Source organism: Micromonospora sp. RP3T (assembly GCF_003027925.1).
Taxonomy (GTDB): Bacteria; Actinomycetota; Actinomycetes; order Mycobacteriales; family Micromonosporaceae; genus Micromonospora.
In genome coordinates this window covers 56,591-112,152 of record NZ_PYPS01000025.1, presented here as the reverse complement: position 1 = coordinate 112,152, position 55,562 = coordinate 56,591, and the positions used below count along the sequence as shown (strand labels likewise).

General features: G+C 72.1%; 55 protein-coding genes (1 of these 55 cut by a window edge). 33 read left to right on the top strand and 22 right to left on the bottom strand.

What is annotated here, in order from left to right; all coding sequences use genetic code 11:
* The 5 genes from C8054_RS20530 to C8054_RS20510 form a co-directional block, all read left to right on the top strand.
* On the top strand, positions 1-1,012 hold the 3' portion of the coding sequence (locus C8054_RS20530; protein WP_107159051.1) for a TldD/PmbA family protein. 422 nt of this gene lie to the left of the window's left edge; the window shows 1,012 of its 1,434 coding nt (coding positions 423-1,434); its start codon lies beyond the left edge, outside the window; its stop codon occupies positions 1,010-1,012.
* A 53-nt stretch (positions 1,013-1,065) separates the two neighbouring features.
* Entirely contained in the window at positions 1,066-2,484 is a 1,419-nt protein-coding gene (locus tag C8054_RS20525; RefSeq protein ID WP_107159061.1) for a metallopeptidase TldD-related protein, read from the top strand.
* Positions 2,485-2,660: 176 nt separating this feature from the next.
* Complete coding sequence (locus tag C8054_RS20520; RefSeq protein ID WP_107159048.1) at positions 2,661-3,467, top strand: hypothetical protein; 807 nt, start codon at positions 2,661-2,663, stop codon at positions 3,465-3,467.
* A gap of 11 nt (positions 3,468-3,478) precedes the next feature.
* Entirely contained in the window at positions 3,479-5,389 is a 1,911-nt protein-coding gene (locus tag C8054_RS20515) for a fumarate reductase/succinate dehydrogenase flavoprotein subunit (protein WP_107159046.1), read from the top strand.
* Positions 5,389-6,459: a succinate dehydrogenase/fumarate reductase iron-sulfur subunit gene (locus C8054_RS20510; RefSeq protein ID WP_107159044.1), complete on the top strand. Its 1,071-nt coding sequence runs from the start codon at positions 5,389-5,391 to the stop codon at positions 6,457-6,459. Before C8054_RS20515 ends, C8054_RS20510 begins: the two co-directional genes overlap by 1 nt.
* 110 nt (positions 6,460-6,569) lie before the next feature.
* Here the strand turns inward: C8054_RS20510 and C8054_RS20505 are convergent, their stop codons facing one another.
* The gene (locus C8054_RS20505) at positions 6,570-6,956 is read right to left on the bottom strand and encodes a (deoxy)nucleoside triphosphate pyrophosphohydrolase (RefSeq protein ID WP_107159059.1); all 387 of its coding nucleotides are present in this window, start codon (positions 6,954-6,956) and stop codon (positions 6,570-6,572) included.
* Between the two features lie 238 nt (positions 6,957-7,194).
* Between C8054_RS20505 and C8054_RS20500 the strand changes: the two genes are divergently transcribed.
* The 5 genes from C8054_RS20500 to C8054_RS20480 all read left to right on the top strand — a co-directional run bounded on the left by C8054_RS20500 (position 7,195) and on the right by C8054_RS20480 (position 10,151).
* Positions 7,195-7,503: a 4a-hydroxytetrahydrobiopterin dehydratase gene (locus C8054_RS20500; RefSeq protein WP_107159042.1), complete on the top strand. Its 309-nt coding sequence runs from the start codon at positions 7,195-7,197 to the stop codon at positions 7,501-7,503.
* Between the two features lie 31 nt (positions 7,504-7,534).
* Positions 7,535-7,897, top strand: coding sequence for a PH domain-containing protein (locus C8054_RS20495; protein WP_089155136.1), 363 nt, complete (start codon positions 7,535-7,537; stop codon positions 7,895-7,897).
* A gap of 22 nt (positions 7,898-7,919) precedes the next feature.
* Positions 7,920-8,636 carry a vancomycin high temperature exclusion protein gene (locus tag C8054_RS20490; protein ID WP_107159040.1) on the top strand — a complete coding sequence of 239 codons (717 nt, stop codon included), beginning with the start codon at positions 7,920-7,922 and terminating at the stop codon, positions 8,634-8,636.
* Between the two features lie 214 nt (positions 8,637-8,850).
* On the top strand, positions 8,851-9,582 hold the full coding sequence (locus C8054_RS20485; RefSeq protein ID WP_107159037.1) for a class I SAM-dependent methyltransferase: 732 nt from the start codon (positions 8,851-8,853) through the stop codon (positions 9,580-9,582).
* Between the two features lie 74 nt (positions 9,583-9,656).
* Complete coding sequence (locus C8054_RS20480) at positions 9,657-10,151, top strand: GNAT family N-acetyltransferase (protein ID WP_107159035.1); 495 nt, start codon at positions 9,657-9,659, stop codon at positions 10,149-10,151.
* Positions 10,152-10,178: 27 nt separating this feature from the next.
* On the opposite strand, the gene C8054_RS20475 is transcribed toward C8054_RS20480, so the two are convergent.
* The 4 genes from C8054_RS20475 to C8054_RS20460 all read right to left on the bottom strand — a co-directional run bounded on the left by C8054_RS20475 (position 10,179) and on the right by C8054_RS20460 (position 13,466).
* A complete protein-coding gene (locus C8054_RS20475) occupies positions 10,179-11,021 on the bottom strand; it encodes an ABC transporter permease (protein WP_107159033.1) in 843 nt (280 codons plus the stop codon).
* The gene (locus C8054_RS20470; protein ID WP_107159031.1) at positions 11,018-12,013 is read right to left on the bottom strand and encodes an ATP-binding cassette domain-containing protein; all 996 of its coding nucleotides are present in this window, start codon (positions 12,011-12,013) and stop codon (positions 11,018-11,020) included. The genes C8054_RS20475 and C8054_RS20470 overlap by 4 nt, the downstream gene beginning before the upstream one ends.
* Before the next feature lie 12 nt (positions 12,014-12,025).
* Positions 12,026-12,865 (bottom strand): DUF4097 family beta strand repeat-containing protein, encoded by an 840-nt coding sequence (locus tag C8054_RS20465; protein ID WP_107159057.1) that lies wholly within the window; start codon positions 12,863-12,865, stop codon positions 12,026-12,028.
* 82 nt (positions 12,866-12,947) lie between these two features.
* The gene (locus C8054_RS20460; RefSeq protein ID WP_107159029.1) at positions 12,948-13,466 is read right to left on the bottom strand and encodes a ribbon-helix-helix protein, CopG family; all 519 of its coding nucleotides are present in this window, start codon (positions 13,464-13,466) and stop codon (positions 12,948-12,950) included.
* A gap of 251 nt (positions 13,467-13,717) precedes the next feature.
* Between C8054_RS20460 and C8054_RS20455 the strand changes: the two genes are divergently transcribed.
* The gene (locus C8054_RS20455; protein WP_107159026.1) at positions 13,718-14,299 is read left to right on the top strand and encodes a Uma2 family endonuclease; all 582 of its coding nucleotides are present in this window, start codon (positions 13,718-13,720) and stop codon (positions 14,297-14,299) included.
* Between the two features lie 153 nt (positions 14,300-14,452).
* Complete coding sequence (locus C8054_RS20450) at positions 14,453-15,016, top strand: DinB family protein (protein ID WP_107159024.1); 564 nt, start codon at positions 14,453-14,455, stop codon at positions 15,014-15,016.
* A gap of 31 nt (positions 15,017-15,047) precedes the next feature.
* Here the strand turns inward: C8054_RS20450 and C8054_RS20445 are convergent, their stop codons facing one another.
* Entirely contained in the window at positions 15,048-15,284 is a 237-nt protein-coding gene (locus C8054_RS20445) for a hypothetical protein (protein ID WP_107159022.1), read from the bottom strand.
* A gap of 373 nt (positions 15,285-15,657) precedes the next feature.
* Between C8054_RS20445 and C8054_RS20440 the strand changes: the two genes are divergently transcribed.
* Positions 15,658-16,788, top strand: coding sequence for a pentapeptide repeat-containing protein (locus tag C8054_RS20440; protein WP_158273877.1), 1,131 nt, complete (start codon positions 15,658-15,660; stop codon positions 16,786-16,788).
* A gap of 613 nt (positions 16,789-17,401) precedes the next feature.
* Here the strand turns inward: C8054_RS20440 and C8054_RS32335 are convergent.
* Positions 17,402-17,575, bottom strand: a complete 174-nt coding sequence (locus tag C8054_RS32335; RefSeq protein WP_199199852.1) for a hypothetical protein — start codon at positions 17,573-17,575, stop codon at positions 17,402-17,404.
* 639 nt (positions 17,576-18,214) lie between these two features.
* Here C8054_RS32335 and C8054_RS20425 point away from each other — a divergent pair.
* Positions 18,215-18,430, top strand: coding sequence for a winged helix-turn-helix domain-containing protein (locus C8054_RS20425; RefSeq protein WP_203997273.1), 216 nt, complete (start codon positions 18,215-18,217; stop codon positions 18,428-18,430).
* Between the two features lie 77 nt (positions 18,431-18,507).
* On the opposite strand, the gene ychF is transcribed toward C8054_RS20425, so the two are convergent.
* From ychF to C8054_RS20410, 3 genes are read right to left on the bottom strand one after another with little or no spacing between them, the layout of a single operon-like run.
* On the bottom strand, positions 18,508-19,593 hold the full coding sequence (gene ychF / locus C8054_RS20420; protein ID WP_107159011.1) for a redox-regulated ATPase YchF: 1,086 nt from the start codon (positions 19,591-19,593) through the stop codon (positions 18,508-18,510).
* Positions 19,594-19,613: 20 nt separating this feature from the next.
* A complete protein-coding gene (locus C8054_RS20415) occupies positions 19,614-20,366 on the bottom strand; it encodes a peptidase E (RefSeq protein WP_107159009.1) in 753 nt (250 codons plus the stop codon).
* A 30-nt stretch (positions 20,367-20,396) separates the two neighbouring features.
* Positions 20,397-20,927: a MarR family winged helix-turn-helix transcriptional regulator gene (locus C8054_RS20410; protein ID WP_107159007.1), complete on the bottom strand. Its 531-nt coding sequence runs from the start codon at positions 20,925-20,927 to the stop codon at positions 20,397-20,399.
* A gap of 93 nt (positions 20,928-21,020) precedes the next feature.
* On the opposite strand from C8054_RS20410, the gene C8054_RS20405 reads away from it, so the two are divergent.
* Positions 21,021-22,079, top strand: coding sequence for an EamA family transporter (locus C8054_RS20405; RefSeq protein ID WP_199199851.1), 1,059 nt, complete (start codon positions 21,021-21,023; stop codon positions 22,077-22,079).
* Here the strand turns inward: C8054_RS20405 and C8054_RS32330 are convergent.
* Positions 21,973-22,449: a hypothetical protein gene (locus C8054_RS32330; protein WP_233219736.1), complete on the bottom strand. Its 477-nt coding sequence runs from the start codon at positions 22,447-22,449 to the stop codon at positions 21,973-21,975. The genes C8054_RS20405 and C8054_RS32330 overlap by 107 nt on opposite strands.
* A 209-nt stretch (positions 22,450-22,658) precedes the next feature.
* Here C8054_RS32330 and C8054_RS20400 point away from each other — a divergent pair, with 209 nt between their 5' ends.
* From C8054_RS20400 to valS, 5 genes are all read left to right on the top strand, one after another.
* Complete coding sequence (locus C8054_RS20400; RefSeq protein ID WP_107159004.1) at positions 22,659-24,110, top strand: AlkA N-terminal domain-containing protein; 1,452 nt, start codon at positions 22,659-22,661, stop codon at positions 24,108-24,110.
* Entirely contained in the window at positions 24,107-24,619 is a 513-nt protein-coding gene (locus tag C8054_RS20395; RefSeq protein WP_107159002.1) for a methylated-DNA--[protein]-cysteine S-methyltransferase, read from the top strand. The genes C8054_RS20400 and C8054_RS20395 overlap by 4 nt, the downstream gene beginning before the upstream one ends.
* 36 nt (positions 24,620-24,655) lie before the next feature.
* Positions 24,656-26,470 carry an ABC transporter ATP-binding protein gene (locus C8054_RS20390; protein WP_107159000.1) on the top strand — a complete coding sequence of 605 codons (1,815 nt, stop codon included), beginning with the start codon at positions 24,656-24,658 and terminating at the stop codon, positions 26,468-26,470.
* Positions 26,467-28,320, top strand: a complete 1,854-nt coding sequence (locus tag C8054_RS20385) for an ABC transporter ATP-binding protein (RefSeq protein ID WP_107158998.1) — start codon at positions 26,467-26,469, stop codon at positions 28,318-28,320. The genes C8054_RS20390 and C8054_RS20385 overlap by 4 nt, the downstream gene beginning before the upstream one ends.
* Positions 28,321-29,056: 736 nt before the next feature.
* Complete coding sequence (valS, locus tag C8054_RS20370; protein ID WP_107158995.1) at positions 29,057-31,621, top strand: valine--tRNA ligase; 2,565 nt, start codon at positions 29,057-29,059, stop codon at positions 31,619-31,621.
* Between the two features lie 110 nt (positions 31,622-31,731).
* On the opposite strand, the gene C8054_RS20365 is transcribed toward valS, so the two are convergent.
* From C8054_RS20365 to C8054_RS20350, 4 genes are read right to left on the bottom strand one after another with little or no spacing between them, the layout of a single operon-like run.
* Positions 31,732-32,442, bottom strand: coding sequence for an ABC transporter permease subunit (locus C8054_RS20365; RefSeq protein ID WP_107158993.1), 711 nt, complete (start codon positions 32,440-32,442; stop codon positions 31,732-31,734).
* Positions 32,442-33,401, bottom strand: coding sequence for an ABC transporter ATP-binding protein (locus C8054_RS20360; RefSeq protein WP_107158991.1), 960 nt, complete (start codon positions 33,399-33,401; stop codon positions 32,442-32,444). Before C8054_RS20360 ends, C8054_RS20365 begins: the two co-directional genes overlap by 1 nt.
* Positions 33,398-34,279 carry an ABC transporter permease gene (locus C8054_RS20355; RefSeq protein WP_107158989.1) on the bottom strand — a complete coding sequence of 294 codons (882 nt, stop codon included), beginning with the start codon at positions 34,277-34,279 and terminating at the stop codon, positions 33,398-33,400. Before C8054_RS20355 ends, C8054_RS20360 begins: the two co-directional genes overlap by 4 nt.
* Positions 34,272-35,186, bottom strand: coding sequence for an ABC transporter ATP-binding protein (locus C8054_RS20350; RefSeq protein ID WP_107158987.1), 915 nt, complete (start codon positions 35,184-35,186; stop codon positions 34,272-34,274). The genes C8054_RS20355 and C8054_RS20350 overlap by 8 nt, the downstream gene beginning before the upstream one ends.
* A gap of 143 nt (positions 35,187-35,329) precedes the next feature.
* Between C8054_RS20350 and C8054_RS20345 the strand changes: the two genes are divergently transcribed.
* The 4 genes from C8054_RS20345 to galT all read left to right on the top strand — a co-directional run bounded on the left by C8054_RS20345 (position 35,330) and on the right by galT (position 39,557).
* Entirely contained in the window at positions 35,330-35,911 is a 582-nt protein-coding gene (locus tag C8054_RS20345) for a DM13 domain-containing protein (protein WP_107158985.1), read from the top strand.
* 113 nt (positions 35,912-36,024) lie between these two features.
* Positions 36,025-37,554 carry an adenylyl-sulfate kinase gene (gene cysC / locus C8054_RS20340; RefSeq protein ID WP_107158983.1) on the top strand — a complete coding sequence of 510 codons (1,530 nt, stop codon included), beginning with the start codon at positions 36,025-36,027 and terminating at the stop codon, positions 37,552-37,554.
* 144 nt (positions 37,555-37,698) lie between these two features.
* Positions 37,699-38,487: a DeoR/GlpR family DNA-binding transcription regulator gene (locus C8054_RS20335; protein ID WP_107158981.1), complete on the top strand. Its 789-nt coding sequence runs from the start codon at positions 37,699-37,701 to the stop codon at positions 38,485-38,487.
* The gene (gene galT, locus C8054_RS20330) at positions 38,484-39,557 is read left to right on the top strand and encodes a galactose-1-phosphate uridylyltransferase (protein WP_107158979.1); all 1,074 of its coding nucleotides are present in this window, start codon (positions 38,484-38,486) and stop codon (positions 39,555-39,557) included. The genes C8054_RS20335 and galT overlap by 4 nt, the downstream gene beginning before the upstream one ends.
* A 278-nt stretch (positions 39,558-39,835) precedes the next feature.
* On the opposite strand, the gene C8054_RS20325 is transcribed toward galT, so the two are convergent.
* Positions 39,836-41,053 (bottom strand): NADP-dependent isocitrate dehydrogenase, encoded by a 1,218-nt coding sequence (locus C8054_RS20325; protein WP_107158977.1) that lies wholly within the window; start codon positions 41,051-41,053, stop codon positions 39,836-39,838.
* A 100-nt stretch (positions 41,054-41,153) separates the two neighbouring features.
* On the opposite strand from C8054_RS20325, the gene C8054_RS20320 reads away from it, so the two are divergent.
* The gene (locus C8054_RS20320) at positions 41,154-41,936 is read left to right on the top strand and encodes an MBL fold metallo-hydrolase (RefSeq protein WP_107158975.1); all 783 of its coding nucleotides are present in this window, start codon (positions 41,154-41,156) and stop codon (positions 41,934-41,936) included.
* 72 nt (positions 41,937-42,008) lie between these two features.
* Here the strand turns inward: C8054_RS20320 and mdh are convergent, their stop codons facing one another.
* Positions 42,009-42,959, bottom strand: a complete 951-nt coding sequence (gene mdh, locus C8054_RS20315) for a malate dehydrogenase (protein WP_107158973.1) — start codon at positions 42,957-42,959, stop codon at positions 42,009-42,011.
* Positions 42,960-43,058: 99 nt separating this feature from the next.
* On the bottom strand, positions 43,059-43,922 hold the full coding sequence (locus C8054_RS20310) for a bifunctional methylenetetrahydrofolate dehydrogenase/methenyltetrahydrofolate cyclohydrolase (protein ID WP_107158971.1): 864 nt from the start codon (positions 43,920-43,922) through the stop codon (positions 43,059-43,061).
* Between the two features lie 64 nt (positions 43,923-43,986).
* On the opposite strand from C8054_RS20310, the gene C8054_RS32075 reads away from it, so the two are divergent.
* The 6 genes from C8054_RS32075 (at position 43,987) to C8054_RS20285 (ending at position 49,803) form a co-directional block, all read left to right on the top strand.
* Positions 43,987-44,151, top strand: a complete 165-nt coding sequence (locus C8054_RS32075; protein ID WP_158273876.1) for a hypothetical protein — start codon at positions 43,987-43,989, stop codon at positions 44,149-44,151.
* 17 nt (positions 44,152-44,168) lie between these two features.
* Positions 44,169-45,767: an ABC transporter substrate-binding protein gene (locus C8054_RS20305; protein WP_107158969.1), complete on the top strand. Its 1,599-nt coding sequence runs from the start codon at positions 44,169-44,171 to the stop codon at positions 45,765-45,767.
* A gap of 91 nt (positions 45,768-45,858) precedes the next feature.
* Positions 45,859-46,797 carry an ABC transporter permease gene (locus C8054_RS20300; protein ID WP_107158967.1) on the top strand — a complete coding sequence of 313 codons (939 nt, stop codon included), beginning with the start codon at positions 45,859-45,861 and terminating at the stop codon, positions 46,795-46,797.
* A complete protein-coding gene (locus C8054_RS20295; protein ID WP_107158965.1) occupies positions 46,790-47,746 on the top strand; it encodes an ABC transporter permease in 957 nt (318 codons plus the stop codon). Before C8054_RS20300 ends, C8054_RS20295 begins: the two co-directional genes overlap by 8 nt.
* Before the next feature lie 7 nt (positions 47,747-47,753).
* Positions 47,754-48,791: an ABC transporter ATP-binding protein gene (locus C8054_RS20290; protein WP_107158957.1), complete on the top strand. Its 1,038-nt coding sequence runs from the start codon at positions 47,754-47,756 to the stop codon at positions 48,789-48,791.
* Positions 48,775-49,803 carry an ABC transporter ATP-binding protein gene (locus C8054_RS20285; protein WP_107158947.1) on the top strand — a complete coding sequence of 343 codons (1,029 nt, stop codon included), beginning with the start codon at positions 48,775-48,777 and terminating at the stop codon, positions 49,801-49,803. The genes C8054_RS20290 and C8054_RS20285 overlap by 17 nt, the downstream gene beginning before the upstream one ends.
* A gap of 146 nt (positions 49,804-49,949) precedes the next feature.
* Here the strand turns inward: C8054_RS20285 and C8054_RS20280 are convergent, their stop codons facing one another.
* The 3 genes from C8054_RS20280 to purN form a co-directional block, all read right to left on the bottom strand.
* Positions 49,950-50,411 carry a hypothetical protein gene (locus C8054_RS20280; RefSeq protein ID WP_107158944.1) on the bottom strand — a complete coding sequence of 154 codons (462 nt, stop codon included), beginning with the start codon at positions 50,409-50,411 and terminating at the stop codon, positions 49,950-49,952.
* A 303-nt stretch (positions 50,412-50,714) separates the two neighbouring features.
* On the bottom strand, positions 50,715-52,286 hold the full coding sequence (gene purH, locus C8054_RS20275) for a bifunctional phosphoribosylaminoimidazolecarboxamide formyltransferase/IMP cyclohydrolase (protein WP_107158942.1): 1,572 nt from the start codon (positions 52,284-52,286) through the stop codon (positions 50,715-50,717).
* Complete coding sequence (gene purN, locus C8054_RS20270; RefSeq protein WP_107158940.1) at positions 52,283-52,903, bottom strand: phosphoribosylglycinamide formyltransferase; 621 nt, start codon at positions 52,901-52,903, stop codon at positions 52,283-52,285. Before purN ends, purH begins: the two co-directional genes overlap by 4 nt.
* A gap of 180 nt (positions 52,904-53,083) precedes the next feature.
* On the opposite strand from purN, the gene C8054_RS20265 reads away from it, so the two are divergent.
* Together C8054_RS20265 and C8054_RS20260 are read left to right on the top strand one after the other, a co-directional pair.
* A complete protein-coding gene (locus C8054_RS20265) occupies positions 53,084-53,380 on the top strand; it encodes a CD225/dispanin family protein (RefSeq protein WP_107158938.1) in 297 nt (98 codons plus the stop codon).
* 32 nt (positions 53,381-53,412) lie between these two features.
* A complete protein-coding gene (locus C8054_RS20260) occupies positions 53,413-54,000 on the top strand; it encodes a DUF4190 domain-containing protein (protein WP_107158935.1) in 588 nt (195 codons plus the stop codon).
* Between the two features lie 87 nt (positions 54,001-54,087).
* On the opposite strand, the gene C8054_RS20255 is transcribed toward C8054_RS20260, so the two are convergent.
* Positions 54,088-55,410, bottom strand: a complete 1,323-nt coding sequence (locus C8054_RS20255) for a DUF6350 family protein (protein WP_107158932.1) — start codon at positions 55,408-55,410, stop codon at positions 54,088-54,090.
* Positions 55,411-55,562 lie beyond the last annotated feature (152 nt).

The following is a 55,562-nucleotide window of genomic DNA, read 5'->3' as shown; positions in this document are numbered from 1 at the left end:
CCTGGCCGAGGGGCTCTACCAGATCTGGGACACCACGAAGTGGTTCGTCTCCAGCGAGGGCCACCGGATCGACCAGCACATCCGCGAGTGCGGCGGCGGCATCTCCGCCACCTCGATCGGCGACGGTGAGACGCAGCGCCGGTCCTACCCGAGCTACCGCGGGCAGTACGGCACCACCGGCTGGGAGCTGGTGACCGCGCTCGACCTGGCCGCGCACGCCGCCCGGGTCGCCGAGGAGTCCCGCGAGCTGCTCACCGCGCCGGAGTGCCCATCCGGCGAGACCGACCTGATCCTCGGCGGGGAGCAGCTCGCGTTGCAGATCCACGAGTCGGTCGGGCACGCCATCGAGCTGGACCGCATCCTCGGCTGGGAGGCGGCGTTCGCCGGCACGTCCTGGCTCGACCTGGCCCGGCTCGGCTCGCTGCGCTACGGCTCGGAGCTGATGAACGTGACGATCGACCCGACCATCCCGGGCGCGCTGGGCAGCTTCGGCTTCGACGACGAGGGGTCGCCCGCGGTCCGACGGGACGCGGTCCGCGAGGGACGGTGGGTCGGGGTGCTCGCCGGCCGGGACTCGGCCGCCGTCGCCGGCCTGGACCACGGCGGCAGCGTACGCGCCGACGGCTGGGCCCGGCTGCCGATGGTGCGGATGACGAACGTGGGCCTGGAACCGGGCCCGCACACGCTCGACGAGATCATCGCGGCCACCGACGACGGGGTGCTGATGGACATCAACAGGTCCTGGTCGATCGACGACAAGCGGCTCAACTTCCAGTTCGGCTGCGAGGTCGGCTGGGAGGTGAGGAAGGGGCGCCGGGGCCGGATGCTGCGGAACCCGACCTACACCGGCATCGGGCCGGTCTTCTGGCGCTCGATGGACATGCTCTCCTCGGAGACGGTCGCCTGGGGCACGCCCAACTGCGGCAAGGGGCAGCCCGGCCAGATCGGGCACACCGGCCACCCGGCCGCGCCGGCCCGGTTCCGCGGCGTGCGGGTGGGGGTGCGCGCATGAGCGAACGCACCGAGCGCAGCGAGGGCCGTGAGCGCATGCCCGGTCGGCACAGCATGAGCGAGCGGGCCGACGAGCGGGATCTCGCCGCCCGGGTGGTGGAGCTGGTCCGGCGCACGGCCGGGCCGGGTGCCGAGGCCGAGGTGGTGGTGACCCGGTCCGATCTGGCACTGACCCGGTTCGCCAACTCGTTCATCCACCAGAACGTGGCCGAGACCGGCACCGCCGTGCGGCTGCGGCTGCACGTCGACGGCCGGACCGCCGCGGGTGGCGGCAACCGGGTGGACGCCGACGGGTTGACCGCGCTCGTCGAACGCACCCGGGCGGCGGCCCGCCTCGCGCCGCCCGACCCGGCCTGGCCGGGCCTCACCGCGCCGACGTCGACGCCGACCGGCTCCGCCGTCGACGAGGCCACCGCGTTCGCGTCGCCCGACGAGCGGGCCGCCCGGGTCCGCGCGTTCGTGGACGCGGCCGACGGGCTGGAGGCGGCCGGTTACTGCCGCACCCTGTTCCTGTCCGGCGCGTTCGCCAACTCGGCCGGGCACTCGGCGGTGGGCCGGGCCGCCGAGGCGGCGATGGACGGCATCGCCCGGGCCGGCGGCGCGGACGGAGTGGCCCGCCACTGCGCGGACCGCCTGGCCGACCTGGACGGCGCCGCGCTCGGCGCCGTCGCGGCGGCCAAGGCGCGGGCCGCGGCCGACCCGGTCGAGCTGCCGCCGGGGCACTACGAGGTGGTGCTCGAACCGGCCGCCGTGGCCGACCTGCTCCAGAACCTCGCCTGGTACGGCTTCAACGGCAAGCGGCACGCCGAACGCCAGTCCTTCGCCGAGCCGGGCACGGCCCAGTTCGACCCGGCGGTGACGCTGGTGGACGACCCGCTGCACGCCTCCACGCTGCCGTTCGACCTGGAGGGCACCCCTCGGCGGGCGCTCACCCTGGTGCGGGCCGGCACCACCGGGGCGGTGGCGCACGACCGGCGCAGCGGCGCCGGGGCGGGCACCGGGTCCACCGGGCACGGCATGGCCGGCGGGTCGACGTTCGGCCCGATCCCCAGCAATCTCCGCCTGCTGCCGGCGGACGCCGCCCCGGTGGCGACCGTCGACGGGCCGGCCGGTTCGGTGGGCGCGGGCGTGACCGGCGCGGTGGGCGACCCGGACACGGCGGCCCTGGTGGCGGGCGTCCGGCGCGGGTTGTTGGTCAGCGACTTCTGGTACACGCGGGTGCTGGACCCGAAGCAGCTCGTGGTCACCGGCCTGACCCGCAACGGCGTCTGGCTGGTCGAGGACGGCGTACCGGTGCGGGCGGTGCGCGACTTCCGGTTCACCGAGTCATATCCGCGTGCCCTGGGGCCGGGCCGGGTGCTCGGCCTGGGCCGGCGGCCGGTCCGGCAGCCGGCCCGGTCCGACGGGTCGTGGTGGGAGGGTCCGGCGCTGCGACTGTCGTCGTGGCACTTCACCGGCGGCGCGTCCGGCTGAGCGTCCCTGACATATTGATCATGAGCCGGGTCTTTCCAACCAGCGGGACACACGGGACACTGCGTTGCGCGGCCGGGCCGTGAAGATCGGCGTAACGTGTGTCACTTAGCCGCGCCGGTTCACCGGCGTGGTTCCACGCGTGCGCAGGACGTGACAGTGACGTCAGGGAGACTCGAATGACATCAACGGCAACGAGGCCGCGGGGAGCGCGGGCACGTGCCGCCATCGCGGCGAAGACGTTGCGGACCGACCGATGGTGGCTCGCCCCACTGATCACCGTGGTCGGGCTCAGCGCCTGGGTCATCTACGCGACCGTCCGGGTCTTCATGCACAAGTGGTACTGGGTGGAGGACTACCACTACCTGACGCCGTTCTACTCCCCCTGTGTGACCGAGCGGTGCGTCGAGGGCTCCTCGCACTTCGGCAGCTTCCTGCCCGGCTGGTGGATCATCCCGGACGCGGCGCTGACCCTGCCGTTCCTGCTGCTGTTCCGGCTGACCTGCTACTACTACCGCAAGGCGTACTACCGGTCGTTCTGGCTGTCGCCGCCGGCCTGCGCCGTGCCGGACGGGCACCAGACGTACAGCGGCGAGACGCGGTTCCCGCTGCTCGGGCAGAACCTGCACCGCTACTTCTTCTACGCCGCCGCGATCATCTCGCTGATCAACACCTGGGACGCCGTCCTCGCCTTCCACTCCCCCGAGGGCTTCGGCTTCGGTCTGGGCAACATCATCCTGCTGCTCAACGTGGTGATGCTCTGGGCGTACACGATCTCGTGCCACTCCTGCCGGCACATCATCGGCGGCCGGCTCAAGCACTTCTCCAAGCACCCGGTGCGGTACAAGGCGTGGACCGGCGTGTCCTGGTTGAACGTCCGGCACATGCAGCTCGCCTGGATCACCCTGGGCACCCTGGCGCTGACCGACTTCTACGTGATGGCGATCGCGGCCAACTGGTTCCCCGACCTGCGGTTCATCAACTGAGGGCCCCTGACATGACTGAAACGCGAATCGAACGACACCACTACGACGTCGTCGTGATCGGGGCCGGCGGCGCCGGCCTGCGCGCGGCGATCGAGGCCCGGCTGGCCGGCAAGAAGACCGCGATCATCTCGAAGTCGCTGTTCGGCAAGGCGCACACGGTGATGGCCGAGGGTGGCGCCGCGGCGGCCATGGGCAACGTGAACTCGCGGGACAACTGGCAGGTGCACTTCCGGGACACCATGCGCGGCGGCAAGTTCCTGAACAACTTCCGGATGGCCGAGCTGCACGCCAAGGAGTCGCCGCAGCGGATCTGGGAGCTGGAGACGTACGGTGCGCTCTTCGACCGCACCAAGGACGGCAAGATCTCGCAGCGCAACTTCGGTGGCCACGAGTACCCGCGCCTGGCGCACGTCGGCGACCGGACCGGCCTGGAGCTGATCCGCACGCTCCAGCAGAAGATCGTCTCCCTCCAGCAGGAGGACAAGCGCGAGTTCGGCAGCTACGACGCGCGGATCCGGGTGTTCTCCGAGACCACGATCACCGAGCTGCTGCTGGACGGCGATCGGGTGGCCGGCGCGTTCGGCTACTACCGGGAGTCCGGCGAGTTCATCCTCTTCGAGGCGCCGGCCGTGGTGCTGGCCACCGGCGGCGTCGGCCGGTCCTACAAGGTCACCTCGAACTCCTGGGAGTACACCGGGGACGGCCACGCGCTGGCGCTGCGCGCCGGGGCCACCCTGATCAACATGGAGTTCCTCCAGTTCCACCCGACCGGCATGGTCTGGCCGCCCTCGGTGAAGGGCATCCTGGTCACCGAGTCGGTGCGCGGCGACGGCGGCGTGCTGAAGAACTCCGACGGCAAGCGGTTCATGTTCGACTACGTCCCGGACGTCTTCCGCAAGCAGTACGCGGAGACGGAGGACGAGGCGGACCGCTGGTACACCGACCCGGACAACAACCGGCGTCCGCCGGAGCTGCTGCCCCGCGACGAGGTCGCCCGCGCGATCAACAGCGAGGTCAAGGCCGGTCGGGGTACGCCGGCCGGCGGCGTCTACCTGGACATCGCCTCCCGCAAGTCGGCGGAGGAGATCCAGCGCCGGCTGCCGTCGATGTACCACCAGTTCAAGGAGCTGGCCGACGTCGACATCACCAAGGAGCCGATGGAGGTCGGCCCGACCTGTCACTACGTGATGGGTGGCGTGGAGGTGGACCCGGATTCCGGCGCGGCGGCCGGCACGGTGCGTGGGCTCTTCGCCGCCGGTGAGGTCTCCGGCGGCATGCACGGCTCCAACCGGCTCGGCGGCAACTCCCTGTCCGACCTGCTGGTCTTCGGCAAGCGGGCGGGCGGGCACGCCGCGACGTACGCCGACCAGCTCACCGCCCGCCCGGCGGTGTCGGTGGCGGCGGTGGAGGCCGCGGTGGAGACGGCGCTGGCGCCGTTGCAGCGTGACACCGGGGAGAGCCCCTACCAGCTCCAACAGGATCTCCAGGTGGTGATGGGCGACCTGGTCGGCATCATCCGGCGGGAGGGTGAGCTGGCCGACGCGCTCGGCCGGCTGGCCGAGCTGCGGGAGCGGGTGGCGAAGGTGAGCGCGGTCGGCGGCCGGCGCTACAACCCGGGCTGGCACCTGGCGCTCGACCTGCGCAACATGCTCGTGGTCTCGGAGTGCACCGCGAAGGCGGCGCTGGAGCGGCAGGAGTCGCGCGGCGGCCACACCCGGGAGGACTATCCGGCGATGGACCCGAAGTGGCGGCGGGTCAACCTGGTCTGCTCGCTCGACGGCGACGCGGTCCGGCTGACCCACAAGCCGCTGCCGGCGATGCGGCCGGAGCTGATCGGGCTGTTCGACCGGGCCGAGCTGTCGAAATACCTGACCGACGAGGAGCTCGCCGAGTTCGACGCCCGCACCGAGGAGGAGCGCTGATGGGAAGCAAGCGACAGTTCCGCATCTGGCGGGGTGACGAGACCGGCGGCGACCTCCAGGACTACGCGGTCGAGGTGAACGAGGGCGAGGTCGTCCTCGACGTCATCCACCGGCTCCAGGCCACCGAGGCGCCGGACCTGGCGTGCCGGTGGAACTGCAAGGCCGGCAAGTGCGGCTCCTGCTCGATGGAGATCAACGGCAAGCCGCGGCTGGGCTGCATGACGCGGATGTCGACGTTCGAGGAGGCGGAGACCGTCACGGTCACGCCGCTGCGGACCTTCCCGGTGATCCGGGACCTGGTCACCGACGTGTCCTTCAACTACGAGAAGGCCCGGGAGACCCCGGCGTTCGCGCCGCCGGCCGACGTGGCGCCCGGTGACTACCGGATGCAACAGGTCGACGTCGAGCGCTCGCAGGAGTTCCGCAAGTGCATCGAGTGTTTCCTGTGCCAGAACGTCTGCCACGTGATCCGCGACCACGACGAGAACAAGCCGGCGTTCTCCGGTCCCCGGTTCTTCATCCGGGCCTCCGAGCTGGACATGCACCCGCTCGACACGCGTACCGACCGCAAGGAGTACGCGCAGTCCGAGATGGGGCTCGGGTTCTGCAACATCACGAAGTGCTGCACCGAGGTCTGCCCCGAGCACATCAAGATCACTGACAACGGGATCATCCCCATGAAGGAACGGGTCGTGGACCGCAGGTACGATCCCCTTGTGTGGCTCGGTAACAAGATCTTCCGGAGGGGTCAGGTGCCTCAGACCAGCGCGACCAGCGGGCATTCCAGCGGTGCGGTGACCACCGGCGCGGCTCACCGTGGGGTGCACTCGCACGCCGGCGGTTCGCACGACAGCGGTGCCGAGCGCCAGGCCCAGCAGGGCGTCAACTGGCAGCGCGAGGTGCCGCACCCGACCGCTCCGGCGGTGGACGCCAACGGCAGGCTGCCGCTGACCGAGCTGACCTTCGACCGGGCCGCCGCGCCGTCGCCGTTCGGCGACGACGTGGAGTTCCCGCTGCCGGCGGAGCACCTCAACTTCGCCCACCCGCAGCAGGACGAGCCGAAGCACTGACAAGCGGCGCGACGATGACGGGGGCCAGCGGCACACGCCGCCGGCCCTCGTCCCGTTTCCGCCCGACTGTCCGGTTCGGCGGGTCTGATCCGGCCGGCGGCGGGCGCGGCTCAGGACTCGGCGAGCAGCGGGCGCAGCGCGGGCACGATCGGCACGTCGGCCGGCAGCCATTCGACGGTGTCCAGCTCGGTCGCGGAGAGCCAACGCAGCTCGGCGTGTTCCAGCGCGGTCGGCTGGTCGCCGTGCAGCAGGCGGGCCGCGTAGACCCGCAGGACGGACCGGCCGTGCGCCATCCGGACGTCCCGCCCGACCCGGGTGCCGACCGCGACCCGGACGCCCAGCTCTTCGGCGCACTCCCGGGTCAGCGCGTCGACCTCGGTCTCCCCGGGCTCGACCTTGCCGCCGGGGAACTCCCACCGCCCCGCCACCTCGGGCGGCGCGGCGCGCTCGCAGGCGAGGACCCGGCCGGCAACGATGATCGCCGCTCCGACGACCACCCTCGGCTCCCGCCGGTCGGCCTGCCCGTTTTCGCTTACCCGTTCGGTCCGCACGGGCCACCAGCGTGCCAGATCAATCGGCGGTTTGGGTAGCTGAGTCGGCCATCAGGCCAGCAGAACACGGAAGTGTGGGCGTGGACACACCATCTGTGCGACGACAGACTAGAGGGCGTCGACTGGGACACGGGATGGCGACGATTTGGCCACAAGCCGGCAACGACGCCTGGGAGGTGCGGTGATGCGCGTGCTGTTCAGCAGCCGGGCGAAGCACGACTACCTCAGCGACGCGCTCGCCCTGCTGCCCGGGTGGATGCGCGAGGGCGAGCAGCTCAGCCGCATGCTCGCGCTGGACGACACCCAGCACGCCGCGCTCACCGAGCGGGTGGCGGTGGTCGCCGACGCGCTGCGACTGCGCCCCGAGATCAGTCGCCAGGCCGGGCGGACCCGGATCAGGCTGGGGCACGACGACGGCGAGCCGCTCACCGAGGGTGAGGTGCTGCTCGCGGCCCGCATCGAGGACGCGGTCCGGGCGGTCACCGCGTCCTGAACGCTGGCGCGCCTGCCCTACCGTCGAGGACATGTCTGGCCCGACGTACGACCGCAAGGAACAGTTCCAGCAGATCCAGAGCGGGCTGCTGCCCGGCGAGCAGATCATCGCCGTCTACGACGCGATCGGCACCGGCACCGGCTTCATCGGCCTGACCGACCGGCGCGTGATCGTCCAGGACCGCTCGTTCGTCGGCAAGCGGTACGCCATCACGAGCATCCCGTACTCGAAGATCACCAGCGTGAGCGTGGTGAGCAACAAGTCCTGGGGTGGTTCGTTCTTCTCCACCGGAGCGATCGCCGTACACGTCGGCACGCACACCTACGAGGTGGAGTTCCGGGGCGCGGAGAAGAGCCACCACGTGCACAACGTCATCCTGCACCACATCTCCTGAGCGGCCTGGCACAATCGCCGCCATGCGGGGGCTGACGGCACGCTGGCGCACCTGGCACGACGGGCACCGGCGGGCCGTACGCCTGATCCGCCGGCTGCTGCTGGTCGGCGTCGCCGGCGCGGTGCTGCTGGCGGTGGCGACGGCGGCCAGCGTGGCCTGGGTCCGCGACGACGCCGAGGGGCACGTGTACACCGTCGCCGACGTGCCGGCCGCGCCGGTGGCGCTGGTGCTCGGCGCCAAGGTCGAGCCGAACGGAGAGCCGTCGCCGTTCCTGGCCGCCCGGCTGGAGATCGCCCGGCAGTTGTACGCGGCCGGCAGGGTCACTGTGGTGCTGGTCTCCGGCGACCACATGGACTGGGACTACGACGAGCCGGACGCGATGCGACGCTGGCTCGTCGACCGGGGTGTGCCGGCGGAGAAGGTGGTGCTCGACCACGCCGGCTTCGACACCTACGACTCGTGCGTCCGGGCCCGGCGGATCTTCGGCGTGCGGCGGGCCATCGTGGTCACCCAGTCGTTCCACCTGCCCCGCGCGGTGGCGCTCTGCCGGCACGTCGGGGTGACGGCCGACGGCGTGGGCGACGACACCGCTCGCCGGTACGCCCGGCAGTGGCGGATCAGCAGTGCCCGGGAGTACGGCGCCAGCGTGAAGGCCGCGGTGGACGTGCTCTCCGGCCGGGACCCGGTGCATCTCGGCCGTCGGGAGACCGGAGTGGACGACGCGCTCCGGGCCGGCTGACGGCGGTAATCGGGTTGCCGGGCGCGGCAGCGGCTGGTCTGCTGGTCCCGGAACAGCTCACGGAAGGAGCGCCACCATGCCCGAAGCCACGAAGTCCCGCCAACCTGTCGTCAACCTCCTCGAAAAGAGACTTCGTGTTTTCGTACCCCAATCCGGCGGAGGTCGCTGACCACTCGCCGCGCCCCGTCCGGCCCGGTCGACGGGAGGCCGTGTGATGTCCGTCTTCGACGATCCCGGCCACTTCGGACGGCTCTGGGCCGCCACCTACGACGGCCCCGGCAACCCGGATCCCACCCCGGCCGTCGACTTCCTCGCCCCGCTCGCCGAGGACGGCCCGGTGCTCGAACTGGCCGTCGGCACCGGCCGGGTGGCCCTGCCGCTGGCCGCTCGCGGCCTCACCGTGGAAGGCGTCGAGGCGTCTCCGGAGATGGTCGCGAAGCTGCGTGCCAAACCGGGCGGCGAGCACCTGCCGGTCACCATCGGCGACATGGCGGACGTCCCGGTGTCCGGGCCGTACCATCTGGTCTTCCTGGTGTTCAACACGCTGTTCAACCTGGTCGACGCGGAGCGTCAGGCGGACTGCTTCCGCAACACCGCCCGGGTGCTGGCGCCCGGCGGGGCGTTCGTCATCGAGACGTTCGTGCCCGACCCGGCCGACTTCGACCGCAACGAGCAGGTCCAGGTCCGGGAGGTCACCGAGGACTCGGCCACCATCCGGATGCACCGGTACGACCGGGCGGCGCAGACGTTCCTGCGGCAGACCATCACGTTCGACGCCGACGGCGTGCACCTCAGCCCGTTCGCCATGCGCTACGCCTGGCCGGAGCAGATCGACGAGATGGCGGAGCGGGCCGGGCTCCACCTCGCCGAGCGGTACGCCGACTGGGACCGGACGCCGTTCGACGCGGACAGCCGTACGCACATCTCCGTCTACCGGCTCGCATAGCGGACGCGTCGAGGGCCGGGACGCTCGTCCCGGCCCTCGGCCGTCCCGGTTACGCTGACCGGCCGGGAGGGCAGATGACCGTCACCGTTGCCGCGATGGACGACACGCACGCCGATGCCGTGCTGGAGATCTACCGCCTCGGCATCGCCGAGGGCGATGCCACGTTCGAGACCGAGCCGCCGGAGTGGCCCCGGTTCACCGCCGGCCGGTTGCCCGGCCACCGGTGGGTGGCGCTCGACGCGGGCGGCCGGCTGCTCGGCTGGGTGGCCTGCTCGGCGGTCTCCGACCGCTGCGTCTACGCCGGCGTGGTCGAGCACTCCGTCTACGTGCATCCCGAGGCGCGGGGCCGCGGCGTCGGCCGGCTGCTGCTGGACGCGCTGATCGACTCCACCGAGGCGGCCGGCGTCTGGACCATCCAGTCCGGCGTGTTCCCGGAGAACACCGCCAGCCTGGCGCTGCACGCGGCCCGCGGCTTCCGGGTGGTCGGCACCCGGGAGCGGATCGGCCGGCACCACGGCGTCTGGCGGGACGTCACGCTCATCGAACGCCGCAGCCCCCGGATCCGCTGACTCGCGGACCGGGGGCGGGCGCCGCAGCTAGCGGGACTCGCGGTTGAACAGCCGCCTGGACCAGAGGTACCCGCCGAGCGCGACGACGGCGCACCAGCCGAGCGCGATCCAGCCGTCGTTGCCGAGCGGCGTGCCCATCAGCAGGCCGCGCAGGCTCTCGATGATCGGGGTGAACGGCTGGTACTCGGCGAACCAGCGCAGGCCGGCCGGCATCGAGTCGGTGGGCACGAACCCGCTGCCGAGGAACGGCAGCAGGATCAGCGGCATCGGCAGGTTGCTCGCGGTCTCCACGCTCTCGCTGACCTGGCCGAGCGCGACCGCCAGCCAGACCAGCGCGAACGTCACCGCCGCGAGCAGGCCGACCGCGCCCAGCCAGCCGACCGGCCCGGCGGTGGGACGGAAGCCGACCACTAGCGCCACGCCGATCACCACGGCCAGGCTGACCGCCGCCTGGATCATGCTGCCGAGGACGTGTCCGGTCAGCACCGAGACGCGGGCGATGTGCATGGTGCGGAACCGGGCGATGATGCCCTCGGTCAGGTCCATGGCGATCGAGATGGCGGTCCCCTGGACCGTGGCCGCCACCGTCATCAGGATGATCGCCGGCGCCACGTAGTTGGCGTACGCGGCCCGGGTCCCCGCACCGGCCGCGCCGCCGCCGGCCGTCGACCCCCCGGCGCCGCTCCCGAGCCCGGCGCCCAGCGTGCCGCCGAACACGTAGACGAAGAGCAGCAGGAAGACCACGGGCATCCCGACGAGCATCACGGTCATCGACGGGTAGCGCAGCATGCGCCGGAGGTTGCGGCGCAGCATCGTCACCGAGTCGCGCAGCGGGTGGAACCGGAGGTCGGCGTGGGTGGAGACGCTCATCGCGTGGTCACCTTCCGGTCGGTGGGCTGGCCGGTGCGGGTGTCGGTGGGTCCGCCGGCCAGGGTGTCGTTCGGTCCGCCGGTCAGGGTGAGGAAGACGTCGTCGAGGTCGGGGGTGTGCACTGACAACTCGTCGACCTCGACGCCTCCGTCGTCGAGCCGGCCGATCAGCGCCCGCAGCGACCGCAGGCTGCCGTCGCCGGGCACCCGCAGGGTGAGCGCGTCGGTGTCGCGGGTGGCCCGGTCGAGCACGCGTACCGCCGCGTCGAGGCCCGCCGGGTCGGCGAACCGCAGCCGGACGTGCCCGCCCGGAATGCGGCGCTTCAACTCCTCGGGAGTGCCCTCGGCGACCACCCGGCCGTGGTCGAGCACCGCGATCCGGTCGGCCAGCTCGTCCGCCTCCGCCAGGTACTGGGTGGTCAGGAAGATGGTCACGCCGCCGGCCACCAGCTCGCGGACGATCTGCCAGACGTCCCGGCGGCTACGCGGGTCGAGCCCGGTGGTCGGCTCGTCCAGGAAGATCACCCGGGGGTCGCCGACCAGCGTCATCGCCAGGTCGAGCCGCCGCAGCATGCCCCCGGAGTAGGTCGACGCCGGCTTCCCGGCCGCCCCGGTCAGGTCGAACCGGTCGAGCAGCCGGGCGGCCCGCCGCCGGCCCTCGTCGCGGGCGAGGTGGTGCAGGTCCGTCATCAACCGCAGGTTCTCCGCGCCGGTGAGCAGCTTGTCCACCGCGGAGAACTGACCGGTGACACCGATCGCGGCGCGTACCGCGTCCGGCTCGCGGGCGAGGTCGTGCCCGGCGACCCGCACCTCACCGGCGTCGGCGGCGAGCAACGTGGACAGGATCCGCACGGTGGTGGTCTTCCCGGCGCCGTTCGCGCCGAGCAGCGAGAAGACCGTGCCTTCGGGTACGCGCAGGTCGACGCCGTCGAGCACGACCTGCTCGCCGAACGACTTCCGGAGCCCGGTCACGGCGATCTGATTCGTGGTCATCGTGTCCTCCCGTCAGGACCGGTGGATGGTGATGTCGCCGTAGGAGGTCCGGCCGCGTACCTCGACGGTTTCCTCGGTGCCGCCGGGCCGCGCGGTGCTCTCCAGGTGGTTGTGCACCTGACCGAAACCGGTGTTGACCTCCAGCCACGCGGCGGTGCCGGCCGCGACGCCGATGTCCAGGTCGCCCATGGCGGTGCCGAGCACCACCGAGCCGCGCGTCACCTCGGCGACGCGGATGCCGCCGTTGGAGGTCTTCGCGTCGACGCCGGCGCCGGCGTGCGCCACCTCGATGGCACCGTTGGCATTACGCACCCGCACGTCACCGGTGGCCGCGTCGATAGTGGTGTCGCCGTTGGAGTTCTTCACCGCCACGGCGCCCTGGACACTGCCGACCCGCACCGTGCCGGAGCCGGTGGAGATGTCGGCGTCGCCGGTGATCTCGTCGACGGTGACGTGGCCGACGCCGGTGTGCAGGCGCAGCGGGCCGCTGCGCTCCAGCCGGACGTTGCCGGTGGTCTTCACCCGGGTCTCGCCGAGCCGGCCGGTGGCGTGCACGTCGCCGAGCAGCAGGTGCGCGGCCAGCCGGGAGTCCCTGGGCAGCTCGATGGAGACATCCACCGACCTGCTCCTCTTCGAGAAGTCGAAGGCGCGCTTCGGGCCGGTCACGTGGAGCGTGCCGTTGGTGAACTCGACGCGTACCTGGGCGGCGGCCTGGACGTCGGACTCGTCGTCACCGTTGCTCGGGCGGACCTCCACCACGGTGTCGACGCGGTCGGCGGCGGCCACCCGCAGGGCGGCGACGCCGAGTTCCAGCGTGACGGAGATCGATTCGGGTGTGTCGAAAACAGGCATGGTGGTCCCCACATCCTGGGTCGGTGAGTCGTCCCCGCAGGTCAGGGGGACGTGAGGAGAAGAGTCGGGTGGCGCGGTGCGGTCAGTGCACCCAGCCGGTGAAGCGCTGTTGGGACCGTTTCCCGCTGGCGCGTGGCTCGGGACGCGACTCCCGGTCGCCTCGGGACAGGCCGGCGGCGGCGGCCCGGACCAGCCAGGCGTTGACCGAGCGCCCCTCGGCGGCGGCGGCCTCCTCGACCGCGGCCTTGAGCTGCTCCGGCATCCGTACGTTGATCCGGGCGACCGGGCCGTCCTCGCTGATCGGCAGGTCGGTGTCCGGTGCCACGCCCTGGTCGGAGGCCGCCGGCAGCGGCTCGGCCGGCGGTGGGGTCACCACGAAGTCCGGTTCCCGGCCGCGCAGCCGCACCTCCACCGAGCCGGGGGCGAGTTCCCGGGTGATCTCGTCGGCGGCGGCCGACAACGCGTCCAGCAGCGTCATCCGGATCGCCGACTCCAGTGGCCCGGTCAGGCGCTCGACCAGCGCACGCGACTCTTCACCGCCGGCTTCGGCGAGCGTGGCGAACTCCCGCCCGAGGTTGCTCACATACGAGGTCAAGTCCATGGCACTACTGTGGCACAGCAATGGCATCACTGCAAGCCTTTATGGCACCTTCGCGGCATCACCCGAGGGTCAGACCCTGCATCTTTCCTGCTCAAGAGCCATCCCGAACGTGGCATCACTGTGATGCCACGCCACCCCTCCCCGGCGTCGCCAGTGCCAAGGCATGCCTTTGCTCTCTCGCGGAGCACCGCCGACAGGATCGCCTGAAGAATGCGCCGACCAGAGCTGTTACTCGGCACTACCGTGAGGCCATGACTGCGGCGCCCGAGTGGACACGGCCACCTCGCCCCGAGGGTTGGCGTGCCGAGGATCTGGACCAACTCGCCGACGCCCTGCGTCACACCGAACTCATCGACGGGGCACTCGTCCTGAGGACCTCTCCCCAGCGGGTCTGGCACGCCCGGATGGTCACCGCACTGGTGGTCGCCCTGACCGAGCAGGCTCCGGCAGGCGTCGAGGTCGATCGGGAGATCACGATTCGACTCGACCGGTGGAATCGACCCGAGCCCGATCTCATTGCCACGACGGCACCCTACGACCCGTCCCGCACCTTCTACACACCCGAAGAGACGCTGCTGGTGGTCGAGGTGGTCTCGCCCGAGTCGGCGCACCGGGACCGCAACGTCAAGCTACGCAAGTACGCGGAAGCGGGGATCGCGAACTACTGGCGCGTCGAGGACGAGGACGGCTCCCCGGCGGTCTACGCGTACGAGATCGACGGCCCCACCCGGTCGTACGCGCCGACCGGAATCCATCGGCGCGAGCTGCGTACCTCGATGCCGTTCCCGATCACAATCGACCTGACCGGGTTGGTGCCCGGCCGCAAGCGCTGACCCGACCCCCGCCAGGCGGTTCCACTCCGCCCGCTCAGCTTGACGTGAGGCCGAGCGGGGCTGACCGGGCACGGACCGGCAATGGCCCGAGGCATGGCTCGACGCATCCATGAGGGTCAGCAGCCAGGTCTGCGTTGTATGTAGTGTGCGGAAGTGACAAGAAGTGAGCGACTCGCGGACCAGTTGGACTGGCACTGGCACAGAAACCTGCGGCCACGGCTGCACGGTCTTACCGATGAGGAGTACTTCTGGGAGCCTGTACGCGGCTGCTGGAGCATCCGTCCATGTGGCACGTCGTCAGCACCGGTGTCGGCAGGCTCAGGGAAATGGACGATGGACTTCGTGTCTCCTGGCCCGGTGCCGGCACCGGTGACCACGATTGTCTGGCGGCTGGCGCACATCATCGTCTCCTGCCTGGGCTATCGGGTCGGATGGCACTTCGGCGGCCAAGACGTTGACTCGCAGACATTTGCCTACGCGGGGACCGCTGACGAGGCGCTGAAACAGCTCGATGAGATGTACGGAAGATGGAACGCGGGAGTCCGCGAGCTTCCGGACGCTGATCTGGACAATTTACCCACGGTGGGTCCCGAGCGGTTTCCCATGGAAGGAATCATCCTGCACGTCAACAGGGAGCTGATACATCACGGCGCTGAGATTTCCTTGCTGCGCGACCTCTATCGCTGGCAGGACGGAGCCGCACCGCGCGGAATATGACGATCCTGCCACTGCCTCCGACCCCAGCGACTCAAGGCTCACGCCGCACGCCCGATCCCCTCGGCCCGTGCAGGAGCGCCCGAGCCTCGGCCATCTCCTCGTCAGTGAACGTCCCGAATTCGCCTTGGTAGCGATCCAACTCCTCGCGGAGAAGTCTGCGCCGCTCGGCCCGCTCGGTGAGGTAGCCGGAGACGTTGTCGGTGTGCGACTTCATGCTCTCCAGCAACTCCGCCGGCAGCGTGATCGCGACCTTCTCCGTCTTCGCCATTCTGCGACCATACCCCTGGTGTTACCACTGCTGAGCGAGCCTGGCGGGCCTGCCCGGGGCACGCGACGTCAGACGTTGAAGCGGAACTTCAGGCCACTGTCCCGCTACCAGCGTAGGAGCCCTGCGACACCTGCTCACGCGGCTTTTCAGGCTGCCGTGGTTGGTGACACTGGTTGACGACTTTTGACAGCGTCTTGTGCCCCCTGTGTGCCCACGCGGCCGGGAGTGGGTGACCTCCGACCCGGCTCCCTCGGAGCTGCTCGTCTCTGTCAGATTGGCGTCAGGACGATCGATGAACCTCTCATGACCTAGCTAAATACCCTGGCATGGCTGCAACTGGTCGGGCAGCGACAATTTGTCAGGGATGGGACATATGACCGCTACGCACAAGCCGCATCAGAGAGACGACGAACACGAACACGGTCACGATCACCTGTTCTTTCCTAACGACATCATCAAAAGGGGCCGCCGGGAGAGAATAAGAGATCGGACACGGCTGATTAGGCCGGGAGTGGCAGGCTTTGCGGTCGCTCTCTTGCTACTAGCTGCAGCCTCAGTCATAGTGGCCGTAATTCCTAATATTATGATCCACACTGAAGGCCTATCAGCGGCAGACCGTCTAAAGGCGCAGAACGATGTAAGAACCGCGCTTCTTCAAGCATCCGCCGGACTAGCATTGCTGGGCGGTCTATTCTTTACCGCCCGCACCGTAAGGCTTACCCGGTCCGGTCAAGTAACGGACAGATTTTCGAAGGCCGTCGAGCAAATCGGCAATGGAGTCGCAGATGTCCGAGTCGGCGGCCTCTACTCTTTAGAGAAAATCGCGCGAGATTCGGCAGAGTTCCGGCCGGTAGTGACAGAAATGGTTGTGCACTATATCCACGGACACACAAAACAGGTCGCGAATGAGAGCGTCTCGTTAGCTGCGGATCCGATTGAGAGAGACGTCCAGGTCGCACTAGGCATCCTCGGCCGCAGGCTGGGCATCGAGCAAGAGGTCAAGACCCTCAACTTGTGGGGGCTGAACCTCAATAAATCCGACTTGTCGTTGGGGAACTTTTCAAGAGCCAATCTGTGCTACGCAACGATAGACGACTCTTACTTCGAGCACGCCAACCTGAGTGGTGCCACTCTTGTAGCTGCTCGAATTCGAAACAGCTCCATCGCCCATGCTGATTGCACGGGGGCCACCTTCACCGGCGCAGATCTAGCTGGCACATATGTGACAGGAAGCGACCTGACAGGCGCAGACTTGCAGGGTGCCAACCTAGCCGGCGTTGACTTTAGCGGACGAAAAGAGAAGGGACGTTACTACATTCAGCCATCACGTCTTAAGTACGCCAATGTCGCTGACGCGGTTATGAAAGGTGCCAACCTGTGCGGCGTTGACTTACGCGACATCAGAGGTCTTACTCAACAGCAATTAGACTCTACAAACATCGACGGCGAGACCCGGCTGCCCTTGGGGCTATCGCCACGTGTTAGCAAGAAGAGGCAAACCTGAACCATCCCGTATGCCGTCGACCCGCCCTCCTGGGAGCGGGCCGCCGCCCGACCCGCCACGTCAAGCGGACCTTGACGGCGCGTACGGACGCTGGCGGGTTGGGCGGTGGTCTGCTCGGCTTGCCCGGGTCGATGGCAGACGGGATGGCCTCCCGCAACCACCCACGGACCGCGACACGCCCACGGAGCCCCGGCCATCCTGGAGCCGGAGCGCCCCCGCCGGAGGCGCAGTAGCCGCAACTCCTCGACCGCCGCCAGCTCGCCGACGCGGCCGGCGTGCGCTCCCCTACGCCGCGCGGGCTCGCGGCCGCGCGGCCCGGCCGGCTGCCCGCCCACCCTCACCGGTCAATGGTCCTGTCGTTCTGCGGCGGCCCCTCGGGCATCCCGCTTCCGCGCCAGCCGCCGGGCGTGTTGCGTGTCCGGAGTCGGAGCGCCAGCGGAGCGACGGACGCGCGCCCAGGCGGCGGCGCGTGCGGCCCGTCAAGGGCCGCCTTGAAGACGTACAGAAACTTTGAACCACTTCGCCGGCAGCCGGCTGTCCTCCGTCGGCTGATGTGCGACACGCGTCCGCCAGGTGATCTGCAACAGTGCCGGCTTCGGCGGTCGCTGCTGCCTCATATCCGGCGCTGGATACGTACCTTCGGGTGCTCGTTCCTCAGGTGGCCCAGCTTGTGCTGGCGGACCTGCTCGTTCCAGACCTCCTGGTCGTAGTCGGGGTCCGGCGGGATCCACTTGTGCGAGCCGTCGCTGTAGTGGAACTTCTCGTCGCCCGCTCGGAGGATGCTCATCGAATCCAGCCGAGAAATCGGCGGTACAGGTCGCCGGTGGGAACGTGGCCAAGGTCCCGGACGGCATCGACGAACTGTGCGGCCAGGTAGACCGCCAGCGATGCTGAGGCGCCGTTGTACTCGGCTCGCAGTTCGCGGCGCCGGCTCCGACAGGGCCAATCCCTCGCGCAGCCGTCGCACGTCCATGTCGGCTTGACGGGGTGGTGTGCGCTCATGACAGGCCGTCCTGGCTGGGCCAGTGGCCGCGGTTGATCGGGATGCGATGCCGGCTTCGGCAGGGCAGGTTCGCGCCGCAGCGGCAGATGCGTCGCCAGTGCCGCCAAGACCACACCGATCGATGGCGGCGGGCGAGGGTGAGCGCTGTCGCCAAGACGTAGTCGTCGTACGTAACCCGCTTCGGCGACATGTCACAGCCACCGAATCCGAGGTGTGGAAGGGAGCACTGCGGCCTCCTCGCGCCACGGGTGTCCGGAGGCGTGGATGCCCGATCACGGGGGATGTGCCGAGCATCCACGCCGGCGAGGACGGTCTACAGCGCCAACCGAGAGACGACCTCCTCCGCAACCTCCCATAGGTACCGTTGGGTAGTCAAGGGCTGGCGTAGGTGGTTGACTCGTGTCGCCAACCGAGGAGAACACCGTGCCACCGCGTTACCGCTACGAGCAGATAGCCGACGACCTCGCCGAACGCATCGCGTCCGGGGAGTTCCCGCCGGGTGCCAAGCTGCCCAGCCGGCGGGAACTGATCGAGCACTACGGCGTGACCGAGCCGGTAATCGACCGCGCCATGCAGGTGCTACGGATCAAGGGCATGACCGAGACGCTGCCGGGCGTAGGCGTCTTCGTCGCCGAGTAGGCCAGGGCCACTTCGTGCCCGTGACGTGCCCCAGAACGGGGCGTCCACCGTCTGACCTGCGAGTGTGCAGGTCGGAGTCAGACGTTGAAGCGGAACTCCACCACGTCGCCGTCCTGCATGACGTACTCCTTGCCCTCGATCCGGACCTTGCCGGCGGCCTTCGCCGCCGCCATCGATCCGGCCGCGACCAGGTCGTCGTAGGAGACCACCTCGGCCTTGATGAAGCCGCGCTGGAAGTCGCTGTGGATCACCCCGGCGGCCTCCGGCGCGGTCGCCCCGATCGGGACGGTCCAGGCCCGCGCCTCCTTGGGGCCGGCCGTGAGGTACGTCTGGAGCCCCAGCGTCCGGAAGCCCACCCGGACCAACTGGTCCAGGCCCGGCTCGGACTGCCCGATCGACTCCAGCAGCTCGCGGGCCTCGTCCTCGGGCAGGTCCACCAGCTCGGACTCGATCTTGGCGTCCATGAAGACCGCCTCGGCGGGCGCGACCAGGGCGCGCAGTTCGTCGAGGAACGCGGCGTTGCCCAGCTCGGCCTCGTCGACGTTGAAGACGTAGATGAACGGCTTGGTGGTGAGCAGGTGCAGCTCGCGCAGGTGCTCCAGCTCGACCTTCGCGGCGGCGGCGCCCGCGTACAGCGTGACGCCGTTGTCGAGCACCTCGACGGCCTTCTTCGCGGCCTCGACGGCGGCGGCCCGGTCCTTGCGGAGCTTGGCCTCCTTCTCCAGCCGCGGGAGGGCCTTCTCCAGCGTCTGGATGTCGGCCAGGATCAGCTCGGTGTTGATCGTCTCGATGTCGTCGGAGGGCGAGACCTTGCCGTCGACGTGCACCACGTTCGGGTCGGAGAAGGCGCGCACCACCTGACAGATCGCCGAGGCGTCGCGGATGTTGGCCAGGAACGCGTTGCCCCGGCCCTGCCCCTTCGAGGCGCCCCGGACCAGGCCGGCGATGTCGACGAACGAGACCGGCGCGGGCAGCACCTTCTGCGAGGAGAAGATCTCGGCCAGCTTGCCCAGGCGCTCGTCGGGGAGCCCGACCACGCCGACGTTCGGCTCGATGGTGGCGAACGGGTAGTTCGCGGCGAGCACGTCGTTCTTGGTCAGCGCGTTGAACAGGGTGCTCTTGCCCACGTTGGGCAGGCCGACGATGCCGATGGTGAGACTCACGACGAGCCAGCTTACGCGGTCTACCGGCCGTCCGGCCCGGCGGGCAGCAGCCGGGGCTCGATCCGGGTCTCCCGCACCGTGCCGTCGTCGGCGCGCACCAGCTCGTACGCGGCCACGTCCGGCCGGTCCGCCACCGCCTCGACCAGCCGGGTCCCCCGGTAGATCAGCCCGACGCCGTCGTCGGTGCAGTGGCTGGTCGGCAGCGTTCCGTCGGCGACCAGCCGGTGCATCAGCGGCCGGCGCTGCGCCTCGCTGTCGTAGTGCACGCCGTTGCCGTACGGGAGCCAGCCCAGCCCGTCGGTGAACGGGCGCAGCTCCGGGCCGTAGCTGTCGGTGGCACCCCCGGTGTGCCAGCAGATCGAGCCGGCGGAGACGCCGCCGAGCACCACGCCGGCCTGCCAGCACTCGTGCAGGATCTCCGGCAGGCCGTGCACCCGCCACACCGCGCACAGGTTGGCGACACTGCCGCCGCCGACCCAGATGACGTCCTGCGCCAGCAGGTGGGCGCGGATGTCGTCGACGTTGGGCATCGGGTACAGCGCCAGGTGGGACGCGCGGAACCGGGTGTCGGCGAACGCGCCGTAGAACACGGTGAGGCCGGTCGGCTGGTCGCCGACGGCCTGGCCGAGATAGCAGACCCGGGGCGCGTCACCGGCGCCGGCCAGCTCGGCCATGTGGTCGAAGAGCTGGCTGGGCCGGGCGTCCCAGGGGCCGCGCCGGCGGCTGAAGTAGCCCATGCTGGTGGCGACGATGGTCGGTTCGGTGGCGGGCATGGGCGTCCTTCCGGCCGGCGACGGTGGAGATCATTGTGCCTCGTCCGCCGACCCGTCCGGCGGCCCGTCCGTCGTCTGGGCGGCGGCGAGCAGCGCGCGCAGCAGGTCGGCCAGTCGGTCCCGGTCGGCGGGCGGCAACGCGTCGAGGATCCGCCGCTGCACCTCCAGCCCGGCCTCCGCCGACTCCTCGACGATCTGACGGCCGGCGTCGGTGAGGCTGACCCGCAGCGCCCGCCGGTCGCCCGGGTCCGGCGCGCGGCGGACCAGCCCGGCGCGTTCCAGCCGGTCGAGCCGGCCGGTCATCCCGCCGGAGGTGAGCATCAGCGCGGCGGTGAGCGCCTTCGGCGCCAGCGTGTACGGCGGGCCGGACCGGCGCAGCGCGGCGAGCACGTCGAACTCGCCACGACCGATGCCCCAGCGGGCGTACACCTGCTCCTGCCGGTCGCCGACCAGCCGGGACAGCCGGTAGATGCGGCCGAAGACGGCCATCGGCTCGGGCCGCATGCCGGGCCGTTCCCGACGCCACTGCTCGACGATCAGGTCCACCTCGTCCGCTGCCACGGCTGTCGATTGTGCCGCACGTCGCCCTTCCGCTTTCACTCTACGCCAAGTAGCTTAGCTCTAAGATACTTAGCACCGTGAGAAGAGGCAGGCATGACCCGTCGGACCGATGTCGCGCTCACCGCGATCGCGCCCGTCACCTGGGGCAGCACCTACCTGGTGACCGCCGAGCTGCTGCCCGCCGACCGGCCGCTCTGGGCCGGGGCGATCCGCGCCCTCCCGGCCGGCCTGCTGCTGCTCGTCCTGACCCGCCGCCGACCGCACGGCATCTGGTGGGGCCGGGCCGCCCTGCTCGGCACGCTCAACATCGGGGCGTTCTTCCCGCTGCTCTTCGTCGCCGCCTACCGGCTGCCCGGGGGAACCGCGGCCGTGCTCGGCGCCGCCCAGCCCCTGCTGGTCGCGGTGCTCACGGTCGCCCTGCTCCGGGACCGGCCCGGCCGCACCGCGCTGCTCGCCGCCGTCGCCGCCCCGGCCGGCGTCGCGCTGGTGGTGCTGCGGCCGGGCGCCGGCCTCGACCCGCTCGGCGTCACCGCCGGCCTGGCTGGCACCGCCGCGATGGCCGCCGGCCTGGTGCTCACCCGCCGTTGGGGGCGCCCGCCGGGGGTCGGCACGCTCGCGGCCACGAGCTGGCAGCTCGTCGCCGGCGGCCTGCTGATCACCCCGGTCGCCGCCGTCGTCGAGGGGCCACCGCCCGCGCCGGACGGGCCAGCCCTGCTCGGGTACGCGTGGCTGGGGCTGGCCGGCACCGCGCTGGCGTACGCGCTCTGGTTCCGGGGCGCGGCCCGGCTGCCGGTGGCCCGGGTGTCGATGCTCGGCGCGCTCAGCCCGCTGACCGCCGCGGCGCTCGGCTGGCTGGTGCTCGGCCAGGCGCTCGGCCCGATCCAGCTCGCCGGTTTCGCGGTGGCGGTCGCCGCCATGGTGCTCGGGCAGCTCCCGGACCGGCACGCCTCGGAGCGCGACGCCCCGGACCGGGACGTTCCGGCCGCGACCGCCTCCCGGGCCGCCCCGAACCGGGCCGCCCGACCGGGCCGGTCGCGTGCGTCGCTCAGCCGGCTCGCAGCCGGCGCCAGTCGGCCGGCGGCGGGCCGAGCGGAACGTCCTCGGGCAGCGCGCCGGACGGCAGCTCCGCGGCGGCGGCGAGCGGCAGGGTGAACCGGTGGCCGGCGGCGGGCCCGGCCTCGTGTGACCGGTCGAGCAGCCAGCGCACCTCGTCGGCGGTCCAGCCGAGGCCGCGCCGGCCGGCGATCTCCCCGACCAGCCGCACGCCGACCCGGGTGTCGTCGTCGTAGAAGCGCATGCACCAGTGGTGCGCCCACATGCCGAGCGCGCGCAGGCCGGCCGCGTCGAGCGAGCCGACCAGCCGGCCGCAGGCGGTCTCGGCGAACGGCCGTCTCGGGTCGCCGGCGCGGTCCCGTTCGATCGCGCCGTAGGCGGCCGGTGCCACCGCCCGCATCCGGTCGTAGAAGCCCTGCACCACCGCGGTGTCGAGTGGTGCTCGCCCCCGCCCGGCCACGCTCGCCATGCCCCGCACCTTTTCTGGAGTTGGTGGCGGGACGGTACCGACCACTTACGACACTTTCCCCGCCGCACCGGCAAGATCCACGCCACCACGCCGAGGTGGCGGTATCCGCGGCCCTCGGATACCGCCACCTCGCCGAGCTGGTGCGACTGCCACGCGTCAGGTCCGAATCCCGCCAGCCGAGCGGCCGGTCCGGGAGGCAGGATCGGGGCATGGAGCTGGACTTCGAGCGGTGCTACCGGGCCGTCGACAGCCGCGACCCGCGGTTCGACGGCTGGTTCTACACCGGCGTCACGTCGACCGGGATCTACTGCCGGCCGTCCTGCCCGGCGACGACGCCGAAGCGGCAGAATGTCCGGTTCTTCCCGTCCGCCGCCGCCGCGCAGGGCGCCGGGCTGCGGGCCTGCCGCCGGTGCCGGCCCGACGCCGCGCCGGGCTCCCCGCAGTGGGACGTCCGGGCCGATCTGGTCGGCCGCGCGATGCGGTTGATCGCCGACGGCGTGGTCGACCGGGACGGCGTCCCCGGGCTGGCCACCCGGCTCGGCTACACCGAGCGGCACCTGCACCGCATGCTCCAGGCCGAGCTGGGCGCCGGCCCGCTGGCGCTGGCCCGGGCGCAGCGTGCGCAAACCGCCCGGATCCTGGTCGAGACCACCGGGCTGGGCCTGGCCGAGGTGGCCTTCGCCGCCGGGTTCGGCAGCGTGCGGCAGTTCAACGACACGGTCCGCGAGGTGTTCGGCGTCACCCCGTCCGAGCTGCGGGGCGGCCGGAGCGACTGGCCGACGGCCGGCGGGGCGGGCACCATCACGCTGCGACTGGCCTACCGGCCACCGCTGCACGCGGAGGCGCTGCTGGACTTCCTCGCCCTGCGCGCGCTGCCCGGCATCGAGGAGGTCCGCGACCGGACTTACCATCGCGGGCTGCGCCTGCCGCACGGCCCCGGCACGGCGGCACTGACCCCGGCCGGCGGGCACGTGGCCGCCACGCTGCGGCTGACCGACATGCGCGACGTGGCACCCGCGGTGGCCCGCTGCCGCCGCCTGCTCGACCTGGACGCGGACCCGGTAGCGGTGGACGCCGTCCTGGCCGACGATCCGGCGCTGGCCCCGGCGGTCGCCGCGGAGCCCGGCGTCCGGCTCCCGCACGCGGTGGACGGCTTCGAGACCGCGGTCCGCGCCGTCACCACCCAGCAGGTCTCACTCCGCTCGGCCCGGACCACGCTCACCCACCTGATCGCCGCCACCCGGTCCGCCGACGAGGGGGCCGCCGACGGGTCGCCGGGCGGCCTGCGGGCGTTCCCGAGCGCGGCGGAGGTGCTCGCCGCGCCGGACCTGGCGTTCCGCATGCCCAGGGCCCGGCGGGAGACGATCCGCGCGTTGGCCCGCGCCGTCGTCGACGGGGAGCTGGACCTGGACGCGGGCGGCGACCGGGAGGAGGCCGCCCGGCGGCTGGTCGCGCTGCCCGGCGTCGGGCCGTGGACCGCCGGTTACCTGGCCATGCGCGCGCTCGGCGACCCCGACGTCATCCTCGCCACCGACCTGGGCGTCCGTCGCGGCGCAGCCGCGCTCGGCCTGCCCGACACCCCGAAGACCCTGACCGCGTACGCGGACCGCTGGCGCCCCTGGCGGTCGTACGCAACGATCCGACTCTGGAGAGCAGTATGACCACTCTGGACAGCACCGTCATCGACACTCCCGCCGGGCCGCTGAGCGTGCTCGCCGGGCCCGGCGGAGCGGTGCGTGCGGCCGGCTTCACCGCCGACCCGACGGCCCTGGTGCCGTTGACGCACCCGAGCCTCCGCGGCGACCTGCGGGAGCGGGCCGACCTCGGGCCGGTGACCGCGGCCGTCCGGGCCTACCTCGACGGCGACCTGACCGCGATCGACGCGGTCGAGGTGGAGCAACACACCGACGGCGTCTTCCTGGCGCACGCCTGGCGGGTGCTGCGCGACGTGAAGCCGGGTGATCCGGTGACGTACACCGGGTTCGCCGCGCTGGCCGGCCGACCGGCCGCGGTCCGCGCCGCGGCGGCGGCCTGTGCCCGCAACGCCGCGGCGCTCTTCGTGCCCTGCCACCGGGTGTTGCGCACCGACGGCGCGCTCGGTGGCTACCGCTGGGGGCTGGACGTGAAAAAGTGGCTTCTCGGGCATGAGGGACGGGTGACGGCTAGCTGACCCCGCGCCGACACACCCGGCCGCTACCGTCGGCTGGTGCCCGCGCCCAGCGACGGCAATCCCGCGGCGCATACCGACGCCCGGTCCCAGCCGCTGCACAACCTCTGGCGGCTGCGGCCCTACCTGCGCCCGTACGCGACGGAGTTCGCCTGGCTGCTGGCCGCCGCGCTGGCCGCGACCGCGGCGAGCCTGGCCGTCCCGCTGGTGGTGCAGCGGGTGGTGGACGGGCCGGTGGCTCGGCACGACGCGTCCGGCCTGCTCCGGCTCGGCGCGCTCGCGCTGCTGCTCGGGCTCGCCGAAGCCGTGCTGATCTTCATCCGGCGATGGACGCAGTCGTCCTCCTCGGTGGGCATGGAGGCCGCCATCCGGGCCGACATCTACGCGCACCTGCAACGGCTCCCAGCCGGCTGCCACGACCGCTGGCAGTCCGGTCAACTGCTCTCCCGGATCACCAGCGACCTTTCGGTGATCCGCCGGTTCCTCTCCTTCGGCCTGCTCTTCCTGGTGCTCAACCTGATCACCTACGCCGCCGTGGTGGTGCTGCTGATCCGGCTGCACCCCTGGCTGGGGCTGCTGGTCGCGGCCAGCGCCGTCCCGCTGTTCCTGATCAGCCGGCGCTTCGCCCGGCACTACCACGCGGCCTCGCGCCGCATGCAGGACCAGCAGGGCGACGTGGCCACGCTGGTCGAGGAGACCGCGCAGGGGCTGCGCACCATGCGGGCGTACGGGCGGGGCCCGGAACTGGCCGCCCGGTTCGCCGCCGGCGCCCGCCGGCTGCACGACACCGGAATCGGCAAGGCCCGCCTGCTGGCCCGCACCTCCGCGCTGTTCGACCTGGTGCCCAACCTGACCCTCGGCGCGGTCCTGGTGGCCGGCGCCGCCGCCGTGGCCGGGGGCGCGCTCACCATCGGGCAACTGGTCGCGTTCGTCAGCCTCCAGCTCATGCTGATCTGGCCGGTGCAGTCACTCGGCTGGATCATCGCGAACGGGCAGGAGGCCGCCACCGCCGCCGACCGGATCCAGGAGGTGCTCGACACGCCGCCGACCATCGTGGACGCCCCGCACGCCCGGTCACTGGGCCGGGGCGAGATCCACGGCCGGCTCCGCTTCGAGCGGGTGAGCTTCCGCTACCCCGGCGCGCCCGACCCGGTGCTGCACGACCTGGACCTGACCGTCGAGCCGGGCGAGACACTCGCCCTGGTCGGCGCCACCGGGTGCGGCAAGAGCACGTTGCTCTCGCTGGTCCCCCGGCTGCACGAGGTGACCGGCGGCCGGCTCACGCTCGACGGGCACGACGTACGCGACCTGTGCCTCAGTTCGCTGCGCCGGCTGGTCGGGGTGGCCTTCGAGGAGCCGACGCTGTTCTCCATGTCGGTGCGGGAGAATCTCACCCTGGGCCGCCCCGAGGCCGGCGAGGAGGAGATCCGGGCCGCGCTGACGCTGGCGCAGGCGGAGTTCGCGTACGAGCTGCCGTGGGGGTTGGCCACCCGGATCGGTGAGCAGGGGCTGTCGCTCTCCGGCGGGCAGCGGCAGCGGCTCGCGCTGGCCCGGGCGGTGCTCGGCCGGCCCGCCCTGCTGGTCCTCGACGATCCGCTCTCCGCGCTGGACGTGCACACCGAGGCGCTCGTCGAGGCCGCGCTGCGCCGGGTGCTGCGGGACACCACGGCGCTGCTGGTCGTGCACCGACCCTCGACCGTGGCGCTGGCCGACCGGGTGGCGCTGCTGGAGGCCGGTCGGGTGGTGGCCGTCGGCACCCATTCCGAAATGCTGGCCGGGGTGCCGGCGTACCGGGCGGTGCTCTCCGCCGAGCCGGAGGGTCGGCCGGGCGGCGTCGGCCTGGTGCGGTCGTGACCGCGCCGGACGCCGACCTGACCCGGTGGCGGGGCCGGGCCACCGATCCGGACGCCGACCGCAGCCGGGCGGAGGGTTCGTCACCGGCGGCGGTGACCCGGCTCCGCGTCCGCAGCCGGCTCCTGCTGCGGACGCTGCTCCACCCGCACCGGGCGCCGCTCGGGCTGGCCGTGGCGCTGCTGCTGGCCCAGAACGCGGCGGCGATGACCGGTCCGTACCTGGTCATGCTCGGCATCGACAGCGGCATCGGGCCGCTGCGGGCCGGTGACGCCGGCCCACTGGTCGCGGTCGCCGCCGCGTTCGTCGTGGCGACCGCCGTCGAGTACGCGGCCCGGCGCGCGTTCCTCGCCCTCGCCGCCCGGATCGGCCAGGCCGTCCTGCTCGACCTGCGCCAGCGGGTGTACGCGCACTTCCTCCGCCTCGACGTCGGCTTCCACGAGCGCTACACGTCCGGCCGGATGGTGTCCCGGCTGACCAGCGACCTGGAATCGATCGGCGAGCTGGTCGACGGCGGGATCGACCGGCTGGTCATGGCCGTGCTGTCGGTGCTGTCGGTGGCGGGCATCCTGCTCTGGCTGGACCTGCCGTTGGCCGCGGTCACGCTGTTCGCGTTCCCGTTCCTGTTCGGGCTGTCCCGCTGGTTCGCGCGGGCCTCCGCCGGGGCGTACCGGCGCACCCGGGAAGCGGTGGCGCTGGTCATCGTGCACTTCGTCGAGTCGCTGCGCGGAATCCGGGCCGTGCAGGCGTTCCGCCGCGAGCCCCGCAACCAGCGCATCTTCGCCGCGGTCAACGACGACTACCGGCGGGCCAGCCTGCGCGCTTTCCGGCTGATCGCGATCTACTCGCCAGGCATCCGACTGATCGGCAACCTGACCGCCGCCACGGTGCTCGCGTACGGCGGCTGGCGGGTGCTCGGCGGCCACACCGAGGTCGGCGTGCTCGCCGCGTTCCTGCTCTACCTGCGGCGGTTCTTCGAGCCGATGGAGGAACTGAGCCAGTTCTACAACTCGCTCCAGTCGGCGACCGCGGCGTTGGAGAAGCTGGCCGGGGTGCTGGACGAGCACCCGGCGGTGGCCGAACCGGCGCGGCCGGTGCCGCTGCCCGCCGGGCCGCCGCGCGGCGCCGTGGTGTTCCGCTCGGTCTCCTTCGGCTACCGGCCGGAGACGCCGATCCTGTCCGGGCTGGAGCTGACCGTCCCGGCCGGGCAGACCGTGGCGTTGATCGGGCCGACCGGGGCCGGCAAGTCCACGCTGGCGAAGCTGCTGGCCCGCTTCCACGACCCGGACGCCGGCTCGGTCCACCTGGACGGGGTGGACCTGCGCGACCTGGCCGACGCCGAACTGCGCCGGGCGGTGGTGCTGGTCACCCAGGAGACCCACCTGTTCAGCGGTTCCGTCGCGGAGAACATCAGGTTCGGCCGCCCGGACGCCGACGACGCCGCCGTGGTCGCCGCCGCCCGGGCGATCGGCGCGCACGAATTCATCGCCGCGCTGCCCGACGGGTACGCCACCGACGTGCACCGGCGCGGCGGCCGGCTCTCCGCCGGGCAGCGGCAACTCGTCGCGTTCGCCCGGGCGTTCCTGGCCGACCCCCGGGTGTTGATCCTCGACGAGGCCACCTCGTCGCTGGACGTGCCGACCGAGCGGCTGGTTCAGCGCGCGTTGCGGAACGTGCTGTGCGACCGCACCGCGCTGGTGATCGCCCACCGGCTCTCCACCGTGGAGATCGCCGACCGGGTGCTGGTGCTCGACACCGGCGGAATAGTCGAGGACGGCCCCCCGGCCGAGCTGGCCGCCACCGAAGGCCGCTACGCCGCCCTGCACCGCCAGTGGCGCGACTCGTTGATCTGAAGCGGGTCCGGGTGCGTTGGAGACCCCAAACCGCCGGGCTGTCAGTAGCCGGGGGGCGCGGCGCTGCCGACCCGCGGAGGAACGACGTCCACTCGCCTGATCACTCAGCGTGACATCTCTTCGCGGGTGATGCGCTCAACGCCGTTATGACTGTGGGGCATAATTATGACCCACAGTCATACCGCTCGAAAGTGCTTTCTCCTTCGGTGGCGACACACCAGGCACGAGAGCCACGGGTGCCGCCGTCGCGAGAAAGCCTGGTCGCGAAGCCAGGCAGACGGACGGATCAGCCTTCAGCCAGACAGAGCCCATGCCTAGCCGGTCGTACGGCTTCGGGAAGACGGGCCGGTCGATGATCTGCCGAGCTCGTTGGCGACTGACGCCCAGCCGGGCCGTGATCTCACCCGCCCCGTACAGCTGGAGGCGACGCTCGATCGATGCCGGACAACACTCCGCCTGCACCTAACCGCTAATCCCGCGCAGTCCGCCCACACCACCCGATGCGGCCTACCTGGCTCTGCCGAGTGTGTGCGGCCCCTTGGCCGTGCCAGCCAGCACGGCGGTTACTCGGCATGGAGTATCGGGGCGACCGGGGATCTACTCAGGCTCAACCCGAATCCCGGTCCGCAGCCTGATGAGATGTTCTCCCGCTTCATCAGGTGGACCGGCCCTGCCGTCCAATGAGCGGTGCTCCTCCGCGTGGAGCGGCCCCGCCGCGCCCGCCTACCATCGGCGGATGAGTGACACGACGAGGACGGGCCGCTCCGGGGTCCCCGAGCGTCCGAGCCTGGACGGCCTGGAAGAGACCTGGGCCGGCCGCTGGCAGTCCGAGGGCACGTACGCGTTCGACCGCACGAAGGAACGCGCGGACGTGTACTCCATCGACACCCCACCGCCGACCGTGTCGGGCGAGCTGCACATGGGGCACGTCTTCTCGTACACGCACACCGACGTCGTGGCCCGGTTCCAGCGGATGCGCGGGCGGACCGTCTTCTACCCGATGGGCTGGGACGACAACGGGCTGCCCACCGAGCGGCGGGTGCAGAACGTCTACGGCGTGCGCCCCGACCCGACGCTGCCGTACGACCGGGACTGGCGACCGCCGGCCACGCCGGTGAGCGCCGACGCCCGGAAGAACCCGACGGCGATCTCCCGACGCAACTTCATCGAGCTGTGCGAGACGTTGACCGTGACCGACGAGCAGGCGTTCGAGGCGCTGTGGCGGCGGCTCGGCCTCTCCGTGGACTGGTCGTTGACGTACACCACGATCGGGCCGGCGGCGCGGGCGGCCAGCCAGCGCGCGTTCCTGCGCAACCTGGCCCGGGGCGAGGCGTACCAGGCGGAGGCGCCGACGCTCTGGGACGTCGGGTTCGGCACCGCCGTGGCGCAGGCGGAGCTGGAGGACCGGGTCCGGCCCGGCGCGTACCACCGGCTGCGGTTCACCGGGCCGGACGGGCGCGAGGTGCTGATCGACACCACCCGGCCGGAGCTGCTGCCGGCCTGCGTGGCGCTGGTCTGCCACCCCGACGACGAGCGGTACGCGGACCTCGTCGACACCGCTGTGCGTACCCCGGTGTTCGGGGTGGAGGTGCCGGTGCGCGCGCACGCGCTGGCGGACCCGGCCAAGGGCACGGGCATCGCGATGGTCTGCACGTTCGGTGACCTGACGGACGTGACCTGGTGGCGCGACCTGCGGCTGGACACTCGGGTGGTGATCGGCCGGGACGGGCGGCTGCTGCCGGAGCCGCCGGCGGACGTGCCGGCGGGGCCCTACGCGGCGCTGGCCGGGCAGAGCGTCAACGGCGCCCGGCGCACGCTGGTGGAGCTGCTGGGCGAGGCCGGCGACCTGGTCGGCGAGCCCCGCCCGATCACCCACCCGGTGAAGTTCTACGAGCGCGGCGACCGGCCGCTGGAGATCGTCTCGACCCGGCAGTGGTACCTGCGCAACGGCGGCCGGGACGCCGACCTGCGCGACGACCTGCTGGCCCGCGGGCGCGAGCTGCGCTGGGTGCCGGAGCACATGCGGCACCGCTACGAGCACTGGGTGGGCGGTCTCACCGGTGACTGGCTGGTCAGCCGGCAGCGGTTCTTCGGCGTGCCGGTGCCGGTGTGGTACCGGCTCGACGACACTGGCGAGCCGGACTGGACCCACCCTCTCACACCGGATGAGGCGACGTTGCCGATCGATCCGACAAGCGAGCCGCCGCCCGGTTTCGCCGAGTCGCAGCGCGGTCGGCCCGGTGGCTTCACCGGCGATCCGGACGTGTTGGACACCTGGGCCACCTCGTCGCTGACCCCGCAGCTCGTCGGCGGGTGGGAGACCGATCCGGACCTGTTCGGCCGAGTCTTCCCGATGGACCTGCGCCCGCAGGGGCACGACATCATCCGCACCTGGCTGTTCGCCACCGTGGCCCGCTCGCACCTGGAACACGGTGTGCTGCCCTGGCGCACGACGGTGCTCTCCGGCTGGATCCTCGACCCGGACCGGAAGAAGATGTCCAAGTCCAAGGGGAACGTGGTCACCCCGATGGGGTTGCTGGCCGAGCACGGCTCCGACGCGGTCCGCTACTGGGCCGCCAACGGCAAGCCGGGCATGGACCTCGCCTTCGACCCGGCCCAGGTCAAGGTGGGCCGTCGGCTGGCCACCAAGCTGCTCAACGCGTCCCGCTTCGCACTCGGGCTGGGCGCCGCCGACGCCCTGCGGGCCCCGGCCACGGCACCGTTGGACACCGCGATGCTCGCCGAACTGTCCGGCGTGGTCGCGGTGGCGACGTCGGCCCTCGACGGGTACGACCACACCGCCGCCCTGATGGCCACCGAGGCGTTCTTCTGGCGGTTCTGCGACGACTACATCGAGTTGGTGAAGGAACGCGCGTACGGCGACGGGCCGGCGGCCGACTCGGCGCGGGCGGCGCTGGCCACCGCGCTGTCGGTGCAGTTGCGGCTCTTCGCGCCGGTGCTGCCGTTCGTCACCGAGGAGGTCTGGTCCTGGTGGCGGTACGGCTCGGTGCACCGGGCGACGTGGCCGACCACGTACGAGGTGGACCGCGCGCTGGCCGTGCCCGGTGACCCGGAGCTGCTGCGGCTGGCCGCCGACGCGCTGGGGCAGGTGCGCCGCGCCAAGTCGGAGCGGAAGCTGTCGATGAAGGCGGACGTGCCGCTGGCCGAGGCGCTCGGGCCGGCGGCCCTGCTCGACCAGCTCACGCTCGTCGCCGACGACGTGCGCGCGGCGGGGCGGATCGCCAAGCTCGACCTGCTGCCCGACCGCACCCCCGAGCTGGTCATCGCCTGCGCGTTCTGACGCCCGCCCGCCCGCCCCGCCCCGCTTGTTAGGCGGGGGCCCCGCTTAACAGGTAGGTGTTAAGCGGGGCCCCCGCCTCTACCGAATGCGTTAAGCGGGGCCCCCGCCTTTCAGCTGGTCTCGCCGGCGACGCTGAACGAGCGGAGCCGGTCGACCGCCAGTGCGGTGAAGCCGACCGTCACCAACGCGGTCAGCACGGCCGCCACCGGCACCGAGACGGTGGTGCCGAGCAGCGCGGTCGGCGCGATGCGGTCGGCCAGTGCGATCACCCACTGCTGGACCGAGAGCACCTTGGTGCCGTCGACGAACCGGCCGAGCAGCCCCTCCCAGATCAGCACGTAGACCAGGCCGAGCAGCACCGGCCGCCGGCTCACCAGGCTGAGCGCCAGGAACAGCGCCGAGTAGGCCAACGCGCCGGCCACCGACGCGGCGACCAGGGCCAGGCCGAGGCGTACCGAGTCGGCCAGCACGCCGGCCACGTAGAGCGGGACGGCGACCGTGACCGCGCTGACACCGGCCGCCACCGCGAGCTTCGGCAGCACGATCTGCCAGCGGGGCAGCGGCTTGGTGAGGATGTGCACCACGGTGCCGTCGTCGATCTCGGCGCCGAGCACGCCGGTGCCGACGATCAGCGCCACCACCGGCAGCACCACGGCCAGGCCGAGGCCGACCAGCACCGGCGGCCCCCACTGGCCCGGGTCCACCCCGAGCGACCGGCAGAGCACCGCCAGGCCGATCAGGACCAGCGGCAACGGCAACAGCATGAGGAACCGGCTCCGGCCGAACAGGCCGCGGGCGGTGATCCAGGTAACGGTCGACATCAGGCCTCCACCAGATACGAGAAGACGCTCTCCAGCGACTCGTCCTCCGGCAGGAGCTGCCGGACCCGGATGCCGTGGCGGAGGGCGATCCGGGGCAGGGCCCGGGTGAACGCGCCGTAGTCGCCGGCCTTGACGGTCAGGCCGGTGCGGCCCAGCTCGACGCCGGAGACCGAGGACTCGGCCATCAGCGCCACCGCCAACGCCCGGTCGTCGGTGGAGCGCACCGCGAAGACGTGCGGCCGGTTGGTCATCAGGCGGCGGATGGTGCGGTAGTCGCCGGAGGCGGCCAGCCGACCGGCCACCATCACCTGGACCGTGCCGGAGACCTGCTCGACCTCCTCCAGGATGTGCGAGCTGAACAGGATGGTCCGGCCGGCGTCGCCGAGCCGGTGCAGGAGCGCCATCATGTGCAGCCGCTGTCGCGGGTCCATCCCGTTGAACGGCTCGTCGAGCAGCAGCACCTGCGGGTCGTGCACCAGCGCTGCGGCCACCCGGGTGCGCTGCCGCATGCCCTTGGAGTAGGTGCCGATCCGGCGGCCCTGCGCGCCCTCCAGCTCGACCAGCTCGATCGCCCGCCGGGCCGCCGCCTCCGGGTCCGGCAGCCGGTGCAGCTTCGCGCTGGCCAGCACGAACTCGTACGCGCTGAGGAACGTGTGCACCGCCTCCCGCTCGCTGACCAGGCCGAGTCGCCGGTAGACGCCCGGGTTGCGCCAGGTCGGCTCCCCGTCCAGCGTCACCGCGCCCCGGGACGGGGCGAGGAACCCGGCCATCATGTGCAGCAGCGTGGTCTTCCCGGCGCCGTTCGGGCCGAGCAGACCGGTCACCCCGGGGCCGAGCCGCATGGTGACGTCGTTGACCGCCACCACGTTGCCGTACCAGCGGGAGACGCCGGCCAGGTCGAGGGTGCTGGTCGTGGCGGCGGGCGCGTCGGCCGCCGGTTGCGTGTGCAGCGCCGTCATCGGGCGGCCACCTTCCGGTATCGCAGGAGCAGCAGGCTGACGCAGGCGGCGACCAGCAGGACGGCGACCACCGCGTAGACCGGCCCGAAGCCGCCGATCGGGATGCCCCCCTCCTGTCCCTGGGTCAGCAGGTCGCCCAGCGCCCAGGTGCCCACGCCGCTGACGAGCGACGACGGGGAGGCGAGGAACGCCAGCTCGTTGACCGTCCGGGAGGGCATGATGGACAGCACGCCGACCACCGGCGTGGTCATCAGGAACACCGCGACGATGCCGCCGGCGGCGAAGGCGCGCTTGCCGGTCAGCGACGCGACCAGCAGGCCGATCGAGGCGAAGACCACCGCCCACAGCCCGGCGTAGAGCAGGCCGGGCAGCAGGTCGAGCAGCTCGTCCCACACCCCGCGCATGCCCCGTGAGGTGGTGAACGCGGCGCCGAGGAACATCACCAGCTGCGGACCGCCGAGCAGCAGCCAGAGCGCGGTCATCAGGGCCGCCAGCTTGGCCAGCGCGTAGTCGCCGCGGGGCAGCGGACGGGAGAAGTAGAGCGGGAGCACGCCGCTGCGCAGGTCGCGGGAGACCAGCTCGGGCGCGGCCACCGCGACGAAGAAGATGACCAGCCAGCTCATCGCGTCGGCGAACTGGGCGTACGTCAGCACCACCTGGCCGAGCTGGCTGCGGACCGCGGTCAGCCCGGCGGCCACCACGGTGACCACGGCCACCACCAGCCAGGGGAAGATCTTCGCCTTGGCGCTGCGGCCCAACCCGAAGACGGTACGCAGACCGTGGCCGTAGAGCGCGCCGAAGACCTGCCGCCGGCCCAGCCGGGGGCCGGTGTAGCGCTGGTATCCGATGTCGTGGATGACGCCTGTCGCGTCAGACATGGCTGGGCTCCCTCGGGGCGAAGAGCTCGGCCACCCGGTGCCGTCGCTGGTCCAGCCGGTGCAGCGGCAGGTCCAGCTCGGCGACCGCGCCGAGGATCAGGTCGTAGGTGTGGTCGTCGGCGAGCGGGACGAGCAGCAGCCGCCCGTCCCGGGACACCGGCAGGTCGAGCGCGGCGAGCCGGGCGGCCAGTTCCTCGGTGCCCTCGCTCACCTCGACGGCGAGCACGTCGGTGGCGGTGGTCATGGCGGCGACCCGGTCGGCGCGCAGCAGCCGGCCGCCGTCGATGGCGACGAGCGTGTCGCAGATCCGCTCCACCTCGCCGAGCAGGTGGGAGCAGACCACCACGGAGATGCCGAACTCGGTGCCGATCCGGTGGATGAGCGCCAGCATGGCGTCCCGGCCGGCCGGGTCGAGGCCGTTTGTGGGCTCGTCGAGCAGCAGCAGGTCGGGGTCGTGCACCAGGGCCTGGGCGAGCTTGACCCGCTGCTTCATGCCGGTGGAGTAGCCGCCGACCGCCCGGTGCCGTTCCTCGTGCAGGCCGACGTGGCGCAGCGCCTCGGAGGCGCGTTCCCGGGCCACCGTGCGCGGCAGCCCGCTCATCCGGCCCAGGTGGGTGACCAGCTCGGCGGCGGAGAGGTCCGGCGGGAGGGCGTCGTGCTCGGGCATGTAGCCGACCCGGGCGCGAACCTCGGCCGGGTCGGTGGTGGGGTCGAGGCCGAGCACCTGCACCCGGCCGCTGGTCGGCGGGAGCAGACCCAGCAGGATCTTGATCAGGGTGGACTTGCCGGCGCCGTTGGCGCCGACCAGCCCGATGATCCCCGGCTCGACCGACACGGTGAGGTCGGCCAACGCGGTGACCCGGCCTCCGTACGTCTTGGTCAGCGACTCGGTCGCGAGCAGTGTCACGCTGCCAGCCTAGGAAGCGCGGGCCCGCCTTTGCACCGGGAAACGCTCGGGGTTGTCCCTGATTCGGCCCGGACACCGCCGGTAAGGCTTCCGTAAGCGGCCGGACCGGTGCCCGCCGCGCCCGGCGCCGGGACACTCGACGCATGCCGATGCGTCTGCTGCGTGCGCCGCTGACCTGGATCGCCGTCGCCGTTCTCGTGGTCGGGGCGGCGACCGCGCTGTACTGGTTCCAGCCCTGGAAGCTGGTCACCGACACGGAGGTGCACGAGGAACTGGTGGCGGTGCCGTCCGCGGTGGCCTCCGCAGCGCCGTCCACGGTGCCCTCCGCGCCGTCGCGTCCGGCCACGCCGTCGCCGACGCCCGCCGGCCCGGTGCTGCTCGGCGGCGGCGAGTTCGTCAGCCACGAGCACGACACCCGGGGCGCCGCCCGGATCGTCCGCACCGCCGACGGGCGGCACCGGCTGGAACTGGTCGGGCTGGACACCTCGAACGGTCCGGATCTTCAGGTCTGGCTGACCGACCAGCCGGTTCGGACCGGGCCGTCCGGGTGGCGGGTCTTCGACGACGGGCGGCACGTGGCGCTCGGTCCGCTCAAGGGAAACCGGGGCGACCAGGCGTACGAGATCCCCGCCGGAACCGATCTCACCGGGTTGACCAGCGTCTCCATCTGGTGCGAGCGGTTCGCCGTCTCGTTCGGTGCGGCGGCGCTGACGACCGCCGGCTGAACCCGCCCGGCGACACCCGGTCGACCTGCGGGTGGCCGGGAGGTGGAGTGGCGCTCTCGACCGATCGCCGGTGGGCTGCGAAACTGTGTGCCGGCCGGCGAGTTGGGGGTTCGATGAGCAACGGGTGGATCCTGCCCGAGGATGTGCTGCGGGATGCGCCGTCGTACGCGCCAAGACCCGCTGAGCTGGCCGATCTGGAGTTGTTGCTGACCGGGGCGTACGCGCCGCTGAGCGGTTTCATGACCCGGGCGGACCTGGCCTCGCTGGGCCGGCGTGGCCGGCTCGCCGACGGCACGCCGTGGCCGGTGCCGGTGACGCTCCAGGTGCCGGCGGCGCTCGCCGACGGGCTGGAACTGGCCGACCCGGCGCGTCGGGCGCTGGTGCTCACCGACGGCGAGGGCGCCCCGGTGGCGGCCATGGACGTGATCGACGTCTGGCCGGCCCGCGACGGCACGGTCGGCGTGGGCGGCGCGGTACGCCGGCTCGGCGACGGCGGCCACGGGCCGTTCCAGCGGTTGCGACGCGGCCCGGACGAGGTGCGCGGGCTGCTGCCGCCGGGCCGGGTGCTCGGCGTCTTCGCCGACCGTGCGCTGCACCGCCCGCAGCTGGCCCAGATCGCGCACGCGGCCCGGACGCTCGGCGCGCACCTGCTGGTACTGATCCCGGTGGGCGAGGAGTCCAGCGGTGGCCTGCCGGCCGAGGCGCTGGTGCGCAGCGTGTTCGCGGCCCGCGACCGGATGCCGCCGGCGACGCTGGTGGCGGTGCCGCTGGCGCGGCGCAGCGACGAGATCAGCGACGCGTTGCTGCGGGCGCGGGTCGCCGCCGCGTACGGCGTGACCCATCTGCTCTCCACCGAGGGCATGCTCTCCGGCGCCGGCCTGCGGGTGCTGGTGCCGCGCGAGCTGGCGTACGACAACCGGGACGGGCAGTGGCGCTGGCGGGAGGACATCCCGCCGCGCAACCGCCGGTTGGCGCTCAGCCCGCACGAGATCGACGACCTGCTGGACCGAGGTTTCCCGCTGCCCGAGTGGCACACCCCGCCCGCGGTGGCGCGGGAGCTGGCCCGGGCGCGCCCGCCCCGGCGGCACCGCGGTCTGGTGATCTTCCTGACCGGCCTCTCCGGCTCGGGCAAGTCGACGATCGCCCGGAGTCTCGCCGACGTGCTCCGGGAGCAGGGCGACCGGACGATCACGCTGCTCGACGGCGACGTGGTGCGGCGGGAACTCTCCGCCGGGCTGGGCTTCAGCAAGGCCGACCGGGACCTGAACGTGCGCCGGATCGGCTGGGTGGCGGCCGAGATCGCCCGGCACCGGGGGGTCGGCATCTGCTGCCCGATCGCGCCGTACGCGGCGGCCCGGTCGACCGCCCGGGAGATGGCCCAGGCGGCCGGCGCGGGTTTCCTGCTGGTGCACGTGGCGACGCCGCTGGCGGTCTGTGAGCAGCGCGACCGCAAGGGTCTCTACGCCCGGGCCCGGGCCGGCCTGCTCACCGGCATGACCGGCATCGACGACCCGTACGAGGAGCCCACCGACGCCGACCTGGTGGTGGACACCTCGGACCTGACCGTCGAGGAGGCGGTTCAGCGGGTGCTGGAGCACCTCACCGAGACCGGCTGGGTGGAGCCCCGCATGCAGCCGGCCTGACCGGCACGGATCCGCTGACCGCCGCCGTTCCGTCCCGGGACGGCGGCGGTGTCGCGTCCGCCTCCGCCGACCGGTAGTGTTCGGCTTTGTTGGAACACGTTCGACCGCGTTCGCGGTGGAAGAAAGCTCGGGAGGTGACCGGCGATGCTCGCGCGACAGCGGCAGACCGCCATCCTGGAGCGGGTCCGCGCCGCCGGCGGGGTCCGGGTCACCGAGCTGGCCGCCGAGTTCGGCGTGTCGGACATGACCATCCGGCGGGACCTGGAAACGCTGCACGACCAGGGTCTGCTCGCCAAGGTGCACGGCGGGGCGACGCTGGCCGGGCCCGGCTCGACCGACGAGCCCGGCTTCCGGGCCAAGTCGGTCCGCCAGGCCGCGGAGAAGGCCGCCATCGCCGACCACGCCGCGCGGCTGGTCCGCCCCGGCGCCGCGATCGCGCTCTCCGCCGGCACCACCACCGCCGCGCTGGCCCGCCGGCTGGTGGACGTGCCCGGCCTGACGGTGGTCACCAACTCGCTGCCGGTGGCCGAGATCCTGCACGTCGGTGGCCGGCCGGACCAGACCGTGGTGCTCACCGGCGGGGTCCGCACCCCGTCGGACGCGCTGGTCGGCCCGCTGGCCGTGGCCGCTGTCGCCGCGCTCCACCTGGACCTGCTCTTCCTCGGCGTGCACGGGATCAGTGAGCGGGCCGGGTTCACCACGCCCAACCTGATGGAGGCGGACACGAACCGCGCGCTGGTGGCCGCCGCCGACGGGCTGGTGGTGCTCGCCGACCACACCAAGTGGGGCACGGTCGGCATCTCGTCGATCGTCGGCCTCGACGCGGCGGACGTGCTGGTCACCGACGACCGGTTGACACCCGACGCGCGAGGGGTACTCGAGGACCGGGTGGGTGAGCTGGTGACCGTGCCCGCGACGGAGGGAGCGGAGTGAAGCGTACGCAGATCGAGCTGGCCGACGGCCGGGAGCTGATCTACTTCGACGAGCGGGACGACGCGGTGCGGGACCAGCCGGACCGGCGGGACCTGCCCCCGCCGCCGCCCGCCTCGCAACTGCGGTACGACCCGCTGACCGACGAGTGGGTGGCGGTGGCGGTGCACCGGCAGACCCGCACGTTCCTGCCCCCGGCCGACCAGTGCCCGCTGTGTCCGTCGCGCGGCGACCGGCACAGCGAGATCCCGGCGCCGGACTACGACGTGGTGGTCTTCGAGAACCGGTTCCCGTCGTTGAGCCAGCGGGTCGCCGAGGAGCCGGCCGAGATCACGCCGTTCACCCCGGTGCGCCCCGGGCTCGGCCGGTGCGAGGTGGTCTGCTTCACCGACGACCACAACGCCTCGTTCGCCCGCCTCTCCCCCGGCCGGGTGCGGACCGTGCTGGACGCGCTCGCCGACCGCACCACCGCGCTGAGCGCGCTGCCCGGCGTCGAGCAGGTGTTCCCGTTCGAGAACCGGGGCGAGGAGATCGGGGTGACGTTGAACCACCCGCACGGCCAGATCTACGCGTACCCGTTCGTCACGCCGCGGACCCGGAGCCTGCTGGCCGCCGCCCGACGCCACACCGAGCGCACCGGCGGCAACCTCTACGCCGACGTGCTGGCCGCCGAACGCGTCGCCGGCGACCGGGTGGTGACCAGCAACGAGCACTGGACCGCGTACGTGCCGGCGGCGGCCCGCTGGCCGTTCGAGGTGCATGTGGCCCCGCACCGGCCGGTGCCGGACATCCCGGCGCTCGACGACGCCGAGCGGGACGCCTTCGGCCCGCTCTACCTGGACCTGCTGCGCCGCTTCGACGGGCTGTTCGACCTGCCGATGCCGTACATCGCGGCGTGGCACCAGGCGCCGGTGCGCGTCGACCGGGAGCTGGGGCACCTGCACCTGCAGCTGTTCACCGTCCGCCGGGCGAAGGACAAGCTGAAGTACCTGGCCGGTTCGGAGTCCGGCATGGGCGTCTTCATCAACGACATCGCCCCCGAGCGGGCCGCCGAACTCCTGCGCGCCGCGTGAAAGGCGGGGCCCCTTCTTAACGCCTCCGGTAGAGGCGGGGCCCCTTCTTAACACCGCTGGTCGCCCGCGCCCCGGAAACAGGGCGCGGGGGCCCGGTGACCGGGCCCCCGCTGGGAAGGGACGGGTGGACGGGACTGGCATCGCGTCCACCCGGTGCAACGAGTCCGGCCGGGCCCGGGTGACGCCCCACAGCGGCGGACACCGCACCCGACGGAGCACGGACGCGACGGAGCCCGCCGGTATGCGCCGGCGGGCTCCGTCGTGATCGGCGAGGAGGCTCAGGCCGCGAGCTTGCGGGCCAGGTTCTCGTCGAGCGCGTTCATGAACTCGTCGGTGGTCAGCCACGGGGCGTCCCGCGAGATGAGCAGCGCGAGGTCCTTGGTCATCTGGCCGCCCTCGACGGTCTCCACGATGACCTGCTCCAGCGTGTTGGCGAACTCGGTGACCGCCGGGGTGCCGTCCAGCTTGCCCCGGTGGGCCAGGCCCCGGGTCCAGGCGTAGATCGAGGCGATCGGGTTGGTCGAGGTCTTCTCGCCCTTCTGGTACTGCCGGTAGTGCCGGGTGACAGTGCCGTGGGCGGCCTCGGCCTCGACGGTACGGCCGTCCGGGGAGAGCAGCACCGACGTCATCAGGCCGAGCGAGCCGAAGCCCTGCGCCACGGTGTCGGACTGCACGTCACCGTCGTAGTTCTTGCAGGCCCAGACGTACCCGCCCTCCCACTTGAGCGCGGCGGCGACCATGTCGTCGATCAGCCGGTGCTCGTAGGTCAGGCCGGCGGCGTCGAACTCGGCCTTGAACTCGGCCTCGAACACCTCGGCGAAGATGTCCTTGAACCGGCCGTCGTACGCCTTGAGGATGGTGTTCTTGGTCGACATGTAGACCGGGTAGTTGCGGTCCAGGCCGTACCGGAACGAGGCGCGGGCGAAGTCCCGGATCGACTCGTCGAAGTTGTACATGCCCATGGCGATGCCGCCGCCGGGGAAGTTGGCGACCTCCATCTCCATCGGCGCGCCGCCGTCGGCCGGGGCGTACGTGATGGTGACCTTGCCCGGGCCGGGGACGACGAAGTCGGTGGCCTTGTACTGGTCGCCGTGCGCGTGCCGGCCGATGATGATCGGCTTGGTCCAGCCCGGGACGAGCCGCGGCACGTTCGACATGATGATCGGCTCGCGGAACACCACGCCGCCGAGGATGTTGCGGATGGTGCCGTTCGGCGACCGCCACATCTTCTTCAGGCCGAACTCCTCCACCCGGGCCTCGTCCGGGGTGATGGTGGCGCACTTGACGCCGACGCCGTGCTCCTTGATGGCGTTGGCGGCGTCGACGGTGACCTGGTCGTCGGTCTCGTCGCGGTACTGGATCGACAGGTCGTAGTAGTGCAGGTCGACGTCGAGGTACGGCAGGATCAGCTGCTCCCGGATCTGCTTCCAGATGATCCGGGTCATCTCGTCGCCGTCGATCTCCACGACCGGGTTGTTTACCTTGATCTTCGCCATCGGCCGGCGCTCCTCTCGGGGGACACGTGCTCAAGCAGTACGAGCGTACTGGAAACCGTCGGAGGTGACCCAGCCGGCCTCGCGGTGACATCCTTCCCGCATGCCGCTGACGCACACGCTCGGGTCCATCACGATCACCTCGCTGCTCGACGGAGCGGGCCCCTTCTTCATGCGGCGCGAGGAGGCGTTCCCCGACGCCACCGAGGCGAACTGGCACGAGGCGGACCAGCGGGACCCGGACGCGGTCGGGCCGGACGGCGGCTGGTGGCTGCCGTTCCGCGCGTTCGCGCTGCGTACCGGTGACGGGCCGGTCACCCTGGTCGACGCCGGCATCGGCCCGGCGGACGCGCTGGCGGCGAGCTGGGCGCCGGTGCCCGGCCGGCTGCCGGCCGAGCTGGCCGACGCCGGCATCGACCCGGCGGACGTCCGCACGGTCGTCCTCACCCACCTGCACAGCGACCACGTGGGCTGGGCCGGGTCGTTGTTCCCCAATGCGGACCACCTGGTGCAGCGCGCCGAGCTGGACGCGCTGGAGCTGTTCCACCCGGAACTGCCGGCCCGGCTGCTCGGGCCGTTGCGCGCCGACGGCCGGCTGCGGGTGCTCGACGGCGACACCGACCTCACCCCGGGGGTACGCGTGCTGAGCACGCCCGGCCACACCCCCGGGCACCAGTCCGTGCTGGTGGAGTCCGGCGACGAGCGTCTCCTGGTCACCGGCGACCTCCTGGTGCACGCGATCCAGTTGATCGACCCGGCGCTGTGCTACGTCCACGAGGAGGACCGGGCCGGGGCCGGCCGGACCCGTGAGCGCGTCCTGTCGACCCTCTCCCCGCTGCTCCTGGCCACCCCCCACCTGGGCACCCCCTTCACCCCCCACCCCTGACCGTTGGGTGGGTGGGACGCGCGAGGGGCGGCCGGCGGAAGCCGGCCGCCCCTCGCGGCGGTGGTGCTCAGGTCACATGGAAGCGACGTCGCCCTGCTTGGCGCGGACGGCCTCGGCGGCCTCCTTCAGCGCGGCCAGCTCGTCGGCGTCCAGCTCGGTCTCCACGACCCGCTTCACGCCCTCGGCGCCGATCTCGGCCTCGACGCCCAGGTAGACGCCGGAGATGCCGTACTCGCCGTCGACCCAGGCGCAGACCGGCATCACGTCGCCGGAGTCCTCGGCCACGGCCTTCGCCATCCGGGCCGCGGCGGCGGACGGCGCGTAGTAGGCGGAACCGGTCTTGAGCAGGGCGACCACCTCGGCGCCACCGTTGCGGGTCTTGACGACCAGCTCCTCGATCTGCTCGGCCGGCATGACGTCGCGCAGCGGCTTGCCGTTCACGGTGCTCTTCGACGGCACCGGGACCATGGTGTCGCCGTGCGAGCCGAGCGTCAGGGTCCGGACCGACTTCACCGGTACGCTCAGCGCCTCGGCGACGAAGTTGGTGAACCGGGCGGTGTCGAGCATGCCGGCCTGGCCGAGCACCCGGTTCTTGGGGAACTGGGTGGCGATCTGGGCCAGCGCGGTCATCTCGTCGAGCGGGTTCGACACCACGATGACGACGGCGTTCGGGGCGTACTTGGCGACGTTCTCGGAGACCTGCCGGACGATCTTGGCGTTCGTCTCCAGCAGGTCCATCCGGCTCATGCCCGGCTTGCGGGCCAGGCCGGCGGTGATGACGACGACGTCCGAGCCCTCGATGGCCTCGTAGCCCTCGCCGTTCGGGCCGGTGGTGACGCCGACCAGCTTGGTCTCGAAGCCCTCGACCGGCCGCGACTGGTTGAGGTCGAGGGCGAGGCCCGCCGGCTTGCCCTCCACGATGTCGGTGATCACGACGGTCTCGAAGATGTCGTACTCGGCCAGGCGCTGTGCGGTGGTGGAGCCGTAGAAGCCGGCCCCGACGACAGTGACCTTCTTACCCATGGTCGTCCCACTCCCTGATACCAGTCGGTTTTCCGGACCGTATCAGCCATCCTGGCACCGATCGGGCGAGGGGCGGACGGTTATGACCTGTCTGGGTGGTCAGCGGTCCCGCTCGGCGCGTTCGACCACGTTGGTGAGCAGCATCGCCCGGGTCATCGGGCCGACGCCACCGGGCATCGGCACCATCTTGCCGGCCACCTCGGCCACCTCGGGGTCGATGTCGCCGGTGTAGCGCCCCTTGCCGTCGTCGCCGATCACCCGGGTGATACCGACGTCCACCACCGTCACCCCCGGGGTGATCATGTCGGCGGTGAGCAGCCCCGGCACGCCGGCGGCGACGATCACGATGTCGGCGGCGCGGGTGTGGCCGGCGAGGTCCAGGGTGCCGGTGTGGCAGAGCGTGACGGTGGCGTTCTCGCTGCGCCGGGTGAGCAGCAGGCCGAGCGGGCGGCCGACCGTATTGCCGCGACCGACCACCGCGACGTTCGCGCCGCGCAGCGGCACGTCGTGCCGGCGCAGCAGCTCGACGATGCCGCGCGGGGTGCAGGGCAGCGGGGCGTCGTAGCCGAGCACGAGCCGGCCCAGGTTGACCGGGTGCAGGCCGTCGGCGTCCTTGTCCGGGTCGATCGACTCCAGCGCCCGCTGCGTGTCCAGGTGCGCCGGGAGCGGAAGCTGGACGATGTAGCCGTGGCAGGCCGGGTCCGCGTTCAGCTCGGCCAGTGCCGCGTCGAGCTGTTCCTGGGTGGCGTCGGCCGGCAGCGTGACGCGCAGTGAGGCGATGCCGACCTCGGCGCAGTCGCGGTGCTTGCCGTTGACGTACGCCTGGGAGCCGGGATCCTCACCGACCAGGACCGTGCCGAGCCCGGGGGTGATGCCGCGCTCGGCGAGCGCCTTCACCCGCGCTCGCAGCTCGTCCTTGATCTCCGCCGCGGTGGCCTTGCCGTCCAGGATCGTCGCCGTCACGTCGTGATCGTCTCACGTTCCCCGGCGAGCCGGACGACGACGGGCACTGATCACGCTCCGCAACGTGGTTTCCATCACTGAGAGTGACCACCAAGGCGACGAAACGGGACTCGGCGGCACGTTCCGTTACCAGGTCGCAACGGATCCGTTGTCGATCCGCCGGAGCGCGACCTACCGTTACGGCTCGTTGCGCAGCGTCACCCAGCGTCGGGCCGACCGCGCAGCGTGAGCAGATGAGGAGACTCCATGCGTGTTCGTAGGCTCGCGGCCTGGGCCGCTCTGCCGCTCGCGGTGACCCTGGGCCTGACGGCCTGCGGCTCCGGCGGTGGCAGCGGCGGCGCAAGCGACCCCGACGCGGCCGTGCGGATCGAGATCGCCGAGCCGCAGCACCTGGTGCCGACCAACACCAACGAGACGAGTGGCTCGCAGGTGCTGTCGGCGCTGTTCAGCCCGCTCGTCGACTACGACGAGGCGAACAAGCCGCACGAGGTGGCGGCCGAGTCGGTGACGTCGTCTGACAACAAGGTCTGGACGATCAAGCTGAAGCCCGGCTACACGTTCCACAACGGCGAGCAGGTCACCGCCGACAACTACCTCGACGCCTGGAACTACGGCGCGTATGCGCCGAACGGCCAGAACTCCAGCTACTTCTTCGAGAAGATCGCCGGCTACCAGGACCTCCAGGGCGAGAAGCCGAAGGCGGAGACGCTCAGCGGCCTGACGAAGGTCGACGACCTGACGTTCACCGTGACGCTCACCGAGCCGTACGTGGACTTCAAGACCATGCTCGGCTACACCGCGTTCTACCCGCTGCCGAAGGCGGCGTTCTCCGCGCCGGGCGTGCTGGCCGAGGGGTACGAGCAGGCGCCGATCGGTCAGGGCCCGTTCAAGATGAAGGGCTCCTGGCAGCACGACGCCAAGGTCGAGGTGGAGCGCTACGACGCGTTCCCGGGCCAGCAGCCCAAGGTCGGCGGCGTCGAGTTCCGGATCTACCAGCAGCCGACCGCCGCGTACGCGGACGTGCTGTCGGACAACCTCGACGTGATCAAGACGATCCCGACCGAGAACCTGTCGACCGCCGCCACCGACCTCGGCGACCGGTTCCAGCAGAGCCCGGCCTCGTCGCTCCAGGTGCTGGCGTTCCCGACGTTCCAGAAGGAGTTCAGCAAGCCCGAGGTGCGGAAGGCCATCTCGATGGCGATCGACCGGGACGAGATCACCAAGTCGATCTTCAAGGACTCGCAGCAGCCGGCGCGCTCGTTCGTCTCGCCGGTGGTCGCCGGCTACCGGGAGAACACCATCGGCACCGCCGGCGCGTTCGACCCGGCCAAGGCCAAAGCGATGTACGAGGCCGCGGGCGGCCCGAAGAAGATCGAGCTGTCCTACAACGGCGACGGCGGCCACAAGGACTGGATCGACGCCACCTGCAACCAGCTCAAGGCCAACCTGGGCGTGGAGTGCGTGGGCAACGCCGAGCCGAAGTTCGCCGACCTGCTGACCAAGCTCAAGCAGAAGCAGTCGGTGGGCCTGTTCCGGATGGGCTGGGTGATGGACTACCCGTCCATGGAGAACTACCTCGGCCCGCTGTACAGCACCAACGGCTCGTCGAACTACTACGGCTACTCGAACCCGGAGTTCGACAAGCTCCTCGCCGAGGGCGCCCGCGCGGCGAGCGCCGACGAGGCGGTCAAGAAGTACCAGGCGGCGGAGGACCTGCTCGCGCAGGACCTGCCGGTGATCCCGCTGCGGTACGGGCAGAACAACTTCGGCCACTCCACCAAGGTCAAGAACGTCCACGTGGACCTCTTCGACCGGGTTGACCTGCTGAAGATCGAACGCGCCTGACCCACCCCCGACCAGGGCCGGGCCACCCCCACCGGGTGGCCCGGTCTTGGCATTGGCCCGCATTTGCCCTATCTTCGGCAGACTCGCAGGCATGTTCCGGTTCATCCTGCGGCGACTGCTCCAGATGGTCCTCGCGTTCTTCGGGACCACGCTGATCGTCTACGCGTTGATGTTCGCCGGGCAGGGCGACCCGATCCAGGCGCTCGCCGGGGAACGGCCGGTCACCGCCGCCCAACGCGCCTATCTGACCGAGAAGTACCACCTGGACGCGACCGGGGTCGGCGGCTTCTTCTACCGCTACCTGAACTATCTCGGCGGCCTGCTCCGCGGCGACCTCGGCCAGTCGCTCACCGGCCGGCAGATCGGCGACATCCTGGCCGCCGCCTGGCCGGTCACCGTGAAACTGGCGCTGATCGCGCTGGCCGTGACCGTGCTCTTCGGGGTCACCGCCGGCGTCCTCGCGGCCATCCGCCGCTCCGGCGTCTTCGACCACGCCACGCTGGTGCTCACGCTGCTGGTGCTCGGCATCCCCACCATCGTGCTGGCCCCGCTGGCGCAGTACTTCCTCGGCGTACGCTGGCCGATCTTCCCGCCCACCGCCGGCGCCCAGCCCTCGTTCCGGGCGCTGCTGCTGCCCGGCATCGTGCTCGGCTCGCTGTCGCTGGCCACCGCGCTGCGGCTGACCCGCACCTCGGTGACCGAGAACCTGCGCGCCGACTACGTTCGCACCGCCCGGTCGAAGGGCCTGGTACGCCGCCGGATCGTCGGCGTGCACGTGCTGCGCAACTCGCTCATCCCGGTGGTCACGTTCCTCGGCGTCGAGCTGGGCAACCTGATGAGCGGCGCGATCATCACCGAGGGCGTGTTCAACATCCCCGGCGTCGGCTTCAACCTGTTCCGCGGCATCCGCACCGAGGACGGCCCGCTGGTGGTGGGCATCGTCAGCGTGCTCGTCGTGGTCTACCTGCTGTCCAACCTGGTGGTGGACGTGCTCTACGCCGTACTCGACCCGAGGATCAGATATGAGTGACTTCGAGACGGTGGCGGCGACGGAGGACCAGTCGGCGCGGCGCGGCGTCTCCGGCGAACCCGGCACCCCGGACCGGGCCGGCCGGCCCGGCCGGTCCCGCAGCCTGGCCGGCGACGCCTGGCGGGACCTGCGCCGCAACCCGGTGTTCTGGCTCAGCCTGCTGCTGGTCCTGCTGGTCGCCGCGATGGCCGTCGCCCCCGGGCTGTTCACCGCCAACGACCCGCGCGACTGCGTGCTCTCCCGGCAGCACGCCGGACCGTCCGGCGGGGCCATCTTCGGGTACGACTTCCAGGGCTGCGACACGTTCGCCCGGGCGGTCTACGGCGCCCGGGCCTCGCTGCTGGTGGGCGCGTTCTCCGCGGTGATCACCGGCGTGATCGCGCTGGTCGTCGGCATGCTCGCCGGCTTCTTCGGCGGCTGGGTCGACGCGGTGCTCTCCCGGGTGATCGACATCGTGCTCGGCATCCCGCTGCTGCTGGCCGCGATCGTGCTGCTCAAGCGCGTGAGCACCAGCGGCGAGACGGTACGCCTGTTCGCCGTCATCCTGGTGCTGGCGCTGCTCGGCTGGACCACCGCGGCCCGCGTGGTGCGCTCCTCGGTGATCACCGCCCGCGAGCAGGACTACGTGGCCGCGGCCCGGATGCTCGGCGCCGGCGACGGCCGGATCATGTGGCGGCACATCCTGCCGAACGCGCTCGCGCCGGCCATCGTGGTGCTCACCATCGCGCTCGGCTCGTTCATCGCGGCCGAGGCGACGCTGAGCTTCCTCGGCATCGGGCTGAAGGCGCCGACCATCTCCTGGGGCATCGACATCGACGCCGGCCGGGTGCACATGCGCGAGTCGGCCACGCCGCTGATCGTGCCGTCGGTCTTCCTCGCGTTGACAGTGCTCGCGTTCATCATGCTCGGCGACGCGGTCCGCGACGCCTTCGACCCGAAGCTGCGGTGAGTGCCCCATGACCGAGTCCGCGGTCCGGCCAACGCCGGCCTCCCCCACGCCGCCCGAGGGGCACCTGCTGGAGGTACGGGACCTGCACGTCGAGTTCCGCACCCGGGAGGGCGTGGCCCGGGTGATCAACGGGGTGACGTACCACCTGGACGCCGGCGAGACGCTCGCCGTGCTCGGCGAGTCGGGCTCCGGCAAGTCGGTCACCGCCCAGGCGATCATGGGCATCCTGGACACCCCGCCCGCGTACGTGCGGAGCGGTGAGATCCGCTACCGGGGGCGGGACCTGCTCACCCGGTCGGAGGAGGAACGCCGGCAGGTCCGGGGCACGGAGATCGCGATGATCTTCCAGGACGCGCTGTCGGCGTTGAACCCGGTCTTCCCGGTCGGCTGGCAGATCGGCGAGTCGCTGCGGCAGCGGGCCGGACTGTCCCGCGCCGACGCGCGCCGGCGCACGGTCGAGCTGATGGACCTGGTCCGGATCCCGGCCGCGGCGACGCGCCTCGGCGACTACCCGCACCAGTTCTCCGGCGGGATGCGGCAACGCGTCATGATCGCCATGGCGCTGGCGCTGGACCCGAAGGTGCTGATCGCCGACGAGCCCACCACCGCGCTCGACGTCACCGTGCAGGCGCAGATCATGGACCTCCTGGCCGACCTGCGCCGGGACCTCGGCATGGCGCTCATCCTGATCACCCACGACCTCGGCGTGGTCGCCGGCGTGGCGGACCGGATCGCGGTCATGTACGCCGGCCGGATCGTCGAGCACGCCGACGTCCGTTCGCTGTACCGGGCGCCGGCTCACCCGTACACCAAGGGGTTGTTGGAGTCGATCCCCCGGCTCGACGTGCGCGGGCAGGCGCTGTCGACCATTCCGGGGCTGCCGCCGAACCTGATGCGGATCCCGCCCGGCTGCCCGTTCCATCCCCGCTGCCTGTACGCGCAGCAGGTCTGTGTCGACGAGGTGCCGCACGATCTGGTGCTCGGCGACGGCCGGACCAGCGCGTGCCACTTCGCGCAGGAGGTCCACGATGACCGCGCCCGCTAGCCCGGCCAAGGTTCGCGGCGAGACCGTCCTCGCCGTCGACGAGCTGGTCAAACACTTCCCGATCACCCAGGGGGTGCTGTTCAAACGGCAGATCGGCGCGGTGCGGGCGGTCGACGGGGTGAGCTTCGAGCTGCGCCGGGGCGAGACGCTCGGCGTGGTCGGCGAGTCCGGCTGCGGCAAGTCCACGCTGGCCCGGCTGCTGATGCGGCTGGAGACGCCGACCGCCGGCCGAGCCACGCTGGAGGGGCGGGACCTGTTCCGGGCGTCCGGCGGGGAGCTGCGGCGGCTGCGGCGGAACATGCAGATGGTGATGCAGGACCCGTACACCTCGTTGAACCCGCGGATGACGGTCGGCGACATCGTCGGCGAGCCGTTCGCGATCCACCCGGACGCCGCGCCGAAGGGCAGCCGGCGGCAGCGGGTGCAGGAGCTGCTGGACGTGGTCGGGCTCAACCCGGAGCACGTGAACCGCTACCCGCACCAGTTCTCCGGCGGCCAGCGGCAGCGCATCGGCATCGCCCGCGCGCTCGCGCTGCGCCCGGAGATCATCGTCTGCGACGAGCCGGTGTCGGCGCTTGACGTCTCCATCCAGGCCCAGGTGATCAACCTGTTGGCGCAGCTCCAGGACGAGTTCGGGCTGTCGTACATCTTCATCGCGCACGACCTGTCAGTGGTCCGGCACATCTGCGACCGGGTGGCGGTGATGTACCTGGGCCGGATCGTGGAGATCGGCACCGAGGAACAGATCTACCGGCGCGCCACCCACCCGTACACCCAGGCGTTGCTCTCGGCGGTGCCGGTGCCCGACCCGGCGGCCCGCGACCGCCGGACGATCATCCGGCTCAGCGGCGACGTGCCCAGCCCGGCCGACCCGCCGTCGGGCTGCCGGTTCCGCACCCGGTGCTGGAAGGCGGAGGAGGTCTGCGCCGTCCAGGACCCGCAGACCGTGCCCCGCGCCGCGGACCCGCACCCCAGCGCCTGCCACTTCGCCGAGGTGCGCCCGGACGTCTGAGGCCCCGTCCCCCGGAGGAAGGAGGGGCGGGGCCGCAGCGGGACGTGGACGGGGTGCGTGAGGGGCGCCCCCGTGGGCGACGGCAGCGCGCGGTGGAACCGCCGGGTCGACACGGCAGGCTCCGGCGCGGCAGGCTCCGGCGCGACTCAGGCGGTGGGCGGTGCCCGCGCGGCCAGCGCGCCACGCGGCGGCAGCGGCCGGGCCGGTGACCGGTGTCCCGGCGCGAGCCGCGCCGACATGACCGGGCCGGCGACGCGCGGGGGCGCGGTCGGGAGCGGTTCGTCCGGCCCGTCGCCGTAGGCGAGGCCGCCGCGCCGGTCACCCCACCACCCGCCGGACAGCTCCGCGCACCGCTGTTGCGGGTACGCGCCGTGCGACGCGACCGGCCCGGCCCGGCACCCCGAGGCGGGTACGACGGCAGCCGGCCCGACTGAGTTCCGGTCGACGGCGGACGGGTCGAGGGTGTGCACGCCGACTGCGGACGGGCCGACTGCGGGCGGGGCGGCGGCGGGCAGGGCGGCGGCGGGCGGGCCGGCGGCGGAGCCGAGCGCGGCCAGGACGAACGCCAGCGTGACGACGACGGCGGTCAACCGGTCGCGCACGCGCATGGCACACCTGCCGGGGCTCACGGACAGTGGAGACGGTCGATCGATCGTCGCCGGCACACGCTAGCAACCGCCCCCGACGGCCGGCAACGGCGCACGGCCGGGCGCGCGGACAACGGGCCACCCGGGTCCGGCGTGTTCCGCCACCGGCTTCCGGCGTGTCGGGTCAGCGGCATCAATGGCGTGTGAAGCGGTATACCTCAGGGGCATAAATATGCCTCTGAGGTATACCGCGCACATCTGATTATCCCTCCGGCCGAGGCTACGCACGGTAACCGGCGGCGGGTAAAGCCCGTGCGAACAGACCTAGTGGAAGAAGTGGCGGGTGCCGGTGAGGTACATCGTCACGCCGGCCGCCTTGCAGGCCGCGATGGTCTCCTCGTCACGGATCGAGCCTCCGGGCTGCACGATCGCCCGGATGCCGGCGTCGATCAGGATCTGCGGGCCGTCGGCGAACGGGAAGAAGGCGTCCGAGGCGCAGACCGAGCCACGGGCCCGCTCGTCGCCGGCCCGGCTGACCGCCAGCCGCGCCGAGTCGACGCGGTTGACCTGGCCCATCCCGACGCCGACGGTGGCGCCGTCGCGGGCCAGCAGGATCGCGTTGCTCTTCACCGCGCGCACCGCCCGCCAGGCGAACGCGAGATCGCGCAGCATCGCCTCGTCGGCCGGATCACCGGTGGCCAGCGTCCAGCCGGACGGGTCGTCGCCGGGCGCGTCGACCGCGTCCCGCGCCTGCACCAGCACGCCGCCGCTGACCTGCCGCCACTCCGTCGGCCGCGGGGCGAACGCGGGCGCCCGCAGCAGCCGGAGGTTCTTCTTGGCCCGCAGCAACTCCAGCGCGCCCTCGTCGAAGCCGGGCGCCACCAGCACCTCGGTGAAGATCTCCGCGACCTGCCCGGCCAGCTCCACGCTGACCGGCCGGTTGACCGCGATCACACCGCCGAACGCGGAGACCGGGTCACAGGCGTGCGCCTTGCGGTGCGCCTCGGCCACGTCCGCGCCGACCGCGATGCCGCACGGATTGGCGTGCTTGATGATCGCCACCGCCGGCTGGTCCGCGAAGTCGTGCGCGGCCCGCCACGCGGCGTCCGCGTCGACGTAGTTGTTGTAGGACATCTCCTTGCCGTGCAGCTGCTCGGCCTGGGCCAGGCCCGCCGGGGCGCCCGGGTCGGTGTAGAGCGCCGCCGCCTGGTGCGGGTTCTCGCCGTAGCGCAGCACCGCCTGCCGGCGCAGCGCGAGCCCGGCGAACTCCGGGAAGCCGTCCTCGGCCGGGGCCACCGTGGTGGCGAACCAGTCGGCCACCGCCACGTCGTAGTCGGCGATGTCGGCGAACGCCCGGGCCGCCAGCGCGCGCCGCCGGGCCAGGGTGAACCCGCCGTCGGCGAGCGCGGCCACCACCGCCGGGTACGCGGCCGGGTCGGTCACCACCGCGACCGAGGCGTGGTTCTTCGCGGCGGCCCGCACCATCGCCGGACCGCCGATGTCGATCTGCTCCACGCACTCGTCGGCGTCGGCGCCGGAGGCGACCGTGGCCTGGAACGGGTAGAGGTTGGAGACCAGCAGGTCGATACCGGCGATGCCGTGCTCGTCGAGCTGGGTGGCGTGCGAGTCCCTGCGCAGGTCGGCGAGGAGGCCGCCGTGGATCTTCGGGTGCAGCGTCTTCACCCGGCCGTCGAGGATCTCCGGGAAGCCGGTGACCTGCTCGACCGGGGTGACCGGGACCCCGGCGCCGGAGATCGTCGACGCGGTGCTGCCGGTCGACACGATCTCCACGCCGGCCTCGTGCAGGGCGCGGGCCAGCTCGACCAGGCCGGTCTTGTCGTAGACGCTGACCAACGCGCGCCGGATCGGGCGACGGGCGTCGTCATGGGTGCTCACGGAACGGTGACCTTTCTGCCGGTGATCGTCCAACCTTCACGGACCAGGCGGCCGACCTGCTCGACGAGCTGGCGCCGCTCGGCGGACTTGATGCGCTCGGTGAGCGTCTCCTCGTCGTCGTCGTCGAGCACCGGTACGGCGACCTGGGCGACGATCGGGCCGGTGTCCATCCCGGCGTCGACGAAGAACAGCGTGGCCCCGGTGACCTTCACGCCGTACTCCAGCGCGTCGCGGGGGCCGTGGATGCCGGGGAACGCCGGCAACAACGTGTTGTGCGTGTTCAGGTAGCGGTCCCCGAACGCGGTGAGGAACTCCGGGCCGACCAGCTTGAGGAACCCGGCGCTGATCACCAGGTCGGGCCGGTGCTCGGCGACCCGGGCGGTGAGCGCCTTGTCCCAGTCGGCCCGGGTGGGGTGGTCCTTGACCCGCTCGACGAAGGACGGCACACCGGCTGCGGCGGCCCGGTCCAGGCCGGCTATCCCGTCCCGGTCGGCGCCCACGGCCACCACCCGGGCCCCGTAGCCGGGGTCGGTGGCGGCGTCCAGCAACGCCTGGAGGTTGCTGCCGGAGCCGGAGACGAGGACGACGAGGCGGGCGACGGACGCGGGCTCGGTCACGCGGCCACCCTATCGGGCAGGTCGGGCGGTCCGGCTGTCGGGCGGCGGCCTGTCGGATGATCTCCGGAGGTAGGGGGCTCGCGGTACGCTGCCGGTCGCCCGGTGTCCGGCGTACGCCCGACCCGCACCCCCGAACGAGTAACCGGCACACGCCGTGCCGCCGGCCCGAGGAGCCACCCCATGCAGCCCGGATACCCCCAGCAGCAGCCGTCGCAGATCGACAACAACATGACGATGTCCATCGTCGCGATCTTCCTGTTCTGGCCGCTCGCGATCCCGGCGATCATCAACGCCTCCAAGGTCAACCCGCTGATCCAGCAGGGCGACTACGCCGGTGCGCAGGCCGCCGCCGCCGAGTCCAGGAAGTGGTCCAAGTGGGCCCTGATCGTCGGCCTGGTCTGGATCGGCATCATTGTGGTGTGTTGCCTGTTCGGTGGCCTGGCGGGTCTCGTCGGCGGCAGCACCGGCACGAACTGACCGACAGCCGACCAACTGAGGAGTTTCCCGACATGCAGCCCGGATACCCCGGACAGGACCCGTACGGCCAGCAGCCGAACCAGGACCCGACCGCCCAGCCGCAGGACCCGTACGGTCAGCCGCCGCAGCCCCCGCAGTACGGCCAGCAGCCGCAGTACGGCCAGCAGCCGGACTACGGGCAGCAGCCGCAGTACGGGCAGCAGCCGGACTACGGCCAGCCGACCTCGGGTCAGCCCTACGGCCAGCCCACCTCCGGCCAGCCCTACGGCCAGGACCCGTACGCGCAGCAGCCGTACGGCGCCGCGCCGCAGTACCCGGCCGCCGGCTACCCGGCCGGCCCCGGCCAGGGTCAGGGCCAGAACAACACCATGGGCCTGATCGGCATGATCGTCGGCATCGCCTCGATCGTGCTCGGCCTCTGCTGCCCGCTGCTCGGCGTTCCCGCCGGCATCGCCGGCGTGGTGCTCGGCGTGCTGGGCCAGAAGAAGGTCCAGGCCGGCGAGGCCAGCAACCCGGGCCAGGCCAAGGTCGCCCTGATCTGCGGTGGCATCGGAGTGGTCCTCGGGATCATCAGCGCCATCGCCGGCGCCGCGATCAACATGAACAACTTCGGTTCCTGACCGGCTCCGACGAAGGGGCGTCCGGCGGCAGCCGGGCGCCCCTTCGTCACGTCCACCCGTCGGTCCGGGCGGCGAGGACCCGAGCCGTCAGCGCGGGGTCGGGGCGGGCCGGGGCGTGGGCGGGGCGGACCGGGTGGTGAGGGTGCGGGTGGCGGCGGCGCCGAGCACCGCGCCCACGGCGATCACCAGCGTGGCGACGGCGGTCACCGGCCAGGGCGCCGGGCCGATCTCGGCCAGCCGACCACCGCCGAGCGGCCCGCCCGAGGCCGCCGCGAGCAGACCCAGCAACACCCCGGCGACCGGGCCGGCGAGCACGGCCGGGACCAGCAGCTCCGACCAGCCGACCTCGGCCCGGTCCTCGGCCGCCGCCCGCAGCAGCCGCCGGGCCAGCAGCCAGCCGGCCGCCATCGCGGCCAGCACCGGCACCGCGAGCAGGCCGGTGCCCAGCCCGTCCACCGGGCCACGCGGCAGGCCGGCCAGCAACGGCACGGCCGGCAGCGCGCCCACCGACACCTCACTGGTGCGGACCGCGGTGTCCGTGCCGACGGCGAACCCGGGACCGAGCAGGTAGCTGGCCGACCAGACGGTGGCGTTCGGCGCGTACGCGAGGCTGACCAGCGTGATGCCCGCCTGCCCGGCCACCCCGGTCCGGTACGCGCCGATCATGTCGGCCGCGTCGCCACCACCGGTGGCCACCGCCAGCCCGCCCGCGCCGGCGCTCGCGCCGAGCAACAGCAGCACCGCGACCAGCCCGGCCCGCAACCCGTCGCGCACCACCGGCGGGCACCGTCGGGCCAGCAGCGCCCAGACCCCCGTGGTGCGCAGCGCGCCGACGAGTGCGGCCGGGGCGGCGAACACGGCGAACGTCACGGCGGTCGTGACCGGGGAGACGCGTACGCCGCCCGCGCCGACCGCCACCGCGGCGATCGTGCCGAGCAGTGCGTACCCGACCGCGACCGCGACCGCGACGGCGAGCGCCTGCCGCGGCGAGCCGGCGCCGCGCGCGCCCACGGCCCGGCTGACGTGCACCCCGGCCCGGGTGAGCCGCCAGACGACCAGCACGCTCAGCGCGAGGGGCGCCAGACCGAGCGGCCCGGCGGCGGTCTGCAACGGCACCCCGTGCCCGAGCAGCCAGCCGGCCAGGCCGGCGCGCAGCGCGCCGCCGAGCGACCCGGCGTCCTCGGTGAGCTGGGCGAGGCCGAGCACGACGACGACCGGCAGCAGAGAGGTCAGTGCCGCCCAGAGCGCGGCCACCCCGGCGGCCACGGGCAGCGGGGCCCGGCTGCGCGACGGCTCACCCGCCCGGGGCGGGGGTACGCGCGCGGCGGGGCGGGCACGGGCGCGCGGCCGGGCGCCGGTGGTGGGGCCGGCGGCCGGACGGCGGGGCTGGTCAGGGGTGACACGTGACATCGCGTCTACTCTGGCACGCCACGGGAGAGGACGGCAGTCCGATACCGGGCCGGGACCGTGGCGAGTTCGTCGAACCCGCGGATCGGCGGCGGTGATCCGGTCTAGCCTCGGCTTGAGACGCGACCGTTCCGTCGAGGCACCGACCGTTCGGA

Excerpts from the sequence above, each read along its gene's own strand:
- C8054_RS20525 (WP_107159061.1), top strand. The coding sequence starts at position 1,066 with ATGAGCGAGCGGGCCGACGAGCGGGATCTCGCCGCCCGGGTGGTGGAG.
- C8054_RS20520 (WP_107159048.1), top strand. The coding sequence starts at position 2,661 with ATGACATCAACGGCAACGAGGCCGCGGGGAGCGCGGGCACGTGCCGCC.
- C8054_RS20515 (WP_107159046.1), top strand. The coding sequence starts at position 3,479 with ATGACTGAAACGCGAATCGAACGACACCACTACGACGTCGTCGTGATC.
- C8054_RS20510 (WP_107159044.1), top strand. The coding sequence starts at position 5,389 with ATGGGAAGCAAGCGACAGTTCCGCATCTGGCGGGGTGACGAGACCGGC.
- C8054_RS20500 (WP_107159042.1), top strand. The coding sequence starts at position 7,195 with ATGCGCGTGCTGTTCAGCAGCCGGGCGAAGCACGACTACCTCAGCGAC.
- C8054_RS20495 (WP_089155136.1), top strand. The coding sequence starts at position 7,535 with ATGTCTGGCCCGACGTACGACCGCAAGGAACAGTTCCAGCAGATCCAG.
- C8054_RS20490 (WP_107159040.1), top strand. The coding sequence starts at position 7,920 with ATGCGGGGGCTGACGGCACGCTGGCGCACCTGGCACGACGGGCACCGG.
- C8054_RS20485 (WP_107159037.1), top strand. The coding sequence starts at position 8,851 with ATGTCCGTCTTCGACGATCCCGGCCACTTCGGACGGCTCTGGGCCGCC.
- C8054_RS20480 (WP_107159035.1), top strand. The coding sequence starts at position 9,657 with ATGACCGTCACCGTTGCCGCGATGGACGACACGCACGCCGATGCCGTG.
- C8054_RS20475 (WP_107159033.1), bottom strand. The coding sequence starts at position 11,021 with ATGAGCGTCTCCACCCACGCCGACCTCCGGTTCCACCCGCTGCGCGAC.
- C8054_RS20470 (WP_107159031.1), bottom strand. The coding sequence starts at position 12,013 with ATGACCACGAATCAGATCGCCGTGACCGGGCTCCGGAAGTCGTTCGGC.
- C8054_RS20465 (WP_107159057.1), bottom strand. The coding sequence starts at position 12,865 with ATGCCTGTTTTCGACACACCCGAATCGATCTCCGTCACGCTGGAACTC.
- C8054_RS20460 (WP_107159029.1), bottom strand. The coding sequence starts at position 13,466 with ATGGACTTGACCTCGTATGTGAGCAACCTCGGGCGGGAGTTCGCCACG.
- C8054_RS20455 (WP_107159026.1), top strand. The coding sequence starts at position 13,718 with ATGACTGCGGCGCCCGAGTGGACACGGCCACCTCGCCCCGAGGGTTGG.
- C8054_RS20445 (WP_107159022.1), bottom strand. The coding sequence starts at position 15,284 with ATGGCGAAGACGGAGAAGGTCGCGATCACGCTGCCGGCGGAGTTGCTG.
- C8054_RS20440 (WP_158273877.1), top strand. The coding sequence starts at position 15,658 with ATGACCGCTACGCACAAGCCGCATCAGAGAGACGACGAACACGAACAC.
- C8054_RS32335 (WP_199199852.1), bottom strand. The coding sequence starts at position 17,575 with ATGAGCATCCTCCGAGCGGGCGACGAGAAGTTCCACTACAGCGACGGC.
- C8054_RS20415 (WP_107159009.1), bottom strand. The coding sequence starts at position 20,366 with ATGCCCGCCACCGAACCGACCATCGTCGCCACCAGCATGGGCTACTTC.
- C8054_RS20405 (WP_199199851.1), top strand. The coding sequence starts at position 21,021 with ATGACCCGTCGGACCGATGTCGCGCTCACCGCGATCGCGCCCGTCACC.
- C8054_RS32330 (WP_233219736.1), bottom strand. The coding sequence starts at position 22,449 with ATGGCGAGCGTGGCCGGGCGGGGGCGAGCACCACTCGACACCGCGGTG.
- C8054_RS20400 (WP_107159004.1), top strand. The coding sequence starts at position 22,659 with ATGGAGCTGGACTTCGAGCGGTGCTACCGGGCCGTCGACAGCCGCGAC.
- C8054_RS20395 (WP_107159002.1), top strand. The coding sequence starts at position 24,107 with ATGACCACTCTGGACAGCACCGTCATCGACACTCCCGCCGGGCCGCTG.
- valS (WP_107158995.1), top strand. The coding sequence starts at position 29,057 with ATGAGTGACACGACGAGGACGGGCCGCTCCGGGGTCCCCGAGCGTCCG.
- C8054_RS20365 (WP_107158993.1), bottom strand. The coding sequence starts at position 32,442 with ATGTCGACCGTTACCTGGATCACCGCCCGCGGCCTGTTCGGCCGGAGC.
- C8054_RS20360 (WP_107158991.1), bottom strand. The coding sequence starts at position 33,401 with ATGACGGCGCTGCACACGCAACCGGCGGCCGACGCGCCCGCCGCCACG.
- C8054_RS20355 (WP_107158989.1), bottom strand. The coding sequence starts at position 34,279 with ATGTCTGACGCGACAGGCGTCATCCACGACATCGGATACCAGCGCTAC.
- C8054_RS20345 (WP_107158985.1), top strand. The coding sequence starts at position 35,330 with ATGCCGATGCGTCTGCTGCGTGCGCCGCTGACCTGGATCGCCGTCGCC.
- cysC (WP_107158983.1), top strand. The coding sequence starts at position 36,025 with ATGAGCAACGGGTGGATCCTGCCCGAGGATGTGCTGCGGGATGCGCCG.
- C8054_RS20335 (WP_107158981.1), top strand. The coding sequence starts at position 37,699 with ATGCTCGCGCGACAGCGGCAGACCGCCATCCTGGAGCGGGTCCGCGCC.
- C8054_RS20325 (WP_107158977.1), bottom strand. The coding sequence starts at position 41,053 with ATGGCGAAGATCAAGGTAAACAACCCGGTCGTGGAGATCGACGGCGAC.
- C8054_RS20320 (WP_107158975.1), top strand. The coding sequence starts at position 41,154 with ATGCCGCTGACGCACACGCTCGGGTCCATCACGATCACCTCGCTGCTC.
- mdh (WP_107158973.1), bottom strand. The coding sequence starts at position 42,959 with ATGGGTAAGAAGGTCACTGTCGTCGGGGCCGGCTTCTACGGCTCCACC.
- C8054_RS20305 (WP_107158969.1), top strand. The coding sequence starts at position 44,169 with ATGCGTGTTCGTAGGCTCGCGGCCTGGGCCGCTCTGCCGCTCGCGGTG.
- C8054_RS20300 (WP_107158967.1), top strand. The coding sequence starts at position 45,859 with ATGTTCCGGTTCATCCTGCGGCGACTGCTCCAGATGGTCCTCGCGTTC.
- C8054_RS20295 (WP_107158965.1), top strand. The coding sequence starts at position 46,790 with ATGAGTGACTTCGAGACGGTGGCGGCGACGGAGGACCAGTCGGCGCGG.
- C8054_RS20290 (WP_107158957.1), top strand. The coding sequence starts at position 47,754 with ATGACCGAGTCCGCGGTCCGGCCAACGCCGGCCTCCCCCACGCCGCCC.
- C8054_RS20285 (WP_107158947.1), top strand. The coding sequence starts at position 48,775 with ATGACCGCGCCCGCTAGCCCGGCCAAGGTTCGCGGCGAGACCGTCCTC.
- C8054_RS20280 (WP_107158944.1), bottom strand. The coding sequence starts at position 50,411 with ATGCGCGTGCGCGACCGGTTGACCGCCGTCGTCGTCACGCTGGCGTTC.
- C8054_RS20265 (WP_107158938.1), top strand. The coding sequence starts at position 53,084 with ATGCAGCCCGGATACCCCCAGCAGCAGCCGTCGCAGATCGACAACAAC.
- C8054_RS20260 (WP_107158935.1), top strand. The coding sequence starts at position 53,413 with ATGCAGCCCGGATACCCCGGACAGGACCCGTACGGCCAGCAGCCGAAC.
- C8054_RS20255 (WP_107158932.1), bottom strand. The coding sequence starts at position 55,410 with ATGTCACGTGTCACCCCTGACCAGCCCCGCCGTCCGGCCGCCGGCCCC.